General features: G+C 31.7%; 48 protein-coding genes and 7 pseudogenes (2 of these 55 running past the window's edge). 45 read left to right on the forward strand and 10 right to left on the reverse strand.

Annotated features, from left to right (window positions below):
* From P5P87_RS09980 to uvrB, 11 genes and pseudogenes are all read left to right on the forward strand, one after another.
* On the forward strand, nt 1-1,151 hold the 3' portion of the coding sequence (locus P5P87_RS09980; RefSeq protein ID WP_278022426.1) for a macrolide family glycosyltransferase. The gene continues 73 nt to the left of window position 1, outside the view; the window shows 1,151 of its 1,224 coding nt (coding positions 74-1,224); its start codon lies beyond the left edge, outside the window; the stop codon is at nt 1,149-1,151.
* Between the two features lie 92 nt (nt 1,152-1,243).
* Nucleotides 1,244-3,626: pseudogene (locus P5P87_RS09985) on the forward strand (TonB-dependent receptor).
* 126 nt (nt 3,627-3,752) lie between these two features.
* Complete coding sequence (locus P5P87_RS09990; protein WP_278022427.1) at nt 3,753-4,475, forward strand: DUF4249 family protein; 723 nt, start codon at nt 3,753-3,755, stop codon at nt 4,473-4,475.
* Between the two features lie 2 nt (nt 4,476-4,477).
* Nucleotides 4,478-4,960, forward strand: a complete 483-nt coding sequence (locus P5P87_RS09995) for a GyrI-like domain-containing protein (protein WP_198856825.1) — start codon at nt 4,478-4,480, stop codon at nt 4,958-4,960.
* A gap of 1 nt (nt 4,961) precedes the next feature.
* Complete coding sequence (locus P5P87_RS10000) at nt 4,962-5,405, forward strand: DinB family protein (protein WP_278022428.1); 444 nt, start codon at nt 4,962-4,964, stop codon at nt 5,403-5,405.
* 79 nt (nt 5,406-5,484) lie between these two features.
* Nucleotides 5,485-5,940: a RidA family protein gene (locus P5P87_RS10005; RefSeq protein WP_278022429.1), complete on the forward strand. Its 456-nt coding sequence runs from the start codon at nt 5,485-5,487 to the stop codon at nt 5,938-5,940.
* A gap of 65 nt (nt 5,941-6,005) precedes the next feature.
* On the forward strand, nt 6,006-6,668 hold the full coding sequence (locus tag P5P87_RS10010; RefSeq protein WP_278022430.1) for a thiamine diphosphokinase: 663 nt from the start codon (nt 6,006-6,008) through the stop codon (nt 6,666-6,668).
* A gap of 212 nt (nt 6,669-6,880) precedes the next feature.
* Nucleotides 6,881-7,831 (forward strand): 23S rRNA (adenine(1618)-N(6))-methyltransferase RlmF, encoded by a 951-nt coding sequence (rlmF, locus tag P5P87_RS10015; protein ID WP_278022431.1) that lies wholly within the window; start codon nt 6,881-6,883, stop codon nt 7,829-7,831.
* 81 nt (nt 7,832-7,912) lie between these two features.
* The gene (locus P5P87_RS10020) at nt 7,913-8,149 is read left to right on the forward strand and encodes a uroporphyrinogen decarboxylase (protein WP_111365373.1); all 237 of its coding nucleotides are present in this window, start codon (nt 7,913-7,915) and stop codon (nt 8,147-8,149) included.
* A gap of 85 nt (nt 8,150-8,234) precedes the next feature.
* Nucleotides 8,235-9,173: an alpha/beta fold hydrolase gene (locus P5P87_RS10025; protein ID WP_278022432.1), complete on the forward strand. Its 939-nt coding sequence runs from the start codon at nt 8,235-8,237 to the stop codon at nt 9,171-9,173.
* Nucleotides 9,174-9,220: 47 nt separating this feature from the next.
* Nucleotides 9,221-11,308: an excinuclease ABC subunit UvrB gene (gene uvrB / locus P5P87_RS10030; protein ID WP_278022433.1), complete on the forward strand. Its 2,088-nt coding sequence runs from the start codon at nt 9,221-9,223 to the stop codon at nt 11,306-11,308.
* Here uvrB and P5P87_RS10035 read toward each other — a convergent pair.
* On the reverse strand, nt 11,210-11,611 hold the full coding sequence (locus P5P87_RS10035; RefSeq protein ID WP_198856818.1) for a TerB family tellurite resistance protein: 402 nt from the start codon (nt 11,609-11,611) through the stop codon (nt 11,210-11,212). The two genes, uvrB and P5P87_RS10035, sit on opposite strands and share 99 nt — an antisense overlap.
* 57 nt (nt 11,612-11,668) lie before the next feature.
* Here P5P87_RS10035 and P5P87_RS10040 point away from each other — a divergent pair, with 57 nt between their 5' ends.
* From P5P87_RS10040 to P5P87_RS10060, 5 genes are all read left to right on the forward strand, one after another.
* On the forward strand, nt 11,669-12,466 hold the full coding sequence (locus P5P87_RS10040; RefSeq protein WP_278022434.1) for an alpha/beta hydrolase: 798 nt from the start codon (nt 11,669-11,671) through the stop codon (nt 12,464-12,466).
* Nucleotides 12,467-12,494: 28 nt separating this feature from the next.
* Nucleotides 12,495-13,505: a dipeptide epimerase gene (locus P5P87_RS10045; protein ID WP_278022435.1), complete on the forward strand. Its 1,011-nt coding sequence runs from the start codon at nt 12,495-12,497 to the stop codon at nt 13,503-13,505.
* 1 nt (nt 13,506) lies between these two features.
* Nucleotides 13,507-14,541 (forward strand): aminotransferase class I/II-fold pyridoxal phosphate-dependent enzyme, encoded by a 1,035-nt coding sequence (locus P5P87_RS10050; RefSeq protein WP_278022436.1) that lies wholly within the window; start codon nt 13,507-13,509, stop codon nt 14,539-14,541.
* 96 nt (nt 14,542-14,637) lie between these two features.
* Nucleotides 14,638-15,105 (forward strand): DUF1456 family protein, encoded by a 468-nt coding sequence (locus P5P87_RS10055; protein ID WP_278022437.1) that lies wholly within the window; start codon nt 14,638-14,640, stop codon nt 15,103-15,105.
* 130 nt (nt 15,106-15,235) lie between these two features.
* On the forward strand, nt 15,236-15,646 hold the full coding sequence (locus P5P87_RS10060) for a hypothetical protein (protein WP_278022438.1): 411 nt from the start codon (nt 15,236-15,238) through the stop codon (nt 15,644-15,646).
* A 5-nt stretch (nt 15,647-15,651) separates the two neighbouring features.
* Here P5P87_RS10060 and P5P87_RS10065 read toward each other — a convergent pair whose 3' ends face one another.
* Both P5P87_RS10065 and P5P87_RS10070 read right to left on the reverse strand, forming a co-directional pair.
* On the reverse strand, nt 15,652-16,365 hold the full coding sequence (locus P5P87_RS10065; protein ID WP_278022439.1) for a LytR/AlgR family response regulator transcription factor: 714 nt from the start codon (nt 16,363-16,365) through the stop codon (nt 15,652-15,654).
* 3 nt (nt 16,366-16,368) lie between these two features.
* Nucleotides 16,369-17,409, reverse strand: a complete 1,041-nt coding sequence (locus P5P87_RS10070; protein WP_278022440.1) for a sensor histidine kinase — start codon at nt 17,407-17,409, stop codon at nt 16,369-16,371.
* Nucleotides 17,410-17,630: 221 nt separating this feature from the next.
* Here P5P87_RS10070 and P5P87_RS10075 point away from each other — a divergent pair, with 221 nt between their 5' ends.
* Complete coding sequence (locus P5P87_RS10075) at nt 17,631-18,428, forward strand: DUF5694 domain-containing protein (protein WP_278022441.1); 798 nt, start codon at nt 17,631-17,633, stop codon at nt 18,426-18,428.
* A 265-nt stretch (nt 18,429-18,693) separates the two neighbouring features.
* Here the strand turns inward: P5P87_RS10075 and sucC are convergent.
* Nucleotides 18,694-19,888: pseudogene (sucC, locus tag P5P87_RS10080) on the reverse strand (ADP-forming succinate--CoA ligase subunit beta).
* Nucleotides 19,889-20,302: 414 nt separating this feature from the next.
* Here sucC and gltB point away from each other — a divergent pair.
* The 19 genes and pseudogenes from gltB to P5P87_RS10175 all read left to right on the forward strand — a co-directional run bounded on the left by gltB (nt 20,303) and on the right by P5P87_RS10175 (nt 38,631).
* A pseudogene (gene gltB, locus P5P87_RS10085) lies at nt 20,303-24,819 on the forward strand (glutamate synthase large subunit).
* Nucleotides 24,820-24,913: 94 nt separating this feature from the next.
* Nucleotides 24,914-26,368: a glutamate synthase subunit beta gene (locus P5P87_RS10090; protein ID WP_012024227.1), complete on the forward strand. Its 1,455-nt coding sequence runs from the start codon at nt 24,914-24,916 to the stop codon at nt 26,366-26,368.
* 455 nt (nt 26,369-26,823) lie between these two features.
* Nucleotides 26,824-28,048: pseudogene (gene lysA, locus P5P87_RS10095) on the forward strand (diaminopimelate decarboxylase).
* 347 nt (nt 28,049-28,395) lie between these two features.
* A complete protein-coding gene (locus P5P87_RS10100) occupies nt 28,396-28,710 on the forward strand; it encodes a GIY-YIG nuclease family protein (protein ID WP_278022442.1) in 315 nt (104 codons plus the stop codon).
* A 248-nt stretch (nt 28,711-28,958) separates the two neighbouring features.
* Nucleotides 28,959-29,363, forward strand: a complete 405-nt coding sequence (locus P5P87_RS10105) for a helix-turn-helix domain-containing protein (RefSeq protein ID WP_008462113.1) — start codon at nt 28,959-28,961, stop codon at nt 29,361-29,363.
* A 162-nt stretch (nt 29,364-29,525) separates the two neighbouring features.
* Nucleotides 29,526-29,828, forward strand: a complete 303-nt coding sequence (locus P5P87_RS10110) for a hypothetical protein (protein WP_278022443.1) — start codon at nt 29,526-29,528, stop codon at nt 29,826-29,828.
* A gap of 452 nt (nt 29,829-30,280) precedes the next feature.
* Complete coding sequence (locus P5P87_RS10115) at nt 30,281-30,730, forward strand: hypothetical protein (RefSeq protein WP_278022444.1); 450 nt, start codon at nt 30,281-30,283, stop codon at nt 30,728-30,730.
* Nucleotides 30,731-31,402: 672 nt separating this feature from the next.
* A complete protein-coding gene (locus P5P87_RS10120; RefSeq protein WP_278022445.1) occupies nt 31,403-31,768 on the forward strand; it encodes a hypothetical protein in 366 nt (121 codons plus the stop codon).
* A gap of 236 nt (nt 31,769-32,004) precedes the next feature.
* Nucleotides 32,005-32,556: a hypothetical protein gene (locus P5P87_RS10125; RefSeq protein ID WP_278022446.1), complete on the forward strand. Its 552-nt coding sequence runs from the start codon at nt 32,005-32,007 to the stop codon at nt 32,554-32,556.
* A gap of 35 nt (nt 32,557-32,591) precedes the next feature.
* The gene (locus tag P5P87_RS10130; RefSeq protein ID WP_278022447.1) at nt 32,592-33,059 is read left to right on the forward strand and encodes a DUF1572 domain-containing protein; all 468 of its coding nucleotides are present in this window, start codon (nt 32,592-32,594) and stop codon (nt 33,057-33,059) included.
* Between the two features lie 21 nt (nt 33,060-33,080).
* Nucleotides 33,081-33,230: a hypothetical protein gene (locus P5P87_RS10135; RefSeq protein ID WP_278022448.1), complete on the forward strand. Its 150-nt coding sequence runs from the start codon at nt 33,081-33,083 to the stop codon at nt 33,228-33,230.
* Nucleotides 33,205-33,570 (forward strand): YegJ family protein, encoded by a 366-nt coding sequence (locus P5P87_RS10140; protein WP_278022449.1) that lies wholly within the window; start codon nt 33,205-33,207, stop codon nt 33,568-33,570. The genes P5P87_RS10135 and P5P87_RS10140 overlap by 26 nt, the downstream gene beginning before the upstream one ends.
* A gap of 53 nt (nt 33,571-33,623) precedes the next feature.
* A complete protein-coding gene (locus tag P5P87_RS10145; RefSeq protein ID WP_278022450.1) occupies nt 33,624-34,331 on the forward strand; it encodes a M949_RS01915 family surface polysaccharide biosynthesis protein in 708 nt (235 codons plus the stop codon).
* Nucleotides 34,332-34,411: 80 nt separating this feature from the next.
* The gene (locus tag P5P87_RS10150) at nt 34,412-34,777 is read left to right on the forward strand and encodes a hypothetical protein (protein WP_278022451.1); all 366 of its coding nucleotides are present in this window, start codon (nt 34,412-34,414) and stop codon (nt 34,775-34,777) included.
* Nucleotides 34,778-34,963: 186 nt separating this feature from the next.
* Complete coding sequence (locus P5P87_RS10155; protein WP_278022452.1) at nt 34,964-36,151, forward strand: hypothetical protein; 1,188 nt, start codon at nt 34,964-34,966, stop codon at nt 36,149-36,151.
* Between the two features lie 155 nt (nt 36,152-36,306).
* Nucleotides 36,307-36,633, forward strand: a complete 327-nt coding sequence (locus P5P87_RS10160) for an ArsR/SmtB family transcription factor (protein ID WP_198856796.1) — start codon at nt 36,307-36,309, stop codon at nt 36,631-36,633.
* Nucleotides 36,623-37,120, forward strand: a complete 498-nt coding sequence (locus tag P5P87_RS10165) for an SRPBCC family protein (protein WP_278022453.1) — start codon at nt 36,623-36,625, stop codon at nt 37,118-37,120. Before P5P87_RS10160 ends, P5P87_RS10165 begins: the two co-directional genes overlap by 11 nt.
* A gap of 41 nt (nt 37,121-37,161) precedes the next feature.
* Nucleotides 37,162-37,665 carry an SRPBCC family protein gene (locus tag P5P87_RS10170; RefSeq protein ID WP_278022454.1) on the forward strand — a complete coding sequence of 168 codons (504 nt, stop codon included), beginning with the start codon at nt 37,162-37,164 and terminating at the stop codon, nt 37,663-37,665.
* A gap of 96 nt (nt 37,666-37,761) precedes the next feature.
* Nucleotides 37,762-38,631 (forward strand): alpha/beta hydrolase, encoded by an 870-nt coding sequence (locus P5P87_RS10175; RefSeq protein WP_278022455.1) that lies wholly within the window; start codon nt 37,762-37,764, stop codon nt 38,629-38,631.
* A gap of 60 nt (nt 38,632-38,691) precedes the next feature.
* Here P5P87_RS10175 and P5P87_RS10180 read toward each other — a convergent pair.
* A pseudogene (locus tag P5P87_RS10180) lies at nt 38,692-38,808 on the reverse strand (magnesium chelatase subunit ChlI family protein); the annotation flags it as partial.
* A 58-nt stretch (nt 38,809-38,866) separates the two neighbouring features.
* On the opposite strand from P5P87_RS10180, the gene P5P87_RS10185 reads away from it, so the two are divergent.
* Nucleotides 38,867-40,375: a recombinase family protein gene (locus P5P87_RS10185; protein ID WP_278022457.1), complete on the forward strand. Its 1,509-nt coding sequence runs from the start codon at nt 38,867-38,869 to the stop codon at nt 40,373-40,375.
* A gap of 3 nt (nt 40,376-40,378) precedes the next feature.
* Here P5P87_RS10185 and P5P87_RS10190 read toward each other — a convergent pair whose 3' ends face one another.
* Entirely contained in the window at nt 40,379-40,636 is a 258-nt protein-coding gene (locus P5P87_RS10190) for a helix-turn-helix domain-containing protein (RefSeq protein WP_278022458.1), read from the reverse strand.
* A 117-nt stretch (nt 40,637-40,753) separates the two neighbouring features.
* Between P5P87_RS10190 and P5P87_RS10195 the strand changes: the two genes are divergently transcribed.
* The 7 genes from P5P87_RS10195 to P5P87_RS10225 all read left to right on the forward strand — a co-directional run bounded on the left by P5P87_RS10195 (nt 40,754) and on the right by P5P87_RS10225 (nt 50,730).
* Complete coding sequence (locus P5P87_RS10195; protein ID WP_278022459.1) at nt 40,754-41,212, forward strand: hypothetical protein; 459 nt, start codon at nt 40,754-40,756, stop codon at nt 41,210-41,212.
* A 384-nt stretch (nt 41,213-41,596) separates the two neighbouring features.
* A complete protein-coding gene (locus P5P87_RS10200; protein WP_278022460.1) occupies nt 41,597-42,166 on the forward strand; it encodes a zinc-binding metallopeptidase in 570 nt (189 codons plus the stop codon).
* 15 nt (nt 42,167-42,181) lie between these two features.
* A complete protein-coding gene (locus P5P87_RS10205; RefSeq protein WP_278022461.1) occupies nt 42,182-42,874 on the forward strand; it encodes a PD-(D/E)XK nuclease domain-containing protein in 693 nt (230 codons plus the stop codon).
* A gap of 386 nt (nt 42,875-43,260) precedes the next feature.
* Nucleotides 43,261-44,583: a TRM11 family methyltransferase gene (locus P5P87_RS10210; protein WP_278022462.1), complete on the forward strand. Its 1,323-nt coding sequence runs from the start codon at nt 43,261-43,263 to the stop codon at nt 44,581-44,583.
* The gene (locus P5P87_RS10215; protein ID WP_278022463.1) at nt 44,583-47,045 is read left to right on the forward strand and encodes a sensor histidine kinase; all 2,463 of its coding nucleotides are present in this window, start codon (nt 44,583-44,585) and stop codon (nt 47,043-47,045) included. Before P5P87_RS10210 ends, P5P87_RS10215 begins: the two co-directional genes overlap by 1 nt.
* Before the next feature lie 2 nt (nt 47,046-47,047).
* A complete protein-coding gene (locus P5P87_RS10220) occupies nt 47,048-48,871 on the forward strand; it encodes a hypothetical protein (protein ID WP_278022464.1) in 1,824 nt (607 codons plus the stop codon).
* A gap of 86 nt (nt 48,872-48,957) precedes the next feature.
* Entirely contained in the window at nt 48,958-50,730 is a 1,773-nt protein-coding gene (locus P5P87_RS10225) for a hypothetical protein (protein WP_278022465.1), read from the forward strand.
* Here P5P87_RS10225 and P5P87_RS10230 read toward each other — a convergent pair.
* The 3 genes and pseudogenes from P5P87_RS10230 to P5P87_RS10240 form a co-directional block, all read right to left on the reverse strand.
* Nucleotides 50,716-51,312 (reverse strand): recombinase family protein, encoded by a 597-nt coding sequence (locus tag P5P87_RS10230; protein ID WP_278022466.1) that lies wholly within the window; start codon nt 51,310-51,312, stop codon nt 50,716-50,718. The two genes, P5P87_RS10225 and P5P87_RS10230, sit on opposite strands and share 15 nt — an antisense overlap.
* A gap of 1,263 nt (nt 51,313-52,575) precedes the next feature.
* Nucleotides 52,576-54,001 (reverse strand): annotated as a pseudogene (locus P5P87_RS10235) (YifB family Mg chelatase-like AAA ATPase); the annotation flags it as partial.
* Between the two features lie 29 nt (nt 54,002-54,030).
* Nucleotides 54,031-55,059, reverse strand: coding sequence for a Gfo/Idh/MocA family protein (locus P5P87_RS10240; protein ID WP_278022467.1), 1,029 nt, complete (start codon nt 55,057-55,059; stop codon nt 54,031-54,033).
* Nucleotides 55,060-55,374: 315 nt separating this feature from the next.
* Between P5P87_RS10240 and P5P87_RS10245 the strand changes: the two genes are divergently transcribed.
* On the forward strand, nt 55,375-56,691 hold the full coding sequence (locus tag P5P87_RS10245) for an ammonium transporter (protein ID WP_198856788.1): 1,317 nt from the start codon (nt 55,375-55,377) through the stop codon (nt 56,689-56,691).
* Nucleotides 56,692-57,039: 348 nt separating this feature from the next.
* On the opposite strand, the pseudogene P5P87_RS10250 reads toward P5P87_RS10245, so the two are convergent.
* Nucleotides 57,040-57,671: pseudogene (locus P5P87_RS10250) on the reverse strand (protein-disulfide reductase DsbD family protein) (it continues 1,451 nt past the right edge of the window).

The raw sequence follows: 57,671 nt of genomic DNA on the forward strand, positions 1-57,671 counted from the left end.
TAATTCTCCAAGGAGAAAAAGTTACCTTTTTCAGCTCTCAAGAATTCAAAAAATCAATCGAAGAATTAGGCGCTGAATTTATAAGCTATAAAGAAGATCTAAACATTTTTCAAAAGAAAGAAGAAAAGCCAAGCGAAGAGCAATCAAAAAAGAAACCCTTAAAAGGCCTTGCAAGTGCTTTTTTGCATCCTGAAATTTTTATAGATGATGTTTTAAATGAAATTGGAGATCGAAATTTTGATTACATCGTCTTTTCGGTCGCTTATCCTTACGCAAAACTTATTTCTCAAATTTTAAAGATTCCAGCCATTTCCTCTTATGCTGTATTTGCAACTAAAGAGGAACTGTTCAACAAAACAGCAGAAACAGAAACTCCAAAAAAAGGCCCTTTCGGATTAAATCCTGAGATCATGGAAGAATTCAAAAAAGTACGCGAAAATCTAATTTTAAAACACAAAATACAAATCCCCGAAAATATGATGGATTTGCTGTTTAATAAAGGAGATTTAAATATCATTTATACTTCGAAATATTTTATTAGAAATATTGACAATTATGACGAAAGCTTCATTTTTATAGGCCCTCCAATTTATAAAAAGAAATATACTGTCGACTTTCCGTTTGAAAAAATTGAAGGCAAAAAAGTAATCTACATTTCTTTAGGAACAATTTTCAGCAACCATTCGACAGATTTAAACCATATGTTTTTCAAAGCTTTTGCAGATACTGAATATGTTGTAGTTATGGCCGCACATAAAGTAAATCTTGCTGAAACAGAAATCCCTAAAAACTTTATTATTAGAGATTATGTACCACAATTAGAAATTTTAAAAAAAACCACTGCAGCCATCACTCATGGCGGGATGAACAGCATGGGTGATTTATTGTATTACAACATTCCTTTTATTTCAATTCCGTTAGGAGCCGATCAATTTTTCTTGTCAAATCGCGCCGAAGAACTTGGAGCAACCATTGTACTCGATGCCAATACAATTACTGCCGAAACAATTAAAAATTCAATCGAAAAAATACTAGCAAATTCAAGTTACAACGAGAATAGCACCAAAATAAGTGACTCATTTAAAAGTGCAGGCGGGTATAAAAAAGCGGCAGAAGAAATCTTTAAACTAAAAAATAGACAAAGCCTGTAACAAAATCAGGCTTTTCTTAACTTATGTTTAACAAAGGTTCTATAAGAATATTTAGTAAGAATTTGTTATCTATGTAAATCAAAATCAATATAATGATTACAAAAAATACCTGCACATTTTTTCTTTTTATTTTAACGATTTTCACCTCTTTTGCGCAGGAAAAATTTACTCTAAGCGGAACCATCAGTGATAGCAAAAACAACGAAACTTTAATTGGAGTTAATATCTTTATCCCTGCCTTAAAAACAGGAACCACAACCAACGAATACGGCTTTTATTCTCTTTCTGTACCAAAAGGAGAATACGAAATAGAAATTAGTTATGTTGGCTATCAAACCATTCAAAAAAACATCATTTTAAATCAGAATACAAAAAGCAATTTTTCGATTAAAGAAGGTGGCGAAGAATTACAAGAAGTCGTCATTACAGAAAATAAGGGCAAATCAAACATTAAAACTCCAGAAATGAGTGTAAACAAACTCTCAATTTCGACCATAAAAAAAATGCCCGTGGTCTTAGGAGAAGTTGATGTCTTGAAATCTATTTTATTGCTTCCTGGTGTTACCAATGCAGGCGAAGGTGCTTCTGGTTTTAATGTTCGCGGGGGCGGAGCCGATCAGAACCTGATTCTCTTGGATGAAGCAACTATTTTTAATTCGTCGCACGTTTTCGGATTCTTTTCTGTTTTTAATCCAGATGCCATCAAAGATTTAAAATTATATAAAGGAGGAATTCCTGCACGTTATGGCGGAAGAGCTTCTTCTGTTTTAGAAATTTACCAGAAAGACGGAAGCAGTAAGGATTTTCATTTAAATGGCGGAATTGGATTAATTTCAAGCCGTTTACTAGCTGAAGGTCCAATTGTAAAAGACAAAGGTTCTTTTTTAATTGGAGGAAGAGCCTCTTATGCGCATCTTTTCCTTAAATTCTCTGAAAAAGATAAAGATAATGCCGCTTATTTTTATGATTTAAACACCAAATTAAGCTATAAACTCAACGATAATAACAGCTTGTATTTGTCTGGATATTTTGGCAGAGACGTTTTTAGATTAAACAAAAGTTTTACCAATACGTACGGAAATTCAACTTTAAATTTGAGATGGAATCATTTGTATTCTGATAAATTGTTCTCCAATCTTTCTTTAATCTACAGTGACTATTATTACGGATTAGATCTTGATTTTGTAGGTTTCAATTGGGATTCTGGAATTAAAAATTACAATATCAAATACGATTTCAAACATTATCTTTCAGATAAACTAAAACTGAATTATGGTGTAAACGGGATATATTACGATTTTAATCCCGGAACTATAAAACCAACTGGAGAAGATTCGGGAATTAATCCAGATCAACTGGACAGAAAATATGCTTTTGAACCTTCTGTATATTTAGATGCAGAAAGTCAGCTTTCTAAAAAAATCACTATTGCCTATGGATTGCGTTACAGCTTATTTTACAGATTAGGCGCTTCGACTATTAATTATTACGATAATAATGAGCCTGTAGTTTTTAATCCCGATATGCAGATTTACGAAAAAGGCACACCAACTTCAACTCAGTATTTTGGCAAAAACAAAGTCATTCAGAGTTATAACAATTTAGAACCTCGATTTTCTGTTTCTTATCAATTAAACGAAGACCAATCATTGAAGGCGAGTTATAATAGAATGGCACAATATCTCCAATTAATTTCTAATACCTCATCTCCTACTCCGCTAGATGTCTGGATGCCAAGTGACAATTACATTAAACCGCAACTTGCAGATCAAGCGACTTTAGGTTATTTCAGAAATTTTTATAATGACGCTTATTCTCTAGAAGTAGAAACCTATTATAAAAAAATACAAAACAGATTAGATTATATAGATGGTGCCGATTTAATTGCAAACGACGCTATCGAACAGGTTATTTTAAACGGTCATATGCGTTCATACGGTTTGGAACTTATGCTAAAGAAAAACAAAGGCCGATTGAATGGCTGGATTTCATACACCATTTCAAGATCTGAACAGCAGACTCCTGGAAGAACACCTGAAGAAATAGGCATCAACAATGGCAAATGGTATGCATCAGCTTATGACAAAACACATAATTTAGCAATTACATCTTCATACAATTTAAACGAAAAATGGTCATTTGGTGCTAACTTTGCATTGCAGTCAGGACAGCCGGTAACGTATCCGAATGGACAATATCAGTATTTAGGAATTATAGTTCCAAGTTACGGATTACGAAACGAAAACAGACTTCCTTCTTATAATCATTTGGATATTTCTGCCACTTTGACGCCTCGCAAGAATAAAGATAGAAACTGGAAAGGCGAATGGGTTTTCAGTATTTACAACCTCTATAATCGAATGAATGCAGACCTCAATCAACTTTAGGCAAAATGTTGATACAGGAGCAAACGAAGCAGTAAAATTATCCATTTTCGGAATTGTTCCTGCGGTAAGTTATAATTTCAAATTCTAAAAAAGTTCAAAAAACTAAAGATATGCTCATGAGAAAATTAGTTTTGTTAATCGTGTTTTTTACATCGCTTTTTTTACCAGCTGCGAAGAAGTAGTTGATGTTGACTTAGACACTGCTGCACCAAAATTGGTAGTTGAAGCGGCTATAAATTGGGAAAAAGGTACTTCTGGAAAATTGCAGGTCATTAGATTATCGACCACAACAGGCTATTTTGAGAATACAATTCCTGTAGTTTCAAATGCCGTAGTATTTATAGAAAACAGTAAGAATCAAAAATTTAATTTTACTGAATTCAACAAAACGGGCAGTTATGTTTGTAATGATTTCAAACCAGAGATTAATGAAGAATACACTTTAACCGTAATTAGCAAAGGAAATACATATACAGCTTCGGAAACTTTAAAATCGGTAGCACCAATTACTCGAATCGAGCAAAAAAATGATGGCGGTTTTACGGGAGAAGATATCGAAATAAAAACGTACTTTACAGATCCTGCAGACGAAGATAATTTTTATTTGTTTAAATATGTTTATTCGAACAAAGTCACTGCAAATTATTATGTTTCTGAAGATAAATTCTATCAAGGAAATGAAATTTTCAGCAACGCCATTGACGAAGATTTAAAAGCAGGAGACGAAGTTGAAGTAACACATTACGGAATTTCTAAGCAATATTATAATTACATGAATATCTTGGTAAGTATAGCTGGAAGCAGTATTGGAGGACCGTTTCAATCTCCACCTGCAACCGTAAAAGGAAACATTATCAATACGACAGACAAAAATAATTATCCGCTGGGGTATTTCTCTCTCGGCGAAATCAGTACAAAAAAGTACAAAATTCAGTAATCATGCAACCGATCATCAAAACCTTAGCCGAAAAAAAACTCATTGGACATTCGATAGAAATGTCATTTATCGAGAATAAAACTTTTCAATTATGGAGTGGTTTTATGCCACATCGAAAAGAAATAAAAAATACAATTAATCCTAATTTGTATTCTTTAGAAGTATATTCAGAAAACCATTTTGATAATTTTGATCCTAACGACAGTTTCAAAAAATGGGCCGCTGTAGAAGTTTCAGACTATGAAAATATACCAGAAGGAATGGAAACCTTAGTTGTTCCAGACGGCTTGTATGCGGTTTTTCTTCATTTAGGTCCAGTCGCAGAAGCTCATAAAACCTATCATTATATTTTTGCAGAATGGTTTCCAAATTCTGAATATACTGTAGACGATAGACCACATTTTGCTGTAATGAATGAAAAATACAAAAAAGACGATCCTACTTCTGAAGAAGAAATCTGGATTCCGATAAAAAACCGAAATTAAAATGGTAATAGAATCACTAAAATCTCTTTTCAACAGAGATCTAAGCAAACTGAAAATAGAAATTGAATTATACCAAAACGAAAGTACTATTTGGGCAATCGATAAGAATATTTCAAATTCAGCAGGAAATCTATGCCTGCATTTAATTGGAAATTTAAACACTTATATTGGGGGCGAAATTGGCAAAACGGGTTATGTTCGAGATCGTCCTTTGGAATTTTCACTAAAAGACATTCCTAAATCAGAACTGATTTTAAAAATCGAAAACACCATTGAAGTCATCAACAATACTTTAGGTTTATTAACCGAAAAAGATTTAGAAGAAGTTTATCCGCAAATTGTTTTCGAAAAAGAAATGACAACAGGCTTTTTCCTAATACATCTCTCGACACATTTAGCATATCATTTAGGACAAATTAACTACCACAGAAGACTGTTAGATTAAAAACAGCTTCTCAACATATGTAAATGTTTTAAAATTAGAATTGATAAACCTTTGTCCAATCAATTCTAATTTTAAAAACATGAAACATTTATTTGCCTTTCTACTACTTATCTGTGCGTTTCAAACAAAAGCACAAACTTTTAAAAATCCAGAATCTTTATTCAATCCCGCACCTTATGGTTTCAGCCATGCTTCTTCGGTAAAAACACCTGGCGAACTTATTTATATCTCGGGTCAAAGCGGCGGTTTAGGAAAACAACATCTTTTAAGCCCCGATTTTAGAATACAAGTCAAAACTGCACTAGAAAACCTAACTGTCATTTTGAACAACTACGAGTTAAAACCAGAAAATGTAATGAAAATTACAATTCTAATAGTGGATCACTCTTCAGAAAAATTAAAAATTTGGGAAGAAGAAATTAGTAAAGTATGGAAAACCAAACCATTTCCTGCCAGCACATTAATTCCGGTTTCTAAATTAGCTCTTGACGGAATGCAGATCGAAGTCGATGCCGTTGCTTTTAAAGCCAATTAAATAAAGCCATTTTCTGCCAGAGACTATATCTTTTGTACATTTGCACTACATTCAAAAAAATGCTTATGTCATCACACCACATAGTTCGCGACGATCAAGAACCCGCTTTAATAATTGCAAATGGCGCTGCCTGTGATCCTGAACTATTAGGACAATTGCTAGAATGGTCGCCATTAGTTGTTGTTTTAGATTCGGCTATAGAAAGAGTGATCGAATTACGTATAAAAGTCGATGTTTTACTCGGTGATTTCGATCGCGGTTTTGACCCTGAAATTTATAAAACCTCACAATTTCCAATCGAAATCGTTCACACTCCAGATCAAGACAAAACCGATTTAGAAAAAGCTTTTGATTATCTTATCGAAAGAAAAATTCCTGCCGTAAATGTCGTTTGGGCAACTGGAAAACGAGCCGATCATACGATTACAAACTTGACACAAATTGTTCGTTACCGAGATTTACTAAAAATCGTAATCCTCGACGATCACTCTAAGATATTTCTTCTGCCAACAAAATTTGAAAAATGGTATACTGCAAACACGCCAATTTCACTTATTCCGATTGGCATTGTAAACGGAATTTTTTCATCAAATTTAAAATACGAATTAAACGACGATACACTAACAATGGGCTACAGAACCGGAAGCAGTAATTCTGTCGAAAAAGATGGCATTGTAACCATTACACATCGTGAAGGAGATCTTCTTTTAATGGAATGTTTTGATTAAAAATAGTAATGAATAAAGAGTCCCAGCGGGATGAAATATTTATAGATCAAAATATCGCACTCTCATTGAAGCCTCAGCGGGGCGACACACTACGCATATGTCGCTCCGCTGGAGCTTTTTTTTAATATTAATTACCTAGCTATAAATATTAAGCTTCTCTGGAGCTTTCTTAAAAAAAGGAATATCTATCTTTGTTCTCGAAATCAATGAAAATGAAAACAAACGACAATTCCGAAAAAAGCAATTTACACCCAAGAAATCTTCATCGAAACCGATATGATTTTGAAAAACTAATTTCAAATTGCCCAGAATTGAAAGCTTTTATTGCTGTAAACAAATACGGAATCGAAACCATCGATTTCAGCAGTCCAGCTGCAGTAAAAACATTAAACAGCGCTTTACTTAAAACGTATTATAATATTGAGAATTGGGATATTCCTAAAAATTATCTTTGTCCGCCAATTCCAGGACGCGCAGATTACATTCATTATATTGCAGATTTATTAGCCGAAAGCAACAATAATCAAATTCCAGAAACTTCGCATGTTTTAGGACTAGACATCGGAACGGGCTCCAATTTAATCTATCCGATATTAGGAAATGCAATTTACAATTGGAGTTTTGTTGGAACAGATATTGACCAGAAATCAATTGAAAATTGCGCCAAAATTATTGAAGCCAATCCAAATTTAATTGATTCTATAAGTTTACAGCAACAAACAGAACCTCGATTTCTTTTCAAAAACATCATTACGCCCGAAGATCGTTTTACATTTACAATGTGTAATCCGCCTTTTCATGCCTCTGCCGAAGAAGCCAATAAAAGTACTTCCAGAAAGGTTTCCAATTTAAATCCGAAAGAAAAAAGAACTACAAATCCAGTTTTAAACTTTGGAGGACAAAATGCCGAATTATGGTGTAACGGCGGAGAAATCGGATTCATTACACAAATGATTTACGAAAGTGCGAAATATCCATCGCAAGTTTTATGGTTCACGACTTTAGTTTCCAAAAAAGAAAATCTTCCTTCGATTTATAAAACTTTAAAGAAAGTAAATGCCGTTTCTGTCAAAACAATCGAAATGTCGCAAGGACAAAAAAACAGCCGAATTGTAGCTTGGAGTTTTTTTGAAAACCCAAATTCTCAGAAAAGTTTCTTTTAACACACTCATTTCCAATACCAAAATCTTGATTTTACAGTTTACTTTTGCTACATTTATTGTAAACTATTTAAAATCAAGATCATGGCAGAATACATTGGTTATCTCGCATCTGTATTTATTGTTGGAGGCTTTCTACTCAAAAATCTTAGAGCTATTCGGTTCATTAATATGTTTGGCTGTATCTGTTTTGTAATCTACGGCATCTTTTTAAACGACTACAGAGATTTCAATCAATGGCTTTGGCCGGTAATTATTCCGAATGCCATTTTAGCGTTTGTACAGATTTATTATCTGACTTCTAAAAATGATAAATCTTAAAATTATGATACTTTAAAATAAAATTCTAATACACTTTCTGCTTACACATCTCGTAACTTTAAGTTTAAAACTGAATTTTACAATCATGTTAAAACTATATTCTCGTTTAGCAGTCATCTTATTCCTAGTAACAAGTTGCGCTTCAAAAAAAGTAAAATTTGAAGACTATGTTTTTAAAACCAAAAGCGAAGAACTAAAATACCAATCTGCTTACGACAAAGCTTTAAAACTTTGGAACATTCCTTATACTGAAGAAGATGTAAAAACCAGTTTTGGTACCGCTCATGTAGTAATTGCAGGTCCAAAAAATGGAAAAAGTCTGGTTTTACTTCATGGAATGGACGCCAGTTCTACCATGTGGTATCCAAACATTAAAGTTTTAGCCAAAAATCATCGCATTTACGCGATCGATTTTATTATGGAACCTAATAGATCCAATCTAACGGCAAAACCGCTTTCATCAGACGATATTGTTGTTTATTACAACGAAATTTTCGATCATTATAAATTAAAGAAATTCGACCTCATCGGCGCTTCTCGAGGCGGATGGATTGCGACATTATTAGCGATTCAAAAACCAAATTCTATAAATAAAATTGTTTTATTGAGTCCCGCGCAAACCTTTAAATTTATAGATAAAGTCAGAAAAACAACTTCGGCATTAATGCTGAAACTTTTTCCAAGCGAAAAAAAATTCAGCAAAACATTATCAACTTTTTCAACTCATCCAGAAAACATAAGCCGCATTTATAAAAGACAGTTTTACTTGGCCAATAAATATGCAAAATCAAACTCCAGCATGTTAAAAATGCTTCCGTTTTCAAACAAAGAATTAGAATCTATACAAAACCCAGTTTTGGTTTTAATTGGTGACAAAGACGTTATTAATTCAGAAGAAAGTCTGGAAATAGCGCAGAAGCATTTGCCCAACTGTAAAACCAAAATAGTAAATGATGCCGGACATTTTCTAACCATCGATCAACCTAAAGTCATTAATGATGCGATTATTAATTTTTTAGATTAGCATTCAAACTTCGTATCTTTACAAAACAAAATTTTCAGCTCAAATAAATGAAATTTCAAGTTTCTTCAGAATATAGTCCAAAAGGAGATCAGCCGCAAGCCATTCAAAAATTGGCCCAAGGTGTGGTCGACGGAGATAAATACCAAACTTTATTGGGAGTTACAGGCTCGGGAAAAACGTTTACCGTTGCCAATGTAATTCAGGAAGTGCAAAGACCAACTTTAGTTTTGGCGCACAATAAAACCTTGGCCGCGCAATTGTATTCAGAGTTCAAACAATTCTTCCCGAATAATGCTGTTGAGTACTTCGTTTCCTATTACGACTACTATCAGCCAGAAGCTTTTATGCCTGTAACGGGAGTTTTTATTGAAAAAGATTTATCTATCAATGAAGAATTAGAAAAAATGCGTTTGAGCACCACTTCTTCTCTACTTTCAGGAAGACGTGACGTTTTGGTCGTGGCATCGGTTTCTTGCCTTTATGGTATTGGAAATCCTGTCGAATTTCAGAAAAACGTAATTGAAATTAAAAGAGATCAGGTTATTTCGAGAACTAAATTATTGCATAGTTTAGTTCAGAGTTTATACGCCAGAACTGAAGCCGATTTTAATCCAGGAACTTTCAGAATTAAAGGAGATACTGTCGAAGTTTATCCGAGTTATGCTGACGATGCATACAGAATTCATTTCTTTGGAGATGAAATTGAAGAAATAGAATCATTTGATGCTACTACTTCTCAGGTAATAGAGAAATTCCAACGCTTAACCATTTATCCTGCTAACATGTTTGTGACTTCTCCAGAAGTTTTGCAAGGCGCTATTTGGCAGATTCAGCAGGATTTAGTGAAACAAGTTGATTATTTTAAAGAAATTGGAAAACATCTTGAAGCAAAACGTTTGGAAGAGAGAACCAATTTCGATTTAGAAATGATTCGCGAATTGGGTTATTGTTCTGGAATTGAAAATTACTCTCGCTACCTTGACGGACGTGAAGCTGGAACAAGACCTTTCTGTCTATTAGATTATTTCCCAAGCGACTATTTAATGGTTGTTGATGAAAGTCACGTAACCGTTTCGCAAGTTCATGCCATGTATGGTGGTGACCGAAGCCGAAAAGAAAACTTAGTTGAATACGGTTTCCGTTTGCCTGCTGCAATGGACAACCGACCTTTGAAATTTGAAGAATTTGAAGCATTGCAAAATCAAGTAATTTACGTTTCTGCAACTCCCGCTGATTATGAATTGCAAAAATCGGATGGTATTTATGTTGAGCAGATTATTCGTCCGACTGGATTATTAGATCCTGAAATTGAAGTTCGCCCAAGTTTAAATCAGATTGATGATTTGATTGAAGAAATTCAGATTCGCTGCGAATTGGACGAAAGGGTTCTCGTTACGACTTTAACTAAAAGAATGGCCGAAGAATTGGCCAAATACTTAACAAAAGTAAACATTCGATGTCGTTATATACATTCTGAGGTAGATACTTTAGAGCGTATCGAAATTATGCAAGATTTACGAAAAGGTATTTTTGATGTTTTAATTGGTGTAAACTTACTTCGTGAAGGTTTAGATTTACCAGAGGTTTCTCTTGTAGCGATTTTAGATGCCGACAAAGAAGGTTTCTTGCGTAACCATAGATCTTTAACACAAACTATTGGTCGTGCGGCGAGAAACTTAAATGGTAAAGCGATTATGTATGCCGATAAAATTACGGCAAGTATGCGACGAACAATTGATGAAACCAATTATAGGAGAACCAAACAGATTAATTTCAATGTAGAAAATAATATAACTCCTCAAGCCTTAAATAAAAAAATCGAAAGTGCGTTTACCAAAAATCCATTGGTTGAATATGAATTAGGACATCCGATCCCTGTGGCTGCTGAGCCAGAAACAGCTTATTTATCTAAAGCTGAATTAGAGAAAATGATTCGCGAAAAACGTAAAACAATGGAGAAAGCCGCAAAAGAATTAGATTTCTTGCAAGCGACTAAACTTCGTGACGAAATTAAAAAACTACAGGAACAGTCTGCCTTAATTATGCTGTTCCTGAAAAATCTCCAACAATACAATTGGATTAATTACTGTATTGGGAGATTTTTTCATCATTTCCAAAACACGTTTTACTGCTGAAAGATTTAAACCCATTTCTAATGCAATCTGCTGAATAGCTTTAAATTCTTTTTCGTGCAAAACGCCGTCAATATGCATTAATAAAGCCAATCTGTAAAACTGATTAATACGTTGTAATTCAGATTTTATCGGAATAGTTTTGTGTTCTTGATGAAATAAATCTTGAAATTCTTCTTCACTAATACTCAATTCGAAAGCTACAAGTCTTAAAAATTCAAGCTCACGTTTGTGTAAATGTCCGTCTACAGTGGCGAACATAATCATTTCTAAAAGTAAACTTCTTTTTTCTGCTTCTGTATTCATCAATTTCTTATTTTTAGCTAAAATATTGCTTTTAAATAAAAATACAAAACACAGATAATGAAGAGGATTTTCTTGGCAGTTTTACTTCTATTTACTTTTATTGGAAAAGCTCAAAGCACCGTTTCAAAAAATATTTCTACTTTTACAATTGAAGCTCCTCAACTGAATACCACAAAGAAGATCTGGATTTATCTTCCTGAAAATTACTCCAAAGACATTAAAAAAAAATACAGTGTTATTTACATGCACGATGCTCAGAATCTGTTTGATGCCAAAACTTCTTTTGCGGGAGAATGGAATATAGATGAAAAGTTAGATAGTTTAAAAGCTCCTGTAATTGTAGTAGCAATTGAGCATGGAAACGAAAAACGAATAGACGAACTTACTCCGTTCAAAAACGAAAAATATGGCGGAGGAAATGCCGATAATTATTTAGATTTTATTGTAAAGACATTAAAACCATATATCGACAAAAATTACAGAACCAAAACAAAAGCTAAAAACACTATTCTTTTTGGAAGTTCACTTGGCGGATTGGTTTCGTATTATGGCGCTTTAAAACATCCTGATGTTTTTGGCAAAGCAGGCGTTTTTTCTCCTTCATTTTGGTTTTCTAACGATATTTATGCTTTTACAGAAAAACAGTCCAAAATTAAGACTAAAATCTATTTTTTGTGCGGCGATAAAGAAAGTGACGATATGGTAAAAGATTTAACCAAAATGAAACGTTTACTAGATTCTAAACGCTGTTATTGTCTTCATCTTGATAAAACTAAAATTGTAAAAGGCGGAGAACATAACGAAAAACTGTGGCGAGATCATTTTGTTGAAGCGCTACTTTGGCTGGGCTATTAAATAAAAATAAAAAAATACTCCTATAAAAATGAAACTTATTTTAAGAGAATACAATCTCAAACTAAAGCACACTTTCACTATTTCGAGAGAATCTATTGACGTACAGCCATCATTAATTGTAGAATTGCAAAGCGATGGTTTTTCTGGTTTTGGAGAAGCTACCTCAAATCCGTATTATCATATTACGGTTCCGATGATGATTTCCGATTTGGAAAAAATAAGAGCGATTATTGAAAATACCGAAAACGAAACTCCAGAGGCATTTTGGTCAAAAATTCATCCGTATTTAAAAGACGATATGTTTGCCTTATGCGCTTTAGATTTGGCGTATAATGATTTGTATGCTCGTAAAAAAGGCAAAAAATTATACGAATTATGGAACTACAAAACCGATCATAATCCGTTAACCGATTACACGATCGGAATTGACACAATTGAAAAAATGGTTTTTAAAATGCAAGAACTGCCTTGGCCAATTTATAAAATTAAACTAGGCACAAAGGAAGATATTGCGATTGTAAAAGAACTTAGAAAACACACAAACGCTATTTTTAGAATTGATGCCAACTGCGGATGGACAGTTGAAGAAACTATAAATAATGCTGTAGAATTAAAAAAATTAGGCGTTGAATTCTTAGAACAGCCCATGAAAGCTGATAATTGGGAAGGACATAAAGAAGTATTTAAACATTCTGTTCTTCCTGTAATTGCTGACGAAAGCTGTATTATTGAAGAAGATGTAGCAAAATGTTTCAATCATTTTCATGGAGTGAATGTAAAACTGGTAAAATGTGGCGGTTTAACTCCTGGAAAACGTATGATTGAAGAAGCTAAAAAATTAGGCTTAAGAACTATGGTTGGCTGCATGACCGAATCTACTGTCGGAATTTCTGCAATTGCACATTTGCTTCCGCAATTGGATTATGTAGACATGGATGGCGCATTGCTTTTGGCTGAGGATATTGCAACTGGCGTAACAATTGAAGACGGAATTATCAATTACTCCAATCTTAACGGAACGGGAGTAACATTACTGTAAAATGATAGTCGAAAAATTTCCAGATAGAATCATTGAAATTGACCAAAAGCGATATTTGTATTTTGGAGGAACAGCTTATTTAGGTCTTCCGACAAACCATAAATTTCAAGATTTAGTCGTTCAAAACATCTTAAAATGGGGAACAACTTATGGAAGTTCTAGAACCGCGAACATACAATTAAGCGCTTATACTTCTGGAGAAAATTTTCTAGCTCAACATATTGGTTCAGAAAAAACAGTAACCGTTTCTTCTGGAATGCTGGCCGGAAAACTGGTTTTAGAAAAACTGAAAAAGCAAACGGATTGTTTTTATCATTTAAATGAAATTCATTCGGCTATTCAGATTGAAAACAGTCTTCCTGTCTTTATAAATAAAAAATTGAATGCTAATTTATTAAATTCCAAACCAGAAAAAATAACGATTTTAACAGATGGAGTTCCATCATTTCAAACCAGACCAATTGATTTATCTTTCTTAAATGAGATTTCAAATCAAAAGGAAATTACATTGGTTATTGATGAATCTCATTCGTTGGGAATTATTGGCAAAAATGGCTCTGGAATTTATTCTTCAATTGATTTTCCGGTTAAAAGAAAAATCTTGGCTTCATCTCTTGGAAAAGCTTTCGGCTTAACAGGCGGAGTGATTGCATCAGATTCTGAATTCATAGAATCAATAAAAGAAATTGAAACTTTTACAAGTGCTGCCGGAATGAATCCCGCTTTTGTACAAACGCTTTTTGATGCTAAAGAAATTTATAAAACGCAACATCAAAAATTGAAAGATAATTTGAGTTATATCGATACGATTTTAACTAAAAACAGCACGATCCTATTTGATAAAAACTATCCTTTAATTTATCTTTTATCGAATGAATTAGTTGAAAAATTAAAACAGGAAAAAATCATTATAGCAAGTTTCAGATATACTAAAGAAGCCGAACCATTAAATCGAATTGTAGTTACAGCAAATCATTTAAAAGAAGATTTGGATAAATTGGTTGCAACTTTAAATGATTTCAATTCTAGATTTTAATCATTTTAAAAACTACCTTTGTAAAATAAATTGGGAGTTTTAGTTTCAGATTGAAAACTTGAAACTTGAAACAGAAAAAAACCTGAAACATAAATTATGACAAATAACGATATACTTAAAAAACTTCGCGTGGCTTTGATGCTCCGTGATGACCAAATAATTGAAATTTTAGAATTAGTAGATTTTAGAATTTCGAAGTCAGAATTGGGCGCTTTTTTTAGAGCAGAAGATCATCCAAACTACATGGAATGTGGCGATCAGGTTTTGAGAAACTTCTTAAACGGATTAGTAATTCATTTAAGAGGCACTAAAGAAAATCCTAAAAATCCGAATGATGTTTTAGCAAAGCATAAAGCTGAAATTCCAAAAAAGGAAACTTCTAAAGAAAGACCAGAATTTAAAGTCGCTCCAAAAGATTCAGAAAAATACAGAGGCGATCAAAGTTCATCAAAATCAGGTTCATCAGCTGGAAAACCTAAAAAGAAATCATTCCCAAAAGGAAACGGAAAACCATCTGTTGTAGAAAAAGTGGTATTCAAAAACGGCAATAAGAAAAAATCTTAGCGCTTTTGTAAACGCCAACAAATAAAATTAAAGATGTCTTTTTAATATATCTTTACAACATAAAAATCCATTCTTTAAAGAATGGATTTTTTTATATTTTTAATGCAAATTAAACAAAGATCAATCTATCATGAAATATCTACTTTTAAGCATCACTTTCTTTTTATTTCTAAATGCAAAAGGTCAAACATCCATCAAAGACCAAATAATTGGAAACTGGAAAGTAAAAAATGTAATAGTAAAATCGAATAGTAAAGAAATGACAGAACTCTCTCAAACCTTTACAAATTCAATATTTTCATTCCAAAAAAATCAAAATTTTAATTTCATTCCAAAACAGAAAACGCAACTTACTCCAATGTTTGTGCAAATGTTGCAAAATCAAAAATGGGGTTTTGAAGAGAAAAAAAATTTAATTAGAATCGGCACAGCTAAAGATCATTATTCAATAATGGGAATAACTCCAAAAATTGAAAAAAATAATGCGGTTTTTAAACTTGAAGAAGCAGAACTAAGTCTCGAAGTAGTAAAAACCGAATAATCGATTTATATTTTATTTTGATCAATTTCATCGAAAAAAGCATCTTTATAAGTTGCCCCAATCGGCAACTCTTTTCCGTTTACGAAAACAGAAAAATTATCTGTCGACTCGATATGTTTTAAAGAAACAACATACGATTTATGTATTTGAATAAAATCCTTTTCTGGCAATGATTCAATAACATTTTTTAATGACGAATGTGTAATAATCTGCTGCTTTACTGTATGAATGCAAACATAATTCTGTAAACTTTCTACGTATAAAACATCATTCAAAAAAACTTTCTGAAATTTATTTTTTCCATCTGTTTTTATAAATAAAAAATCTGGCGCATTACTATTACTTGTACTAGAAAGTTCTATTTTGGATTCAGAATTTAGTTTAGAAACAGCTTGATAAAATCGTTCGAATGCAATTGGTTTTAATAAATAATCAACTGCATTCAGCTCAAAACCTTCTAAAGCAAAATCGGGATAAGCTGTCGTAAAAATGACTTTAATATTTTTCGAAATAATTCTAGAAAGCTGTAATCCTGTTAATTGAGGCATTTGAATATCTAGAAAAATCACATCTACAGATTGTGAGTTTAGAAATTCTAATGCTTTTAACGAATCATTAAAAACACCAACTTTCTCTAGAAAATTTACTTTTCCGATGTAATTTTCTAATATTCGAGTTGCAGGCGGTTCGTCGTCTACAATAATGCATTTAAAAGCCATAAATTATTTCTTTAGCGGTATTTTTAAGTAAGTTTTAAAGGTATTATTTTCTTCTGTTTTTTCAAGAATAAATTGGTTCTTGTACATATATTCTAATCTTTTGGTCAGATTTTCATAACCAATTCCAGTTGACGAATAATTCTCTCCATTCACATTATAATTGAAAGTTGAAATCTCTAAAAAATCCTCTTTTATTTTGATTAGAATAACAGCTTTTTCATTTTCATTATTCAGTTTTCCGTGTTTAAAAACATTCTCTACAAAATGAATTAAAGCTGACGAAAGAATTCTTTCATTTGAATATTCTCCTTCTAAAGAAAAATCTAAATATAACAGATCTTCAAATCGTTTTTTCTGCAAATGAATGTAGTTTTGAATAAACTGAATTTCTTTTGAAAGTATCGCTTCATCTTTATCTGTTTCTGTAATAACATATCGAAGTAAATCAGAAAGAACCAAAATATCATTGGCCATTTCATCTTCTTTCAAAACCAATTGACTGTAAAAAGAATTCAGTGTATTGAATAAAAAATGCGGACTAACTTGCGCTTTTAGCATTTGAAATTCAGCCTTTTTGTTCTCCAAAAGCAATTCCTGATTTTGATGTTGCGTAGTATGAAACTGCCAAAACAAAAAAGTTAATGCACTTAGAATGACCGCTGGCAATCCGAAGAAAAAATTGTCTTTTATGTAATAACCTATTTCTCTAGCTTCTTCATAGTAATTGTGTCTTCCGGTAATATTAAACATAACAACTTCTTGCAAAAAATAGCGAACAGCCGCAAAAAGCAATAGCGAAACCGGAATTGTTAGGATGTAAAAAAGTAATTTCTTCTTGTTTAAAAACCATTCGCAGAAATAGTAAAAGTTGAGAATGTAAATACAAAATATTGCTAACAAATGAGTTGGCGTAATTCCATAACATATTCCTTTGATTACAATTTCTACTTTTTTATCATTAAGTCCAATATCCCAGAAAATGTACGTTAGAAATAATAAAAAGAAAAAAACAATGTGATAGTAAAAAGGGATTCTTGATTTCATAGTTTTTTGATAATTAGCTCAAAAATACAATTAAGCCTTAAATAGAAAATTAGATTTATTTAAAACATGCGTTTTTAGGGATGAACTATCAAAAACGTTACACGAAATTATTACTCTGCAAATTCCATGTGTTTATAAAATGAAATCCTATGTTCATCAAAAACAAAAAATAGAGATCAAAAGACAGAATACATTTGTCATGAATTTAAAAACAAAACGTCATGTACAAAATCATTTTATTACTAACAATTATTACATTAAACTTAACTTCTGCTCAAACTAAGAAAAAACAGATATTATTGGTTGGAACATTTCATTACGCCAATCCAGGTCTGGATGTTACTCAAGTAAATAGTTTTGATATCTTATCTGAGAAGAGCCAAAAAGAACTCGAAATAATGAGTGACAAAATCAAAAAATTTGGCCCAGATAAAATATTTGTAGAATGGGAATTTAATGAACAAGCCGATTTAGATAAGTTTTACAATAAAAACACCGACAGTCTTTTTAAAACTAATAAAGACGAAATAGTACAACTGGCACTACGCACAGCTAAAAAACTGAATCATAAAAAATTATACGGAATGAATCTCTACACTTCTTTTCCATATGACAGTTTACTGATGTCAATGGAAAAAGCAAACCAGCAGGATTTATTGAAAAGAAATAACGAGTGGAAAAAAAGGAATGAAAAAGATCATAATGAAAGAATAACAAAAAGCTCGTTACAAGAACTCATGCTACATTATAATAAAAAAGAAACCGAAAATAAAAATATACAATGGTATTTGGAAGTAGCTAACAGAGCTGGAAATCCAGATGATTTTACAGGAGCGTCTTTAGTTTCAAATTGGTACAAAAGAAACTTATATATGTATTCTTTAATTCAGAAATTAACTGAAACTACAGATACTAAAATAATGATTTTAGTAGGCGCTGGTCATGCTGCTCTGATTAGAGAATTTATAACACATGATCCAGAATTTGAAATTGTGGAACTATCTACAGTTTTGAAATAAACTTAATGATTTAACCGCAAAGAGCACAAAGAATTACGCAAAGTTCGCAAAGTTTTTTAGCCACGAATTCACGAATTTTATTTTTTACAATCTTTGAAAATAATTCGTGAATTCGTGGCTATTTTCAACATACAGCTTTGCGAACTTTGCGTTTGTACTCACAATCCTTGACAAAAAACTTAGCGCCCTTTGCGGTTAAATAGACTTCAAAAAAAAATCCCTCCAAAATGGAGGGATTTTCTATATAAATTGATTTCTTATTTAATTAAGAAAGAGCAGCTTTAACTTGGTCAGCAGCTTCTTGGAATTGAACTGCAGATAAGATTGGCATACCAGAGTTATCAATTAATTCTTTTGCAATTTCAGCATTTGTTCCTTGCAAACGAACGATAATTGGCACATTGATAGCGTCTCCCATGTTTTTGTAAGCATCAACAACACCTTGAGCAACACGGTCACAACGAACGATTCCTCCGAAGATGTTAATTAAGATAGCTTTTACGTTTGGATCTTTCAAGATAATTCTGAAAGCAGTTTCAACACGTTTAGCATCAGCAGTTCCACCAACGTCAAGGAAATTAGCAGGCTCAAAACCAGCGTATTTAATTAAATCCATAGTTGCCATTGCAAGACCAGCTCCGTTTACCATACATCCTACAGTACCGTCAAGGTCAACATAGTTAAGACCAACTTCTTTAGCTTCAACTTCGATTGGATTCTCCTCACGGATATCTCTCATTTCAGCATATTTAGGTTGTCTGTATAAAGCGTTATCGTCGATGTTAACTTTAGCATCAACAGCTAAGATTTTGTTGTCAGAAGTTTTTAATACAGGGTTGATTTCAAACATAGAAGCATCAGAACCAATGTAAGCATTGTAAAGTGCATCGATGAATTTAACCATTTCTTTGAAAGCATTTCCAGAAAGTCCTAAGTTAAAAGCAATTCTTCTAGCTTGGAAACCTTGCAATCCAACAGATGGATCAATTTCTTCAGTAAAGATTAAGTGTGGAGTGTGCTCAGCAACTTCTTCGATATCCATTCCACCTTCAGTAGAATACATAATCATGTTGCGTCCTGTACCTCTATTCAATAAAACAGAAACATAAAATTCAGAAGTTTCGCTTTCTCCAGGATAGTACACATCTTCAGCTACTAATACTTTGTTAACTTTTTTCCCTTCAGGCGGAGTCTGAGGAGTAATTAACTGCATTCCGATGATTTGTTCTGCTAACTCTTCAACTTGTTGTAAGTTTTTTGCCAGCTTAACTCCACCACCTTTTCCACGACCACCTGCGTGAATTTGTGCTTTAATTACATGCCATCCTGTCCCAGTTTCGGCAGTTAATTGTTTTGCAGCTGACCACAGCTTCAACTGCATTATTAGCCACGATTCCGCGTTGTACGCGTACTCCGTAACTCGCTAAAATTTCTTTTCCTTGATATTCGTGTATGTTCATAATATAGAATTTGTCTGGTTCTGAATTTATTTCAGAATAAAAGTGCGACAAAAGTAACAAAATACAACTGAAAAGTAAAATCTTTTTTAAATTAATAACGGCTCCTTAAATGATTCTTCAGCTATTTAAATCGAAAGAAAAAAATCATTAAACAATTGTATCTAAAAAGTTAACACAAAATCGCTAAAACGTTTGAGATTTAACAAAAACTTCACTGATATCAATACCTAAGCGACGATTTTTCTTAATATATTTTAATCGCAATTATGATTTTGATAATTCGCAATGCTTTATCTGATAATTTTATCATTTAAGAACCCTTTTTCTAATATTCCTATAAAAATGAAAGCGAATTCATAATTTCAATACATTATATTTAACGAAATCTTTATTTTTGTAAAAAAAATATCAAGAATGAGAGTTAAAGAACAAGGGCTTTATCTGCCTGAATTTGAACACGACAATTGTGGTGCAGGATTTATTTGTAATTTGAATGGTATTAAGTCAAATGATATTATTCACAAAGCATTAGACATCTTAATTAAATTAGAACATCGTGGTGCCGTAAGTTCTGATGGAAGAACTGGAGACGGAGCCGGAATTTTATTCGACATTCCTCATGATTTTTTTAAGAAAGTTTGTGACTTTGAAATCCCAGAAGCGCGTGAGTATGCAGTAGGAATGGTTTTTTTACCAAAAAGCAAAAACCAGGTTTCTTTTTGTATTAATGCATTTGAAGCTACTATCAAAGATCAAAACTTAAAAGTTTTAGGTTGGAGAGATGTACCAGTTGACGTTGAAAATCTAGGTGAAATTGCCGCAGAAAAAGAACCAACAATTAAACAAGTTTTCGTTTCTAAAAACGGACAAGATTTAACTGAACAAGAATTTAATGCAAAACTTTTTGCGACTAGAAAAATTGCTGAACATGCCGTAAGAGGATCTAAAACCTCTGAAAGCCACATGTTTTATTTTACTAGTTTATCGACAACTACTATAATATATAAAGGTCTATTGATGCCGGAAGACATCAGCCGTTATTATATAGATTTGAAAGATCCAGACTTGGTGACTCGTCTTGCACTTGTACACCAACGTTTCTCTACAAATACATTCCCATCTTGGGACTTAGCTCAACCGTTTAGATACATGTGTCATAATGGTGAGATCAACACACTTCGTGGAAACGTAAGCCGTATGCGTGCTCGTGAAGAGCTTATGCAGAGCAAAGTTTTTGGCGAAGACATTAAAAAATTATTCCCAATTATCTTAGAAGGAAAATCAGATTCTGCTTCTATGGATATGGTGGTTGAACTTTTATTAATGACTGGCCGTTCGCTTCCAGAGGCAATGATGATGGTTGTTCCTGAAGCTTGGGAAAAACACCAAACCATGTCTCCAGAAAAAAGAGCTTTCTATGAATACAATGCTTGTATTATGGAGCCTTGGGATGGTCCTGCTTCTATTCCGTTTACAGATGGAAACGTAATTGGAGCTTTACTAGACAGAAACGGATTGCGTCCTTCTCGTTATACATTAACGAAAAGCGGTTTCGTAATTATGTCATCTGAAATTGGTGTATTAGATATCGATCCAGAAGATGTAATTCAGCACGGTCGTTTAGAGCCAGGAAAAATGTTCTTGGTTGATATGAATGAAGGTCGTATCATCGAAGACGAAGAAGTTAAAAAAGCGATAGTTACAAAACGTCCGTACAAACAATGGGTTGACGAAAACTTATTGCCATTAGCTAGCGTTCCTTACACAAACAACCCTACTCCTGTTGAAAAATTAGATTTCTTAACAAGACAGCGTTTGTTTGGTTATACCATTGAAGATTTAAAAACAATCATCAACCCAATGGGTAGCGACGGAGCTGAAGCAATTAGTTCTATGGGTAATGATACACCTTTGGCAGTTCTTTCTGATCAGCCTCAGTTGTTGTACAATTACTTCAAACAATTATTTGCTCAGGTTACTAACCCACCGTTGGATGGTATTCGTGAAGAAATTATTACTGATATCAGTTTAGCGATTGGTGGAGATTTCAATATTTTCGAAATTGAATCTAAACAATGTAAAAAATTAAAAATCCAAAATCCAGTTGTTTCTAACGAAGATTTGGATAAAATCAGAAATATAGATCACCCAGATTTCAAATCGGCTACTATTTCTACTTTATATAAAATCGAAAAAGGAGTTAACGGTTTAGAAAGAGCTCTTGAAAAATGTGTTCAGGCTACTTTTAAAGCAGTTGAAGAAGGATGTAACATCATCATTTTATCTGACAGAGGTGTAAGCGAAGAATTAGCTCCAATCCCTATGTTATTGGCTTGTTCTTACATTCACCACTCTTTGAACATTTTACAGGTTCGTTCTAAATTCGGAATCATCATCGAATCTGCTGAACCGAGAGAACCTCATCATTTTGCTTTATTGTTCGGATACGGTGCAAGTGCAATCAATCCTTACATGGTAAATGAAATCATTCACGATCAAGTTGAAAAAGGTTTCATCACCAAAGTAAAAGCTGATTATGCAGTTGTAAATTACAACAAAGCGATTGCAAAAGGAATCGTGAAAATCATGAACAAAATTGGTATCTCTACTTTACATTCGTACAGAGTCATGCTCAGATTTTCGAGATTTTAGGTTTAAACAAAACATTTACTTCTAAATATTTCCCTTACACGCCATCAAGAATTGAAGGAATTGGTTTAATGGAAGTTGAAAAAGAAGTTAAAAAACGTTTCCAAAAAGCTTTCCCAAATTCAAAAATTGCAAACTTGCTTTCTCTTGAAATTGGAGGTATTTACAGATGGAGACGTGGCGGTGAAAAACACATGTTTAACCCAACCACTATTTCTAAATTACAACAGGCAGTTCGTTTAAACAGCCCAGAAAGTTATAAAGAATACTCAAATGCCGTTAATGAGCAAAGCTCAAACTTAATGACGATTAGAGGTTTATTTGAATTCAACAACTTAGATCCAATTTCTATTGACGAAGTAGAACCTTGGACAGAAATTGTAAAGAAATTCAAAACTGGAGCAATGTCTTACGGTTCTATTAGCCAAGAAGCTCATGAGAACTTAGCAATTGCAATGAACAGAATTGGAGGAAAAAGTAACTCTGGAGAAGGTGGAGAAGATCCAAGACGTTTCCAGAAAGAAATTAACGGAGATTCTAGAAACTCTGCAATTAAGCAAGTTGCATCAGGACGTTTTGGTGTTTCAATTAACTATTTGACAAACGCTAAAGAAATCCAGATTAAAATGGCTCAGGGAGCAAAACCTGGTGAAGGTGGACAGTTACCTGGAGAAAAAGTAGTGCCTTGGATTGCTGAAACGAGAAACTCTACACCTTATGTAGGTTTGATTTCGCCTCCTCCTCACCACGATATTTACTCTATTGAGGATTTATCTCAGTTGATTTACGATTTGAAAAACGCGAACCGTGAAGCTCGTATTAACGTGAAATTGGTTTCTGAAGTTGGAGTTGGAACTATCGCTGCCGGTGTTGCCAAAGCAAAAGCTGACGTAATCTTGATTTCAGGTTACGACGGAGGAACGGGAGCTGCACCATTAACATCTTTACAGCACACAGGTATTCCATGGGAACTTGGTTTAGCTGAAGCTCAGCAAACACTTATCTTGAACGACTTAAGAAGCCGTGTAGTTTTAGAGTGTGACGGACAATTGAAAACAGGTCGTGACGTGGCGATTGTCGCTTTATTAGGAGCTGAAGAATTCGGTTTTGCAACGGCTCCGCTTGTAGCTTCTGGATGTATCATGATGAGAGCTTGTCACTTAAATACTTGTCCAGTTGGTATTGCAACTCAGGATCCTGAATTGAGAAAGAATTTCAAAGGAACTCCAGAGCACGTAATCAACTTCATGTATTTTATCGCTGAAGAGTTAAGAGAAATCATGGCGCAGTTAGGTTTCAGAACTTTAAAAGAAATGGTAGGTCAGTCACAAAAATTAAATGTGAACAAAGCTATCAAACATTATAAAGCAAATGGTTTAGACTTGTCTACAATTCTATACAAACCGGAAAAAGCGAAAACAGAGCCAAATCATAATACAACTACTCAAGATCACCAACTTGAAAACGTATTGGATTTTGATATCATCAAAGAAGCGATTCCGTCTATCTATAGAAAAGAGAAAACAAGAGTAACTTTTAAAATTAAAAATACAGACCGTTCTGTAGGTGCAATTTTGAGTAACGAAATCTCAAAAATCTACGGCGCACAAGGATTACCTGATGACACTATTTTAGTTGATTTTGAAGGTTCTGCTGGACAAAGTTTTGGTGCATTCGCAACAAACGGATTGTCATTTAAAATTCACGGAAACTGTAATGATTATTTAGGAAAAGGTCTTTCTGGAGGAAAATTAATTGTAAAAGTACCTCCTACTGCAACTTTCAACCCTGAAGACAATATCATTATTGGAAACGTTGCCCTTTACGGAGCTATTACCGGAGAGGCTTATATTAATGGAATGGCCGGAGAGCGTTTCTGTGTAAGAAATTCTGGAGCAACAGCAGTTGTTGAAGGAATTGGAGATCACGGATGCGAGTACATGACCGGTGGTACAGTAGTAGTTTTAGGAAAAACAGGAAGAAACTTCGCTGCAGGTATGAGCGGTGGTGTAGCTTATGTTTACGATCCAAATAAGAAATTCGATTCTACAGTTTGTAACATGGAAATGGTTGCATTCGATCCAATGGAAGAAGAAGATTTTACGAAACTAAGAAAACTGATCAAAAATCATTCATTGTACACCAGCAGTCCATTAGCAAAAAGAATTTTAGCAGACTGGGAAAACCAACAACAGCACTTCGTAAAAGTAATGCCAACTGATTACAAAAAAGCATTACAAAGAATTGCAGAAGAGAAAAAAATAGAAGAATTAATAGCTTAATTAAAAGGTTCTGAGATACAAAGGTGCAGAGGTGCTAAGTTTTTTAACTCACCTCACACATTTTACAACTCACAACTAAATTTATTTAAATGTCATGGGTAAAATAGGCGGATTTAAAGAATATAACAGAGCCGATGAAAGTAATTTAGCAGTAGCAGAACGTGTTTCTAACTACAACGAATTTACTATTCCGGTACCAAAAGATAAATTAAAAGAACAAGGATCAAGATGTATGGACTGTGGAATTCCTTTTTGCCACAGTGGTTGTCCGTTAGGAAATTTAATTCCTGACTTCAACGACATGGTGCATCAGGAAGAATGGCAAAGTGCATTAGAGATTTTACAATCGACTAACAACTTCCCTGAATTTACAGGTCGTTTATGCCCTGCTCCATGTGAGAAATCATGCGTATTAGGAATCATCAAAGATCCAGTTTCTATCGAAAACATTGAAAAAAGCATCGTAGAAAGAGGTTTCGCCGAAGGATGGATCAAACCACAAGCACCAAAAACAAGAACTGGAAAAACAGTTGCCGTTATTGGTTCTGGGCCTGCTGGTCTTGCAGCTGCTCAACAATTAAACAGAGCTGGTCACACGGTTACTGTTTTTGAAAGAGACAATGCAATTGGAGGTTTATTACGTTACGGAATTCCGAATTTCAAATTAGAAAAAGGAATTATCGACCGTCGTGTAGCAATTCTTGAAGCAGAAGGAATCACTTTCAAAACTAATGTGAACGTTGGTGTTAATTTCAGTGTAGAAGAATTAAACCAATTCGATTCTATCGTTTTATGCGGAGGAGCAACTGAAAGAAGAAGCTTGCCAACTAAAGGAATCGAAAGCAAAGGCGTTGTTCAGGCAATGGATTTCTTAACGCAACAAACTAAAGTTTTATACGGAGAATCAATTCCTGACCAAGTAAAAGCAACTGGTAAAGATGTAATCGTTATTGGTGGTGGAGATACGGGTTCTGACTGTATCGGTACTTCTAACAGACACGGAGCGAAATCGGTTACTAACTTTGAGATTTTACCAAAACCTCCAGTTGGAAGAAGCGAGTCAACTCCTTGGCCTTTCTGGCCGTTGCAGTTAAAAACATCTTCTTCTCATGAAGAAGGTTGCGACAGAAACTGGTTGATCAATACAAAAGAATTCATTTCTAACGATAAAGGCGAATTAACTGGATTAAAAACAGTTGAAGTGCAATGGAAAATGACTCCAGGTCAACGTCCTGAATTAATCGAAAAAGAAGGTTCTGAGAAAATCTGGCCTTGCGATTTAGCTTTATTGGCTCTTGGATTTACAGGCCCTGAGAAAACGTTAAGCGAGCAATTAGGAATCGAAACTGATATGAGAAGCAACTACAAAGCGCATAACTATCAGACAAACGTTCCTCACATTTTCACTGCTGGTGATATGAGAAGAGGACAATCATTAATCGTGTGGGCTATTTCAGAAGGTCGCGAAGCTGCAAGAGAAGTAGATTTATTCCTTATGGGATCTACAAACTTGCCTACTAAAGGAAAAGGAGATTTACCGAGTTTATAATTTTTAAGTTTCTGAGATACTAAGATGCTAAGGTTCTAAGATACTAAGTTTTTTTCCTTGCATTTTATTAATCTTTTCCGATAAACAACATAACTACTAACAAACCCTTGAATTTATATTCAGGGGTTTTGTTTTTTTTTAGCCACAGATTATTTTTTTGCCACGAATTCACGAATTTCTCTAATTTCTATTTTTTTAATTTCTCTTAATTCGTGAAATTCATAGCAAAACAATTTCAACAGCATTTTAGAATTAGTCAAATTCGTGAATTTGTGGCTAAAAAAAACTTAGTACCTTAGCAACTTAGAACCTTAGCATCTTAAAAAAAGGTTATAAAATTCCAAAAACAGCAACTTTTTGTTTAAAATAAAACAATTTGTTATAATTTGTTATTTTTCTACAAATTATTTGCTGATAGATAAAAGTGTAATAACTTTGCCCAAAATGATTTAAAAATGCAAGCAAAAGATTTACTGCAGTTAGCAGACCAATTTGGAAGTCCATTGTATGTTTACGATGCTGAAAAAATCCAATCTCAGTACAACAGATTAACTAAAGCTTTCTCTAAGGTAGAAAACTTAAGAGTTAATTACGCCATGAAGGCATTGTCAAACGTTGCGATTCTACAGTTATTAAAGAACATGGGGTCTGGTTTAGACACTGTATCAATTCAGGAAGTTTTATTAGGACTTCATGCTGGCTATGAACCCGAAAGAATTTTCTTTACACCAAACGGAGTTTCTCTAGAAGAAATCGAAGAAGTTGCCGCAATGGGTGTACAAATCAATATTGACAATTTATCTATTCTGGAGCAATTCGGAACAAAACATCCACATATTCCGGTATGTATTCGTATCAATCCACACGTAATGGCGGGCGGAAACGCTAACATTTCTGTTGGACATATCGATAGTAAATTCGGAATTTCTGTTCACCAGATTCCGCACATTTTGCGAATTGTCGAAAACACAAAAATGAGCATCGTAGGTATTCACATGCACACAGGATCTGATATTTTAGATATCGAAGTATTCTTGTATGCTTGCTGAAATCCTGTTTGATACAGCTAAACATTTCAAAGATTTACAATTCTTAGATTTCGGAAGCGGATTCAAAGTTCCTTACAAAAAAGACGATATCGAAACAGACATCGAAGAATTAGGTAAAAAATTATCTAAAAGATTCAATGCTTTCTGTACTGAATACGGCAGAGATTTAACTTTGATTTTCGAACCAGGAAAATTTCTTGTATCTGAAGCAGGTCATTTCTTAGTAAAAGTAAACGTAGTAAAACAAACAACTTCAACAGTTTTTGCAGGAATCGATAGTGGTTTCAACCACTTAATTCGTCCAATGTTTTACGGATCTTCACACCACATTGAGAACATCTCGAACCCAAAAGGAAAAGAGCGTTTTTACTCTGTTGTAGGATACATTTGCGAAACCGATACTTTTGCAAACAACCGCAGAATTGCTGAAATCACAGAAGGTGACATTTTAGAGTTCAGAAATGCAGGAGCATACTGTTTCTCAATGTCTTCAAACTACAACTCAAGATACAAACCAGCCGAAGTTCTTTGGATGAACGGCCAGGGAATCTTGATTCGCCAAGCTGAAACATTTGAAGATTTACTTAAAAATCAAATTCCGTTACCACAAGAAATTGTCGCTACGGTTTAACAATAGAAAAAAAGAGAATATCACTTTAGTCCCGTTTCTTAATTGAGGCGGGATTTTTTTATTTCAGATTTTTGAGCTTAGATTTTAGATTATTTTGCAAACGTCTTGTCAGGCTGAGCGAAGTCGAAGCCCACGCAAAGTAATCACAATATTTGTCATTTCGACGTAAGGAGAAATCTTCGCAAGTAGCTCTACAAAAAAAGTCAAAACACACATAACGAAACCACCAAGTTTGTCATTTCGACGTAAGGAGAAATCTTCGCAAGAAACTCCACCAAGCATATAAAAACCTATCACAAAAAGAAAGAAAAATCTTAAATAATTATTTATCTTTAGCCGAAAAAAAAATGCATCAACAAGAAGGCTATCACACATACTACACATACATTCTTACAAACAAATACAAAACCGTTTTCTACACAGGAGTCACAAATAATTTAAAAATCCGCTTAAGTCAGCACAAAGAACACAATACAACGGGAAACAAAACTTTTACCGCAAAATACAATACTACTTATTTGTTGTACTACGAAAAATTTACTTGGATTCAAGAAGCAATTGCTCGTGAAAAAGAAATAAAAGATTGGCGCAGAGAAAAGAAAATCGAGCTGATAAAAACTATTAATCCTGATTTGGATTTTCTTAATTATTTATTTGAATAACGTCTCCAATCTTTGCGGAGCTACTTACGAAGATTTCTCCTTACGTCGAAATGACAAATATTGTGGTTACTTTTTGAGCAATTTGGTTTTCTTTGCGGAGCTACTTGTGAAGATTTCTCCTTACGTCGAAATGACAAGATTGTGGATAATCGTAACTTAAAAACTAAAACTTTAAACAACAATTCACCTCAGAAAAATCATATATTTACTCTTCAATAAAATCAAAAATTTTAAATACCTTTGAAATTATGAGCACGACATCAAAACCAAAACATATCGGCAGAAACATAAGCCGAATCAGAGAGCTTAAAGGTATGAAGCAGGAAGCGCTTGCAATTGCAATTGGTTTAAGCCAGCAAACTGTTTCTAACATTGAGGCAAGTGAAACTGTTGATGAAGATAAACTTGTTGAAATTGCAAAAGCTTTAGGCGTAACTAAAGAGGTGATTGAAAATTTTTCTGAAGAATCAGTTTTTAATTTCTTTAATAACTTTTATGACAATAGTGCAAATAACGGAGCACAAGGAAGTGGAAACACTAACAATTCTTGCACTTTCAATCCACTTGATAAAGTTGTAGAACTTTACGAACGTTTGGTTCAGGCTGAAAAAGACAAAGTAGAATATTTAGAAAAATTACTAAAAGGAAAATAATTCCTTAGAAATATAAATTTTACAAAAGCACAGAGATTTACTTTGTGCTTTTTTTAAGCCCAGAAACAAAATGTCATATCTTCTTCTTGCTCTTTTTATTGTCCTACTAAATTGCTCCATTTTTTATTTTCTAAAACCTGAAAATGGGTTAAAAAAATACTTTTGTACGCATTAGTCTATTTTGTAATTGCAATAGTTTTTACCAAAATTTATACTTTACTAAACATCGAAGGAATGCCAAATGGCTTTGCCTTTTTTATCCTTTTAATGTTTAGCTGGTCAATCGTATTAATGCATTTTTTAAAAACCTTAAATAACAGAAGAATAAATATTACAAAACAATTACAGATAGAAAACAATAAACTTATTAATTCTTCTGCTTATCTCACACTTATTACGGTCTCTATAACTGCCTTTCAATTGTATTTAATTTTATCAAAAACGATTAATGTTTTTAGAAGTTAGCTAGAATTGCAAAATCAAATTCACTAAATAAAAAAACAACTCTTGGACATTAAAAAAATTTATCGAAGATTCTTTTATATCAACACAAGATCAATAAACAGTTGGCAGGCCACCACTTCGATTTCAATACACGAATCATTATTAATATTTTTAATTTCACTAATTCTTAAGAAAATTTTTCTACCTAATTTAAAAATTAGTGAGACATTTGTTTTTATCGCTTTTCTTGCTCTCTCTTTTGTTTTTAAATATTTTAATGATCGAATTTTTGATAAAAAAAATGAAGAATATACAACTGAATGGCTACAAGAAACCAAAAGAAGCAGAATGTTATATAGAATTAGTAATGTTGCATTTCAAATATTTCTTTTTTCTACATGTATTCTCATTTTAATGTATTTAGACAACAAATTATAACATTATAAAAATCAAAATTTTAAGCCCCAAAATCAATGAAACCTACAATTCTACTATCAACACTATTCCTACTATTCACAACAAATTTATTCAGCCAAACTCTTGCTGATTTAAAACTAAAACCAAAAGAAATTCCAAAAGGCTATACACCAAACGACGGTAATATTTGTGTGTCACCTCAGGCTTGTAATTTTTATACTGATATTGAAACCTACAGCAATATTGTTGGAACTGTAAAAAGTAAAGCCATTCAAAGTTTTAAAAACAAAGGTGACAAAGGCTCTATTATGTATTTTGAATTTGACCACGTTTTTAAAGGCGATCGTTTTCTGCAAGGTTTATTGTGGGGAAAAGCTGGCGAACCAACAGACGAACATCCAGAAGAATATGTTGTAAAAGGAAAATTTCTTATCATTTGGAGTTTGAAGGCAGATAGTCCGCTAAAAGAAAAATCGGAAACCAAAATAGAAACACTTTTGCCGTAAAATCCTAATCAGCGCTATTTTACGTTTTTCAAAACATTCGAAATAAATTAAACATGAAAAAAATACTTTTTATTCTTATATCTCTTTTAGCGATAAGTTGCAGACAATGATGATAAAACGCCTCAAACCGATAAGACTTCTATAAGTCTTGTAACAGGAGTTGATTTTAGACAAACTACAGACGATACGGGATTAAAACTCGGTAACCCAAATACTTTTGTAAAAAACAAATTTTTAATTTTCCCAAATCCTGCACGCAACAACAACAATCTTTACATTTCAGCACAAGAAAATATTACAGCAATATGGTTAGTTCCTGCAACTCCCGAAAAAATTTATCAAAGTGTTGATTTCAGCACTATTTTAAACAGCGACTTATATAGCGAACAATCTATTATATCAAGTTCTAAACTTTCTTTAAACGAATTGTCTACAAGTAATCCTAAACTTGATATAAAAACCCTTACTACAGGATATTATAAAATTTTCGTTAAAATTGGAGGTGTTATTTATTGGGATAATTTATATGTATACACTGACGCAGAAGATAATGAAGAGCATTTTAACACTGTAAAGAATTTTTGGAAATAGGTACAGAATTATCTTAACGACATTTTAAGACATTAAATAGTATCTTCGTATCTAAAAAATTATCATATTAAATAATACAAAATGAAACCACAAGTACGAATCCTAATTTATTCTATTCTTTTCTTTTTATACCTTACTTCTACGCATTTTTTTCTTGAATTAAATGAGAAATTTAAATGTGATGGTTTTGTAACTTTAGGAGTTGGCTTTGGTATTCTGAATCTTATTTATGCTTTTACAGCCCTAAAATGGAAACCTCTGCTTAATGTACTTTGTGCTGTCGGAATTGCGGCTTTGGCTATGTTTTTGGCCTTACAGTTTACCAATTTGCATCTGCTTGTAAATTACGATCCGTATCAGGTTAAAACGGCCATTTTTGCTAATGCTGTTTTCTCAATTATTTTTTGGGAAATTGTATATCAGCTGAAAATCAGAAAATCTAAATAATATATTTTAATTGCCTCCAGCTTTAGCTGGAGGTTACTAAAAAGTCTTTCAATAGGGCTTTAGCCAAATCGCTTTTTTGGCTAAAGCCTTTTTTTATATCAATTCCCGTATCTCCAGCTAAAGCTGGAGGCAATTCATAAAATGATTTAATAGCATAACATTCAATAATTCTTAAAGCGATACATTTTCGTACGTAATTTTTTATATTAGCGCTTTAAAATTTATCTAAGCCTAATATGAAAATTAGAACTCTACTCCTTTTGTCTGTACTTACTATTTCTTGTAAAAAAGAAGTAAAAACAGAAACTTCTAAAATTAATCCAAAAGATTCTTTGGAGATAACTGAAAAGAAAGAACCAGAAACACAAAAAGCAGATACGATTGTGTTATCTACAAAACATAAAATCAACAAAATCTTATGTGATCTTGACGGAGATAATTTAGATGAAACTGTAGAAATTTTTAGAAGTACAAAAAACCAAAAAAGCGGTCTTAAAATCACTTACGGAAACGGAAAAAGAACTGATTATTTAGGTTTTGGAAATGATATTTTAAATCAAGGTTTTGACGAAATTGATTGGATTGGAATATTTGAAAAAGCGCCCAAAAATGAGGTTTATTTTGAAAATGTAAATGAAGACGGAGAAATCATTGGCGAAGAACAAGTTGCAGAAGAAGACAAAATAAAACTTCCAAACGACGGAATCTTTATTCACGCCGAAGAAAGTTGCGGAGGCGGCGTTATTTATCTTAAAAATGGAAAATACGAATGGATTCAGCAAGAATAAATTAATCGTAATTTAACTTCTAAACTATTTTGAATATGAAAAGTACAACCGAAATTGCCAATCGTTTTAGAGAAGTCATTTTAAACGGAACTTGGATTGCAAACACCAATTTTAAAGATCAGCTCGAGAATCTAGATTGGAAAATTGCGGTTAGTTCCATAAAGAACTTAAATACAATTGCAGTTCTGGCTCAGCATATTCATTATTACATTAAGGGACTTAATGAGGTTTTTAAAGGTGGAACTTTGGATATAAAAGACAAATTTAGTTTTGATTTTCCGCCAATTCATTCGCAAGAACAATGGAATGTTTTTTTAAATAGATTCTGGAATGATGCCGAAGAATTTGCTTCACTAATAGAACAAATGCCCGATAAAAAACTCGATGATGTTTTTGTAGATGCCAAATACGGAACTTATAAAAGAAATATCGAAGCTATGATTGAACATAGCTATTATCATTTAGGACAGATCGTCTTAATAAAAAAACAAATAACAAACTAAAAATCAAACAGTAGCATAATAATGAAAAGCTATATTTTAATACTAACAAGTCTTTTTTGTTTAGCAAGTTGCAAAGATTCTAATAAAATAGAAAGAGAAGGCGAACCAACAATTTACAACGTAGAAAGTGAAGATCCGGAAATGAATGCTTGCAATTTTGGAAGCAAATGAAACTCTAGATGAATTCAATAAAGGATTGTCTAATTTTAATGCCGATAGCCATTCTTTAAAAGTTAAGTTTTCTAATTCAAAAGGCATAGAACATATGTGGATTGGGGAAATTAAGTATATAGACGGAAATTATTCTGGAATTTTAAACAGTGATCCCGAATACATTACAGAATATAAAGCAGGCGACAAAATCGATATTGAAACTTCTAAAATTAGTGACTGGATGTATCTTATAAACGGCAAACTATATGGAGGCTACACCATTCGTGTTTTAAGAGACCGAATGAGTGAAGAAGAACGAAAAGTATTTGACGAAGAAAGCGGTATGCTGATAGATTAATTTTTCTTTAAATAAAAAAACAACTCAACTATTAAATTGTATAAATGCGTTTCATGAAAAAAATTACAATCTTTTTATTAGCTATCGTTCTTTTTTCAAGTTGTAAATCAGATAAAAAAGAGGAAATTACAACTTCTGCGCCAACTGAGAAATCAACAGAAGAATCTTTTGTTTTAACTGTTGAAAAAATCGATTCAACTCAATTTCCTAAATCAATAAAATATGAAGGTCATATTAAAAATGCGGTTCGTTGGAAAGATAAATCAGGAGATAATATTGTAATTACTACTGAAACAGGTTACCACATCAATAAAAAGTTTGTACACGAAACAGATGGTTCTGATGCCGAATTATTTGCCTACCATTATATCATTTCAGGAAATCAAGCTAAGCAAACTTGGCGAGTTTACGATTTCATTTCAGATTGTCCTGTCGATCTTGTTGCTTCGTTTGTTAAAGACACATTTCAAGTTACAGATTTAAACAACAACGGAATTGTTGAAGTCTGGCTTATGTATAAAACCGTTTGCCACGGAGATGTTAGTCCGTCTGAGATGAAAATTATTATGTACGAAGGAAACACAAAATATGCAATGCGCGGCGAGAATAAGGTTCAAATAGGAGTTGCAGATAATGGCGAAAAGCAATTTGAAGGTGGCGAATTCAAGTTTGATGAAAACTTTAAAAAAGGTCAAAAAGTCTTTAAGGAGTTTGCTCAGAAATTATGGAATGATAACTTAATCGAAACATGGGAAGATTAAAATAATTAAACTTAACGTTAGTTTTTTATTCTTGAAATAGAAAATACTTAAATTTATTCATCAATTCTAAAAAACTAAAAATGAGTAAATTATTTTTTTGCATCGCATTTTTACTTGCATTATCTACATCTGCCCAAACTTCTAAAGAACTTATTGGAAAATGGCAATTGGTAAAATGGACTAAAAACGGAAAAGAAAAAAATATTCAAGAGCGTTTTAAAACAGATCAGATTTTTCAGGTTTTTAAAGAAAATGGCGATTTCGAAAGCGTTATTGGAGAAGAATCACACAAAGCCAAATGGAAATTATCTGATGACAATTCGCACTTGACTATTATTTCTGTTATCCTGCCGGTTGAGTTTACTATAAACTCTTTTGACAGTCAAAAACGTGTTATAACCAATACGCAAGTTGGTACTTTTGAGTATAAAAAGGTAAGCGAATAAATTAGCATTTATTTTCTTATTCCTTATAAAGATCAAAACATCTAATCTAATCCCGATGGAAGAGATAGCATGCATCGGGACAGATGTTTATTTTGAAAACAGCATTTCTGCTCCTTAAATAAATTAGAAAAAGGCATAGTTGTTGAAAGTTAAATAAAATATATTTGCAACTTCAAAAAACACACTATGCAAAAAATTACTTTTCTAGTTTCTATATTGTTTTTAGCCCTTTCTTCTTGTGGGGTAAAAACAACACAATCAATGCTTAGCGATGGAAATTACGACGGCGCAATTGATCGCGCTGTTGAGGCGCTTCGCACCAAAAAAGATTCTAAAGGAAAACAAGATTATGTTTATTTGCTTGAGGAAGCTTTTGCAAAAGCCAAAGATCGCGATTTGCGTAATTTGGAAATGCTTAATAAAGAAAATAATCCTGCAAATGCCGAGCGTATCTACAACACTTATATACAGCTCAATAATCGTCAGGAAAAAATCAGGCCGATTTTGCCTTTGCCTTTATTGAAATTGGGACGAAATGCAAATTTTCCGTTTGATAATTATTCGAATGAGATTGTAAACAGTAAAAATGCACTTTCTAAATATTTATATGAAAACGCTTCTACGCTTTTGAAATCGAATAATAAATTAGATTTTAGAAAAGCATACGACGATTTTGCTTATTTGGAAAGCATTAATCCTGGTTATAAAAACACTAAAAAACTGATGGATGACGCTCAGTTTAAAGGAACTGATTTTGTGGATGTTTACGCTAAAAACGAAACCAATATGGTAATCCCGAAAATGCTTCAAGACGATTTGTTAGATTTTAAAACTTACGGATTGAATGATAAATGGACGGTTTATCATAGCGCAAGACAAAAAAATGTGTCGTACGATTATAGCTTGATTCTTAGTTTCAGACAGATTGCAATTTCTCCAGAACAAATCAAAGAGAAAGAGTTTGTGAAAGAAAGACAAGTTAAAGATGGCGTAAAAACACTTTTAGACAGCCGCGGAAGACCAGTAAAAGATAGTTTAGGTAAAGAAATTAAAGTGGATAATTATAAAACACTTCGCGCAACAGTTTACGAATTCAGACAGTTTAAATCTTGTCTGGTAACGGCAAAAGTAGATTATGTAGACTTAAAAAGCAATCAGCTGGTTCAGACTTTCCCGATAAGCGGCGAATATGTTTTCGAAAATATTTACTCTACTTATAAAGGAAATAGAGGTGCTTGTGAAGATAATTATCTGTCGTATTTTGACAAACGTGCCGTTCCGTTTCCGAATAACGAACAAATGGTTTATGATACAGGTGAAGACCTGAAAGCCAAGCTAAAAGACATCATTGTAAAGAATAAAATTAGACGATAATTATATAACACGAGTATAAAGAAAAAGACGCATTTTTGATGCGTCTTTTTTTGTTTAGGTTCTTTCATTGAAAAAAAAAATCATATTTTTTAATTGTGCAACCAAAAAGTTGCATATATTTGCAACTGATTAGTTGCGAATTTATATTCAGAAAAATGAAAAGAGATATTTTTCAAGCTATTGCCGATCCAACAAGAAGAGCAATATTAGTTTTGATTTCTTCTACTGCATTAACACCAAATGCTATTGCAGAGCAGTTTCAAACTACAAGACAGGCGGTTTCTAAACACATTAAAATACTAAATGAATGTGATTTATTGGAAGAAAAAAAATTGGGTAGAGAAATTTATTATCAGCTCAAAATTGAAAAAATGAAAGAAGTTGATGAATGGCTAGAGCAGTTTAAAGCAATTTGGGAACAGCGTTTTAGCCAATTGGATCAAGTATTACTAAACTTAAAAGCTAAAGAAAATGAAAACTGATTTATTAATGAATTTTTCTGTAGACAAGGAAAATAAAACTGTAAATGTAAAACGTGAATTTAATGCTTCATTGCCGCAAGTATGGTCGGCTTGGACAGAACCTGAAATTTTAGATTTATGGTGGGCGCCGGCTCCTTTTGTATCTAAAACCAAAACAATGGAGTTTAAAGAAGGCGGAAAAAGATTATATGCCATGGTTGGTCCAGACGGTACAGAACGTTGGAGTTATTTTGAGTATTCTTCTATTTCTCCGAAAACTAACTTTAAACATTCTGCTACTTTTTCTGATGCAGAAGGAAATCCGAATTCAGAATTTGCTAGTTCGTATTGGGATATCACTTTTTCTGAACAAAACGGTTCTACAATTGTTGACATCGCCATTAGACGTGACAGTTTTGAAGAATTGCAAAAAATAATTGAAATGGGCTTTAGAGAAGGTTTTACTTCGGCAATGCAAGGTTTGGACAAAATCTTAGCAGAAAAATAAACCAATCTAATTAACGATTTACAACTTAAAATCTAAAGAAAATGAAATCAAATCTTTTAATGAATTTTACTGTAGACAAAGAAAATAAAACTGTAAATGTAAAACGTGAATTTAATGCTTCATTGCCGCAAGTATGGTCGGCTTGGACAGAACCTCAAATTCTAGATTTGTGGTGGGCGCCAGCTCCGTGGAAATCACGAACAAAAAGCATGAATTTTGAAGAAGGCGGACGACGATTGTATGCAATGGTTGGCCCTGAAGGTGAAGAACATTGGGCTATTGCCGATTATACTTCAATAAATCCGAAGACAAACGTAAAATGGCTAGATGCTTTTTGCGATAGCGAAGGCAACTTAAACGAAGAATTTCCGCGTTCTGACTGGGACGTTACTTTCTCTGAAAAAGATGGTTCTACTTTTGTTGATGTCGTAATCAAGCACGAAAAATTATCCGATCTAGAAATGATTATTCAAATGGGATTCAAAGAAGGTTTTACCATTGCTATGGAAGGTTTGGATGCTATTTTTGCAGAAAAAGCAAAATAATTCTCCAATTACATATAAAAGGCCAAAACAAAAGAAGAATTTACTGATATTAAAATTGTATTTTCGTTTTACATAAACATTTTTACTTTACTATCAATGAACAAATTTTTTGCCTTGGCCTTTTTACTTTTTTCTTCGACTTTAGCATTCAGCCAAAAGAATAAAACAAAAACCATAGAAACTTCAAAGCCTTTTGTACTTGGCGTAATTGACGAAATTCAATCAAAAGAATTAAACGAAAAAAGAATTCTCAATATTTATCTTCCCGAAGGCTATAATCCTGTTGAAGCAACAAAATACCCTGTAATTTATTTATTGGACGGTTCTGCCGATGAAGATTTTATTCATATTTCTGGATTAGTTCAGTTTAATAGTTTTGAATGGATTAATCAGGTTCCAAAATCAATTGTTGTAGGAATTGCAACTGTTGACAGAAGACGCGATTTTACTTTTCCTACTACTGTTGAAAATGATAAAACCCGTTTTCCTACAACAGGACATTCTGATCAGTTTATTGCTTTTATCGAAAAAGAATTACAGCCTTTTATTGAAAAAAAATACAAAACAAATGATTCTAAAACCATTATTGGCCAATCTCTTGGCGGGTTGTTAGGAACTGAAATCCTGCTTAAAAAACCAACTCTTTTTAATAAATACGTTATTATAAGTCCGAGCTTATGGTGGAATAATGGTTCTTTGTTAGATTTGGATTCTGAAATGCTGAAAGAAAATTTTAAACAGCCAACCGAAATTTATGTTGCTGTTGGAAAAGAAGGATTGGCTCCAACAGCAATTCCGCATGTTATGGAAGTTGATGCTAATTTACTGGCAGAAAAACTAAAAGGATCTAAAAGCAAAAATGTAAAAACTTACTTCGATTATTTCCCAGAAGAAAATCATGGTTCAATTCTGCATACAGCAGTTTTTAATTCTTTCAAATTCTTTTATCCTAAAAACAAGGAATAATATTTTTTTGTAAAATGTGAAATGTAAAACTTGTCATTTCACATTTTACATACAACAATTCTATCCAAGCCATCCTTCTCTATCCAAACTTCTATATTGAATAGCTTCGGCAATATGAGACGAAACAATATTTTCGGAATAATCTAAATCGGCGATTGTTCTTGAAACTTTAATTATCATTAATAATATATAGTTCATTTGATTTTTTATATTTTTACACAAAAAAAATATCATAATGGAAGCAGTCGCATATCTCAGAGTAAGTACACAAGAGCAATCATTAGAAAGACAATATGAAGACATTAAAGAATTTGCTTCTAAAAAGAATTTAGCGTTAGTAAAAATATTTGAGGATAAAATCAGTGCCACCAAAACAAAAACTGATGAAAGAGTAGGTTTTAATGAGATGAAAAAATATCTCCAAATGAATGAAGGCGTTCAAAATATTTTAGTATTGGAAATTTCTAGGCTTGGGAGAAAAAACAATGATATTCAAAATGTTGTAGAGGAATACATACAAAAAGGAATTAATATTCACATTAAAGATCTAAATATATCAACTCTTGACGATAATGGTAAAAGATCTTTCGCATCTGAAATGATGATTTCTTTACTGGGAGTAATGTCTTCAAATGAAACAAGAATATTAGGATCGAGAATAAGTTCAGGAAAAATGTCACGAGCTAGAAAAAACTTAGCCTTTGGTGGAAAAATTATTGGCTATAAGAAGGGTGAAGATGGAACTCCTATGATTAACGAAGCAGAAGCGCCAATGATTGAAAAGATATTTGAACTTGCTTCAAAAGACCTTGGAATGCGTAATATTTCTGCATTAATTGAATCAGAATTTGGTTGGAAAATCGCTATTGGCACTTTAAGTGGCATAATAAGAAACAGCTTTCACAAGGGAGAAAGAAAATATATTGATTTAGAACTTTCTGTTCCCGCAATTGTATCAAAAGAATTATGGCAAAAGGCAAATGATTCCATTAACAACAGAAATAAATTTGCAAGCAGAACAAACGTAAACCCCAATATCGTTCAAGGCAAAATCAAATGTGCATGTGGTAATGTAATGCATCAAAAAGTTATTCCTCAAGGAAGAATCGATTGTTTTATCTGCAAGGACGAAAAATGTAAAAATTCAATTAATAGACCTTGGTTATTTAGAATGATACGCAGAATTGTTGAAAGACATGCAGAAAAAACAAAAGACGAAAAAGTTCGTGAAAACTTCAAATTACAAATCTCATCGAATAAAGTCAAAATCGATTTAAACAATAAAGAAATTGAAAGACTTGAGAATAGGTTGAGGAGAGCAAGAGATCTTTATATTGATTTGGAATTAACCAAAGAGGAATACAATGAAACTAAATCCGAAACAAGCGTAAAAATTGAACAATATAATCACATCAATAAAAAATTGAAAGAATCTATACTAAGTTCTGAAAATGCGCTAAAGACAGACATTAAACATTTTAACGAAGACCTAGAACTATTTAAAAATGAGATTAAAGATGTTATAAATTCTGTCATAGTTGATAAAGAAGATGTTGCAATAGATATTTACGGATGGTCGGTATACTACCTTGATAAACCTAATCCAATTAAACTTGGCTGGGAAGCTAGAAAACCATTAAATGAGAGATATATTAATGAAAAACTCCCCTTAAGACATCCTATTAGTAATGATGATTTAGAAATGATGATTAATGACTATATATCAAATAATTTCACAGCTTAAATACTATAATCCAAACTCATAGAGTATTTTTAAATCTATGCCAAGTGCCAAAGAAAGTTTAATGGAAGTAGTTAGAGTTATATTAGTCCGTCCATTTTCAATTCTCGAAATGGTCGTTTTATCAATAAATGGCTTAGAACTCAACTCATTCATTGCAGTTGCTAAATCTAACTGAGTCATGTTTTTCGATTCTCTAATTCTCTTTAAGTTGACTCCGAATTGTTTAACGTAAAAATCGATATTTATTGACTCTTTTGACATAATTGTCAATAATAGTTTATATATTTATCCCTCAGGTAAACATATATGTCAACAATCTTATTGCATAGAATATAAAACCTGCAAATAATTCAATTTAAATAATTTAAAAACAAGGAAATGAAAAAATCATTACTACTATTAATTACATTATTATCCTCTACATTAATTAATGCTCAAATCATTGATAATAAAACATTCCAACCAAAAATGATTACAAAAGTCTCAATTATGGGAGCTACTCTGATTGAAGCCAATTGGTATGACAGTTTCACTTCTTTTACATTTCAAGATGCTAAATATCGAATTTTAGATGTTCAAGCTCAATTTATATTGACTCCTGAAGAAATTGATTCTTTCTATGGCGAGGTTAAAAACCGTTTTAGCAAAGATGAATACGAAGAGAATGAAGGGTTTATCTTTCAAACTAAAGAAGGAACAGCTGTACATGCAAGTTTTAAAAAATCGATGGGGACAAAATCATTGTATATAGCAGTGTCAAAAAATAATGTAATTTCATTAGGAATGTATTTAACCCAAAAACAAACTAAGAAACTATTTAATGACCAATCAAAGTAACAAGTCAAAACCTCTTTAGTCTTCACACAAAAAACCACTTCTAATCGAAGTGTTTTTTTTTTATATTTACTTACTGTTGAAAGTAATACATAAACATATAAATAGATCTCTATAGATTCCTTTCATAATGAAAGATCAAAACTTTACCCTATCTATTTTAAATGGTTCATAAAAGTTATATGACAGATTGTTTATGTAATTTATTACCCAAATGGTCTTAAGTTAACTTAGCAATTAGAATTCTAAACATTGGAACTTAGCTTTTATTTAATTTAAAAATGTTATCTCATTCATATTTAATGTAAAAACTAAGAAGTTTCCTTACATTTGGGATAATATATAATTTGATAAAGAAATTTCTATAATTCTAAATAATGATAAACTATGCAATACCTTTACGATGATACAGACTCCAGTATTAACTTTGCAAATTATATTCAAACTATTAACGCAATTAATTTTGAAAATCACATTGAAGTTATTGCTGATGATATTTATGTTGTCACTCTTCGAGATACTCTAGGCAGATTAGATGGAAGAATAAGCTCAGCAATTAATAATACCTCTGCAATAACTCAGTCATTACGCTTAGAAGGGAGAAATATACACTTGATAGTTATAAACGAGGACTTATGTAATAATATGGACGTTATTTCGATCATTCTTCATGAAATGGGACATATTTTAAATGAATTTGGAACTTTGATTACACCGATGCAAGCTATTCAAGGAAGAATCATAAATTTTAATGAATTGAATAGAGAAATCCGATTAAATAATGAACTTTCGGCAGATTTTTATGCAAAAAAACATGGTTATGGAGATAGTCTTATTGCAAATCTAGCAATGTCTTTAGGCAGAGGATACGATGATGCTGAATTGAGGCTAAGAATCGAGTGTTTACAAAGCGAAAGAGAATTTAACTTGAATCATTTAAGAACACATAATCTTTGATAATTTTAAGATCTCATGGAATTTAATTTTACAGAGTTTAAAAAAAACATTGATGCTGATTTTGACATCGCAACCAAGTGTGTTAATAGAATTCATGATTTACGTTGGGAGAAAAGCTTTGGGGGTTTAAAAGAGCCTTTTTTATTTTTTAATGAAGAAGAAGAGAAGCATGATTTAGATTTGTTAAAATTTCAGATAAAATCTATTGAACTGAAAATTATTTTTGCAATTGATTTCTTAAAACTGGATTATTTAAGGCAAGAATTTAAAAACGATTTAAAAGATGCTGAACTATCAAAATTAATTGATTATTATTCGTATGCAGATATTTTTTATTCGCCTCGAATAAGTCTCCTAACACAATACTTTGAATCCATAGTAAGTGTATTAAATGTTACAGAGACTGAAAAGATAGAAAAGGAATTAATTATACTTGAAAGGATATTAAAAGGTACACCTAAAATTTTACTTGATAATAATGTTGAGCCAAAAAACGAGAGTATCGTTCAAAAATGTTTGTATAATTATTTGATTCATATATTCCCTGATACAGTCAGGGAAATTCCTATTCCTAAAATAGCTAAAACATATAAGCCTGACTTTGGAATCAGGACATTAAAAGTTGCGATTGAATACAAATTTGTCGATTCTGAGAGTGAAGCTAAAAAATTTTGTGGAGAAATATTTGAAGATGTTTTTAGCTTATGAAGGATCTGCTGATTGGAGATTATTTTATGCCGTAATATATATGACAAATTCATACATGACACAAGATCAATTAGAAATGGAGTTTCAAATTTCTAAAATACCTAATAACTGGAAACCTTTAATAGTATATGGAAAAGGTAGTAGATTAAAAAATAAATAATTTACAAGATTTTTGCTAGAAATAAAAAGAATACATTTAATTGTATCAATAATTGATAGTTATATTATGATGATTAATTTAAAAAGGGATTCTTTTGAGAAATAATAAATCTATAAATTCAGGATGTTTATATGATATACATTAATGTATATATAAGGATAATAAATTCATAAAGTCTCTAAAAGTTAACTATTTTTGGCAATAATTAGTGTTTAATTAAATTAAAATGATAATTCAAAATTCTATTGAGGAAACTTTAACTGCAATTGATAAAGAAATTCTGAATGGTGGAAAACATGATAAAAGAGAACTTGCTAGAAAGTTACTTAATTATCCAGCGATGATGGTTCCCTCCGTTCAAGAGTCAATTATTAAGGCGGTTATAAGTTTTTTACCTGTAGATTCATCACTTATAGATCCTTTTATGGGTGCGGCGAATAGTTTGGTCACAGGGATGAAATATGGGTTTAATATTTATGGGCAGGATATTAATCCTTTATCATTATTAATAAGTCAGGTAAAAACGGCTGATTATAATGATCTCAATCTAGAAGATTGTTTAAAAAGGATTATTAATTTATCTAGAGCCGATAGAAATGATTCAGTTGACGTAAATTTTAATAATATAAATAAATGGTTTAAGATTGAAGTACAAATAGAGTTATCAAAGTTGCGAAGAGCTATTCTATCTGAAGAAAATATTGTTGTAAGAAAATTTTTCTGGGTAGCTCTTGCTGAGGTCATTAGAAACTGCAGTAATGACAGGACGTCAACTTTTAAGTTACATAAAAGAACAGAAGAAGATATTCAAAATAGAAAGATATCCCCTATAAATACTTTTCTAAATATTTCTGAAAAAAGCATAATTGATATTTATGATTTTAGAGAGTCATTACTTAAAAATAAATTACTTAAAAATGGTGCTTATATAAAATCCGCAGAGGTGAAATGGGGTAATTCTAAGGAACAAATAAAGACTGATAAAAAGTTTCAATTATTATTGACTTCCCCACCTTATGGTGATAATCACACAACTGTTACATATGGTCAATTCTCTTACCTGCCATTACAATGGATTCCCGTAGTTGAAATTGATGAATCAATAACCATGGATTATTTAAAAGTAATTAATGAGATTGACACGAATAGCTTAGGTGGAAAAAATGTAATTTCATTTCAAGAATTAGAAGATAGATTATTTTCTAAGTCAGAAACTTTAAAAAAATATTTTGACTCACTAATTTTCCCAGATCAAAAGATTAAAGCTAGAAAAGTTTTAAGTTTTGTTAACGACTTAGATATAACAATTGATAATATATTAGAAAAAATGGATATTGATTCATATCAGGTTTGGACAATTGGTAATAGAAGTGTTAATAATCTAGAAGTAAAAAATGATAAGATTTTGACAGAATTGTTAGAAAGTAAAGGCATTCTTTTAATCTCAGATCTAACAAGAGATATTTTAAGTAAAAGAATGCCTGGGAGAAATAACTTTTCAGAAACAATGAATAAAGAAAAGATTCTAATTTTTAAGAAAACTTTTTAATGGAAGAAAATAAATATCATTTTGACGTAACCCCTCATATTGTAAAACAATTAGGGGAACAATTAGTTTCTGATGAAATTACTGCTCTTTTAGAAATTATTAAAAATTCTTATGATGCTGATGCGAGTTATGTATCAATTGAGATAAATACTTCAGGTCAATACACAAAAGAAAATTTAATTTATTCTGATCATAAGGGTTTTATAGTTATTGAAGATGATGGCTGTGGAATGGATGAACAGACAATATTAAAATCATGGTTAACAATATCGTATTCTCAAAAAAGAGGAGTTAACAATCTGAAGGTCAAATCCAAACAAGGGAGAACTCCATTAGGTGAAAAAGGTTTAGGGAGACTTAGTACTCAACGATTGGCAAATATTTGCGAGATATTTACAAGTACAGAAAAAGGTAGCGGTACACATATAGCGTTCGATTGGCGTGATTTTGATGAGGTTGAGAGATTAAGTAGTGTAAAGGTGATTAAAGAGTCTTATACGAGTTCTAAAAGAGGCACTAAACTAATTTTAACAGATATTAATCAACCTCAAGTATGGCAGGGTCAAAATTTAGAGGCATTTAAAGGTAAATTAGCGCAGATAATTTCTCCATATGAAGAGAATAAGCCTTTTGAAGTTTTCATATCTGTAAATAATCAAAATATTGATTTGATAGGGGCTCAAAAAGATCTACAAGATCTAGCCCTTTCTAGATTCGAGTTCGTTTTTACTGGAGATAATTTGATAATTAGTGGAAAAACAAAGCTTGAAAAATTTATTGGAAACAAGAAAGACGATTACATAGATTTTTTAGTAGTCGATAACGGTAACAAATTTTTTAATTATTTAAAAGATAATAAAAAATACAACTTTATAAAAAAATCAAAGGAAGATAATTTTTTTATTGAATTTAGTAGAAATTTTTCGTTTACTAATGACATCCCTAATATAGAAATATTAAATGGTGAAAAAGCTAATCCTGGAAGTTTTGAAGGTAAAATAGACGAATTTACTTACGACAACTGGCTTTCAAGTGATGAACGAGTAATAAATATATTTGGCAAACTTGCTGGATATAGAGAATTTGCGCAAAATCAAGCTGGTATAAAAATCTTTAGAAATGGTTTTGCTGTAATCCCATTTGGAATTGATAAAGAGGATTGGTTACGATTAGGAGATGCACAAACAACGGGGCAATCATATTATCAACTAAGACCAGTAAATGTAATTGGTTATTTTGCTATTGATGAAGGAGAGAATCTTAACTTAAAAGACCAAACTGACCGAAAAGGCTTTATTTCTAATGAATATTCTAGAAACTTTTTTGTGCTATCATTTTTTATTAGAGATGAGATAAATAGATATCAAGAATTTATAAGAAGAGCTTATAATGATTTCTTATCTACTTATAAAGTAGAAAATAGTGGTATTAAAACGGTCACTCAGGCTTTTAATGAATTAAAAATTACAAAAGCTAGAGGTGAGGATATTAGAAAGGAATTTATTGAAAGTAAAGACACAGTTTCAAAATTAATTCCACAATTAAAAAACACGGCAAAAGAAATACAGGAAAACCCTCTTTTTAGCACAGAATTAGAAAAGGAAACTGCATTAAAAGTAGGTGAGCTATTAAATGAACTGCTGAAAATACAATCAACTCAAAATAAGTTAGATGAGGTCATCAAAAAAACTGAAAATTTAAATCAAGTTATTGATATTTTAGAGCCTAAAATAGAACTACTAGAAAATCAGCTAGAAAATTTTTCTGAGTTAGCGAGTTTAGGTCTAACAACAGAATCTGTAAGTCATGAATTTGCATCAATTGCAGATAGATTAAGTGAAAAATCAGCATTTTATTCAAGTAAGCTAAGAAGTAAAAACTTAACAGCTTCTGATATAAATGTCTTAATGGAATACATTAATTCAACTGTTAATGGTTTAAAAATTCAATTGAAACATCTTGATCCTGCTTTAAAATATAATAAGGAGAAAAAAAGTATCTTATCTGTGTCAAAATTATTTGAAGAGGAAAAAGAATATTATCTAAACAGATTTAATAAAAATAATATCGATTTTTCAATAATAACTCTAAATGATTTTTTTATTAAGATAAACAAAGGAAAAATCATTCAAATAATTGATAATCTTTTGAATAATTCTGAGTTTTGGCTTATTGAAAAGAAATTAAATGATAAGAATTTTAAAGCTCAAATACAAATTAGAATAGAGAAGCCATGGATATATATATCCGATAATGGTTATGGAATCGCTCCTGCTGTTGAAAATCAACTTTTTGAACCTTTTGTTACTACTAAGCCAAAAGGAAGAGGAAGAGGATTAGGCTTATTTATCGTTCAGCAATTATTAGACTCTTCAGGATGTTCAATTATATTAGAACCTGAAAAAAATGAATTAAACAGGAAATATATTTTTGCTATTAACTTATCAAATATTGTTGAGTAGATATGGAAAATAAAATTATAATAACGGCATCAGGAAACGAGCATATCATAATTCCTCAAGAAGTTCAAGTTGCTAATGATAGTATAATAGTGAATCAGGCTACTTCTGCTATAAGTAATTTTCTCACAAAACTTAAAATAAGTAAAATTATTTATGTTGATGATAAATGCTCAATCAATGAGCTAAAAGCGGATTTCATTGGAAAAGTAGTCACCTTAAAGGCTACAACACCAAATATTGATTTTCTTAATGACTTATGGAAGTTTCCAGACGGAGCATTCGAAAAAAAGATTAGTGAATTATGGGATTCAAAAGGAGATGAAGAGAAAAGAATGTTCTATATTGAAATACTTAAAAACGAAGAAACTTCCGAAGACCTAGAAAATTCATTAGCTCCTTTAAGTTTAAAAAAACATTTAAAAAAGAGAATTGAATTATTATCTCCCAATCAATGGGTTGAACAAAAAGATGCTTTATTAGCTACTGTTAATGATAACAATAAATTATTAATATTATTTGATATTGACTTTGGAAAGTCGCCTTTAGCAGATCAAAGAAACGGGTTGGACTTGGCACAAGAAATTTTACTTGATGATAAAGTTAATGATTTTATTTTTTGTGGTATTTTTTCTCATCTCTTCGATGTTGTTGATGAGAATGACAAAAGAAATGAGTATTGTGTTTCACATGACTTAAAGAAATCTCAGTTCTATACAATTTCTAAGAGGCGTTTTTTAAATGATGTGCATTTACCTGCATTGGCTGAGGGCATTAGAAATGCTTTATTAATTGATAAAGTTGAAGAATTTAAAAAGAGATCATTTGATATACTAAGAAAATCTTTTGATGAGTCGTTAAAAGAAATAAGTTCGTTAACCCCTGAATCATTTAATCATGCGATACAAAAATCTTCAAAGAATGAGGGGGTTTGGGAAGTTGATACTTTGTTTAGATTGTCAAATATAATTACAAAGAATAAAGCTTTGAATACTTTTTCATCAAAAAGAACAAGAGAAGAAATTTATACAATCATCAGTAGTATTAGAGAAATTGAAAATATTAAAACTGGTGGGCAAACTCCATTTGATAAATCACAGATTAAGGATATAAGGGAAAAAGAAATTTATTCTCAAGGAAAAATTATAAATACCATCCACTATCCATTAACTAATGGAGATATATTTAAAATTAAGGATGTTGAATATATTTTATTAACACAACCATGTAATTTAACTTTAAGAAAAGATGGCAGTAGAGCACGAGGTTACAACACTGGTTTTTTAGTGGAACTGGTCAAAAAAACTAGCCAAGATTATTTAGATATGTCATTTGCTCAACGCGCTATATGTGAGAGAATTGAAGATAAGAATGGAATTAATGGAATTGTCAAAATAGCTCAGTTTTCAACATTTAAAACAATAGATTTAAGTATTTTAGATTTGTGTGTATTTAATATTGATGGAGTTTCTAAAATTAAAATTTCAGAAAAAATACCTCAATCGATTATAATACCTGAATCGTGGAAAAAAAGATATAAAAATATTCATAAGTTTTTCGATAACTATACCAATGGTATTTTAGTGTATAATAAATTAAGAACTTCAAAAAAAGATGAATTAAAAAAATTGATTTTTAACTCAAGTTCATTTAGGGATTTAGAAATTGATAATAGTAAGTCATATAACAATAGGACTAAAATACTTGAATTTGATATAAAAAGAGAGTGTAACTATCGTTCTCCTTACTCAGATGATTTATTACAAAAGTTTATGCAATATCTATCTCGCAATGCTTTTGAACATGATTTTAGTAGTGATGGTCATTAATGAATCGAGTAATAATAAAATATTGTTTGAAAAAAGGTATATATTATTATTGTATACCTTTTTTTTAAAATTTAAAAAAAACTCATTTGAAAACTTTAGAAAATAATAAAAAAATCAATTTAGCAGACTATAAAAAGAGCTTATGGGATCTAGACCGTTTCAGAAAAGATTTTATTGAACATTTAATCGATAAAGGAATCTTTAAGTTTGATAATTTAGATGATATTATTTATTTTTCCTTATCATCAATCTCTCCTATCAATAAGAGACTGAAGAATACTGAAAAATCTATTGAAGAGAATGCGGGAGAAGTTTTAGATTATTTTGGATTGAAAAATCTTTTGCGTAGTTCAATTTCAAGGATAGGTAATGATGCTAGTAAAAAAGATATAATTACAAATGAAAAAAAAATCAAACAATCTTATAAGCAAAGATTTTTAGATGACATTTTGAGATTAAAAAATGCACCTAAAATAATTTATGAAAATCTTAAAATTGAAGCCGAAAAGCATCTCCTAAATATTAATTCAAATATTAAGTACTATTCTGGTTTAAAATATATAAAAGATTTTAGAGAAAAGGATAAAAGACCTTCAATGCATATTGAAAGAACATATTTAGATTATTATTTTAGATGTATAGACGAGCAACAAAAGATCATTGATTTTATTTATAAAGATGGATTAAAAAATAGAGCAATTGCAAGGTCTACTTTATTTCCAAAAATTATTCCAATTAGTTTTATCATAGGATTTAATGACTTTCCATATTATTCGTCAGACAAATATTCTAATGGCTATTTTAACCATAATTTAATTAGTAAATCTGCACATAGGTTAGATGAGTTTTCTGACTCTCACGCAGACGAGATGGAAATCCTTTATGAAAAAGACAAGAATAAGTTTTATCGTTTATATTTTAAGATTATAAATAAAGATGAAATTTTTAGAGAAATTGATTATCACCTTGATTTATTGCCATTAACGGAAGATCGAAAAGGAATTATTGAAGAGCTCAAATATTTGTATAATCGTAAAAGATGGGTTAGTTTTTACGGACTTGCGTTGTCGCAAATTGAAGGGATTTTTTCTGAAATGCTTAATTTTATTGATTCTTCTTCTGTAAGTGATAAATCGCTATTCTATAAAGTGGATACTTTAAGAGATTACTATTATTTAAGCACTTATTATTTTGATTATTTTCAATATCACATTCCTCAACTAAGAAATAGATATAGTCATGGCATATTAGATGGTGGCGAAAAAGAAGAATTGAATTCATATGATTTGTTGATTGACATCAAGTTTTTATTAAAGGTTTTTATAAAATTAGAAAGTCCATATATTAATTTAACTAATATAATTTCAAAGAGAGATTATCAAATCTCTACAATTGAAGATATAGTTATGACTTTTGAATTGATAAATGGACTAAAAGCACACCATAAAAAAGAGTTGAAAGATGAAATTGACAAGTTTTACAAAATTCAATTAATTGATAGTAAGCACTTAGAATTTATAATTTATGGTATTAGTGAGGAGTTGAATAGTAAAATTAGTTCGCTAATAGTTGCTTTTGATACTGTGTTTAAAAATAAAATTAGCATCAATAAAAATAATTATAATGAAATTCAACTCTATTTCAAAGATGATAATAATGTTGAAATTTTAAATAATGAAATGTATGTTCATGAGGATAACCTCAAAACTATTCATTTTTACAGTTTATTTTACAAAAACTACCCAAAAAAGATTACATGTATTGAGTCAGAACTTAAAGAACTCATAGATGGAGTACTTAAGCCTGAAATTAATGTGATTAATAAAATTTCTTTTTTATATACTCTATTGAGGCAATAATATTTTTCTAATTTTTACTATTGTATTGTTTGACAAATTAGTAATTGAAGCCAGCTTTCTAACAGAATAATTTTTGTCCTTAATTAATTCTAAATGTGATTCTTTATATTTGGATAAAAATTGCTGGGGTGTTTCAATAGTATTTAATTGTCTGCCTTTATAAATTCCTTTTGCTTTTGCAATTAAAATGCCTTCTCTTTGTCTTTCAATTAAAGATATTTTTTCCATTTCGGCTACATTACTTAAAACATCAGTGATAATCTTGAATATGGAATTAGGTTTGTTTTCGATCATAGAATATAAGCCGATGTTTTCTACATATACGTTTATGTTAAGATTATTTAAAGTGTTAAGTGTTGTTTGAATGTCGTAAGCATTTCTACCTAATCTATCAATTGAATGAACTATTAGTTTGCTAATTTTTTTATTTGATATATCTTTTAATAATTTTATCCCACTAGGACGTTCATTAAAGGGAATTGAACCACTGCACTTATCAATATATTGGATGTGGTTAAAGGTTGATTGTCTATCGATATTTTGTTCAGCTGTACTAACTCGAATATATTTGGCAGTTTTCATGTTTTAGATTTTTATAAATGCAAACATAAGAAATTTGTTTTCATGTATCATTTTTAGAGTGGTTTTTTTTGATACAATTAAAAATGAGTAAATATGTTTAATTCTTAATTCAAAAATGTATTACGATTAGACTATACTTTAAAATTGACAGTAACTCAAAAAAACTAAGCATCTGAATTTGAAACATAAGATATAAAACAGTAATTTATTTAAAATAGGTTCAATTATAGATTTAAGGATTACTGCCCTATCTAATTCTTGAGGTATGAAAATGGCAATATAAAAGTCGAATGATAATCTATAAGATTTTGAAATAAATGTATATTGATTTTAATACAAAGTAAATCAAATGTAAATCAAACTAATTTTCACAAATCATTTACCTAAAATTTGACCAAATATCGGGTTGCATTTTTAAATATTTCCATCAAATTTTAACCGATTTTTATAGCAAAAAAACATGTTTTGCAAACAATTGATTATCAACAATTTCCCTTTACTCCACACATAAGAAGGAAAAGAAAAAAAATGGGTATGGTATTAAGTATATATTTAGGTATTATTTAAGTGTAATTAATTAATACATATTAGAATAAAATTATTCATACTAGCAATACCTACAAAAAACATTTTTTTTTATTATCCTTTAAATTATCAAGTAATAAGCACTCAAAAAAATTCAGCTTGATTTAGTCTTTCTAATTAAAATTTACAAAACCTCAACTGATGAATTTTCTACAAGTGAACCTTACAATATAAAAACAACCTTAAACGCTTTTAGAAAGCTTCTGAGGTATTTATTTTGATTTTTGATACTTGTGCTAATTTTAAACAAAAAAACGCCTTAAAACCAGCCTAAAACTTAGCATATATAGAGTTCGTAATATTAATATCAAAAAACATATATTGAATATCGCTGAACATATTGAATTGTTGATTATTCCGATCATTTTTGGACGGAATAAACAAAACATTAATCTCATAATGGATTTTAATGACTAACCATTTAAAAAGACATTGAATGGTGTAGATTACTATTTTAGAGAAAGTAATAATAACTTACACACAAATGATTCATCATTCATTGTTAACTATAAGTCTAGGTAATTAAGTAAATCGTTAGCCGATTAATTTAAAGGTGTGTATTTGACTACACACCTTTTTTTTAAAATACATAATCAATTCTGTATAAAGCAGTTTAAACTTTTATTACTATTAAATCAAATATTAAAAAATCTGCTATATGTAATTAAGTTTATTATTCAAAATTCTATCATAAGCCCTCGCGGAAAGATTCAATCGTTCCATTGCAGTTTTTAGCAGTTCTTTTGAAGGTTCGTCTAAAACACAAAATTCTCGAATGAGTTTACTGCTCATTTGCGCATTGTAATGAACATTTTCTACCGTTTCAAATCGTTTGGTCTGAATTTCTCTAGCTGCTGTAACTCGTTTGCGAATTTCTACACTGCTTTCTGCTTTTCTTTCATCAGCCAATTTCTCAAAAGGAACAGGAGTAACTTCTATATGAATATCAATTCGATCCAATAATGGTCCAGAAATTTTACTCATATAACGTTGCATTTCCTGTGGAGAAGAAGTATTTGGCACGCTCGGATCGTTAAAGAATCCGCTTGGACTTGGATTCATACTTGCTACCAGCATAAAAGACGAAGGATAAGTAATGGTAAACTTAGCTCTCGAAATAGTTACTTCGCGATCTTCTAACGGCTGACGCATCACTTCTAAAACATCACGTTTAAATTCTGGCAATTCATCTAAAAACAAAACACCATTATGCGCCATCGAAATTTCCCCAGGCTGAGGATAGCTTCCGCCACCAACCAAAGCAACATTAGAAATAGTATGATGTGGACTTCTAAATGGTCTCTGATTCATTAATCCGACTTCCTTTAACTTTCCTGCAACACTATGAATTTTAGTGGTTTCTAAGGCTTCACGCAAAGTCATTGGTGGTAAAATACTCGGAACACGTTTTGCTAACATTGTTTTTCCTGCTCCTGGCGGACCAATTAAAATGATATTATGTCCGCCCGCCGCCGCAATTTCCATACAGCGTTTAATGCTTTCTTGCCCACGCACGTCTGAAAAATCATGCTCGGGAAAATCTAATGTTTTATAAAATTCTGCTCTTGTATCAATAACTGTTGGCTCTAGCGTTCCTTTTCCTTTAAAAAAATCAATTATTTCCTGAAGATTGGAAACTCCATACACATCTAAACCTGCTACAATTGCGCCTTCTTTTACATTTTGAATCGGAAGAAAAAAACCTTTATAGCCTTCTTCTTTCGCTTTTATAGCAATTGGCAATGCTCCGCGAATAGGCTGCAAACTCCCATCGAGAGAAAGTTCTCCCATAATAATATATCGCTCTATTTCTGGAGCTTTAATCTGGTCTGAACCGACTAAAATTCCCATTGCCAAAGTTAGATCATAAGAAGAACCTTCTTTTCTAAGATCAGCAGGTGCCATATTGATTGTGATTTTCTTTCCTGGAAGACTGTAACCATTATTTTTAAGAGCAGCAGACGATTCTATAACTGCTCTCTTTTATGGCATTATCTGGAAGCCCAACCAAATGATAGCCAATTCCTTTATCCATATGAACCTCAACTGTAATTGTTGTGGCCTCGACTCCAAAAACGGCACTTCCGTAAACTTTTACTAACATAATTATCTATTCATTAATTGTTTTTAAAACTAATGAAAAATAATTAATTGTAAATATTTTATTACAAAAAAATAATTTAATTCTAAAAAGGCTGACATAATTTGATTTTTAATCACTTCCACAATACTACTCAACTCCAAACAATTCTGATGTGACCACAATTTGCTCTCAATTTCATTATTCAAAATACAATTTTGGCATTCGATAATTTCATGAGAATATCCTTTTCCTAAAATTGGTAAAGTAAAAGTTGCTTCTTTTTCTTCATTTTTAAATAGAGAATAACCATCGGCAACAAACCATGGCGCATTCAACTCTATTCTTCCTTCTGTTCCAGAAATCACAGCTTTCATATCAGATTCTGAAACTATAGAAGCATGTAAAACTGATTGCCCTGATTCGTATTGCAAAATCATTGAAGTCTGCAAATCAATATCGTTTTTATGTTTAACTGCTTTCGCCAAAATCTCTTTCGGATTCCCTAATATTATATAGGAGAGAAATAAAGGATAAACGCCAATATCAAATAATGCCCCACCTCCTAGTTCTTTATCAAAAAGTCTTTTGTTTTCTTTTTCACTTCCATGAAAGGCAAAATCGGCTTTTATATAATTTACTTTACCGATTGCTCCTTTATTGATTTTTTGCAAAACATCTTGAACTGATGGAATAAATCGAGTCCAAAAAGCTTCCATAAAAAACGTATTGTGCTTTTTGGAAGCTTCAATCATTCTTTCGGCATCTTTGTAAGATAGCGCCATTGGCTTTTCGCATAAAACATGTTTTCCTTTCTCTAACGCTTTTATGGATAATTCGGCATGCGAATTATGAGGAGTTGCGATATACACAATCTCAACTTCTGGATCTTCAAAAAGCAAATCATAAGAATTATACATTCTTAATGCATTGAATTTTCCGCCAAATTCCTCTGCTTTAGAAAAATCTCTAGAAGCAACTGCTGTCAGTTCAGCATTTTCAATCAATAATAAATCTGATGCAAACTGACTTGCAATATTTCCCAATCCTACTATTCCCCACTTAATACTTCTATTTTTCATCCTTAAATTATAATCATCAAAATTGTTAAAATGATTCAAAAAAATCCTTTACAACCAACTATAGACGTTTTTTAAACAACAAATATCTATTATCCTACAAAAAATAGCAATCAATTACCCCAAAAATTATCAAAATTGAGGGTAAGTGAAAAAAAAATGTTGTCAAATTGTAAATTTTAAGTTTGTTTTAAGAAATTCACGCAAAATGATAGGGGTTAAATTTTAAATTTAACAAAAATTAAACATGTAACCCTATTTTTTTAGGGGGTATTAAATGATTTTATACTTTTATAAAAAATTTAAAACTAAATAACTATGCGAAAAATTATTTTAAGTGTGATTCTTATCACGATTTTGGTACTAACCTTTATTTCAAATTTTATTATTGCAGACAACCCAATTCCTGCAGAAGCTGTAAAATTTGATACTGGAGATACTGCCTGGATGATCGTTGCAACTGCTTTTGTATTGTTAATGACACCTGGATTAGGATTTTTCTACGGAGGTATGGTAGGTAAGAAAAACGTAATTAGTACTATGCTTCAAAGTTTTATGGCAATGGTAATTGTTACTATTCTATGGACAGTTGTTGCTTTTGGATTGGCTTTTGGACCAACAATTGGTGGAATTATAGGAAACCCATCTCAGAATTTATTCTTTGCAGGAGTTGGAACTAACACAGCTTGGAGTCTTGCACCAACAATTCCATTTATTTTATTCGCATTATTTCAGGCAAAATTCGCCATCATTACTCCTGCATTAATTACAGGTGCTTTTGCAGAACGTATTCGTTTCTGGGCTTATCTGTTATTCATGGTTTTATTCATTATCTTAATATATGCTCCTCTTGCTCATATGACATGGCACCCTGATGGAGTTTTCTTCAAAATGGGAGTTCTGGACTTCGCCGGAGGAACAGTAGTGCATATGAGCGCTGGATGGGCTGCTTTGGCTGGAGCTATGTTCTTAGGAAAAAGAAAAGTTCAAAAAGTTAATCCTGCTAGAATTACTTATGTATTATTAGGAACAGGTTTACTTTGGTTCGGATGGTTTGGTTTTAACGCTGGATCTGCTTTAGGAGCAAATGGTCTTGCTGCTCAAGCTTTAGGAACAACAACTGTTGCTGCCGCTGCCGCTGCTATGGCTTGGGTTTTCCTTGATAAAATTTTAGGACATAAATTATCTGCTCTAGGAGCTTGTATCGGAGCTGTTGTTGGTCTTGTTGCTATTACACCTGCTGCTGGTTTCGTAAGTATTCCTCACGCAATCTTCATTGGTTTATTCTCTGCAATTGTAAGTAATATCGTAGTAAGCAAATTCCCTAAAGGAAAAATCGATGATGCTCTTGATGTATTTGCTTGTCACGGTGTTGGTGGTATGGTAGGTATGCTTTTAACTGGAGTTTTCGCTTCAAAAGCAGTTAATCCTGCAGTTGGAGATAATCAAGGTTTAATCTTCGGAACTCCAACATTGTTCATTAACCAATTAACTGCTTTAGTGATTGTTTCAATCTTTGCCTTTGTAGCTTCTTACGCTTTATTCTTCATTGTAAACAAAATTACTCCTCTAAGAGTTACTGAAGAAAAAGAAGAACTAGGATTAGACATCTCTCAACACGGAGAATTCTTATAAAAATAAATTCCCTTTCTCACATTACTTGATAAATAAAAAAGCACTCTAAATTTGACTTAGAGTGCTTTTTGCTTTTTGAATTAAAATCAAACCTTTTTATTTTTATATATTACTTTTTTTTTGATTAAAACGAAAGAGAGACAATGAACGAGAAAAAATAAACGAGACATAATATGCATAAAAAGATAATTATTAACCAAGATCTAAAAATCTCAGACTTTGTAATCGATTCATCATCTCCTTTTTCTCGACGTGTCTTTACATTATCTTTACTAGCTAAATACCATAAAAACGCAACTAACGCAAATGCTCCACTTATTATTAAATCTAAAAAAATAGAAAACTTCATTATTTAAAATTAGCAATTCCTTCTTTTAGCCATTCTAAATATTCGTCAGCGTTTACGTAGCTAATTGTCGGTTTAGAAGTATTCATATTTTTTCCTTCCAAATCTGTAATAACATATAAAGGCTGTGTATTGGTTTTATATTTTGAGATCATAAAATCTGTCCATTTATCTCCAACTGTAATAATTTTATCTCCAGCGGCAGTTGTAAATTGCTCTTCTTTTGGCAATTCACGTTTATCATCAACATAAAGAGAAATTAAAACCACATCATTTTTTAGAATTGGTAAAATTGCAGGTTCAGACCAAACGTTATTTTCCATTTTTCTACAGTTTACACAAGCGTACCCTGTAAAATCTAACATGATTGGTTTGTTGATTTGCTTTGCATAAGCTAAACCATCTTCGTAATCGTGGAAAACCATAATTCCGTGCGGACCTAATTCTGCTCCTTCAGGCAAACCTTTTCCTGCTTCTGAAGAAACTGCTCCATTTCCTGATCCTCCAACTCCAAACGGACTTTCACTATATTGCGGAGGAGGCGGGAATGCACTAATTAACTTTAAAGGTGCTCCCCAAAGTCCAGGAATTAAATACATTGTAAATACTAAAGTTAGTAATCCTAAATACAATC

The sequence above is a fragment of the Flavobacterium ginsengisoli genome (assembly GCF_029625315.1).
Classification (GTDB): domain Bacteria; phylum Bacteroidota; class Bacteroidia; order Flavobacteriales; family Flavobacteriaceae; genus Flavobacterium; species Flavobacterium ginsengisoli.

Excerpts from the sequence above, each read along its gene's own strand:
- P5P87_RS10120 (WP_278022445.1), top strand. The coding sequence starts at position 31,403 with ATGAAACCACAAGTACGAATCCTAATTTATTCTATTCTTTTCTTTTTA.
- P5P87_RS10195 (WP_278022459.1), top strand. The coding sequence starts at position 40,754 with ATGAAAAAATCATTACTACTATTAATTACATTATTATCCTCTACATTA.
- rlmF (WP_278022431.1), top strand. The coding sequence starts at position 6,881 with ATGAAAACAAACGACAATTCCGAAAAAAGCAATTTACACCCAAGAAAT.
- uvrB (WP_278022433.1), top strand. The coding sequence starts at position 9,221 with ATGAAATTTCAAGTTTCTTCAGAATATAGTCCAAAAGGAGATCAGCCG.
- P5P87_RS10160 (WP_198856796.1), top strand. The coding sequence starts at position 36,307 with ATGAAAAGAGATATTTTTCAAGCTATTGCCGATCCAACAAGAAGAGCA.
- P5P87_RS10185 (WP_278022457.1), top strand. The coding sequence starts at position 38,867 with ATGGAAGCAGTCGCATATCTCAGAGTAAGTACACAAGAGCAATCATTA.
- P5P87_RS10190 (WP_278022458.1), bottom strand. The coding sequence starts at position 40,636 with ATGTCAAAAGAGTCAATAAATATCGATTTTTACGTTAAACAATTCGGA.
- P5P87_RS10140 (WP_278022449.1), top strand. The coding sequence starts at position 33,205 with ATGCTTGCAATTTTGGAAGCAAATGAAACTCTAGATGAATTCAATAAA.
- P5P87_RS10125 (WP_278022446.1), top strand. The coding sequence starts at position 32,005 with ATGAAAATTAGAACTCTACTCCTTTTGTCTGTACTTACTATTTCTTGT.
- P5P87_RS10020 (WP_111365373.1), top strand. The coding sequence starts at position 7,913 with ATGGCAGAATACATTGGTTATCTCGCATCTGTATTTATTGTTGGAGGC.
- P5P87_RS10150 (WP_278022451.1), top strand. The coding sequence starts at position 34,412 with ATGAGTAAATTATTTTTTTGCATCGCATTTTTACTTGCATTATCTACA.
- P5P87_RS10135 (WP_278022448.1), top strand. The coding sequence starts at position 33,081 with ATGAAAAGCTATATTTTAATACTAACAAGTCTTTTTTGTTTAGCAAGT.
- P5P87_RS10075 (WP_278022441.1), top strand. The coding sequence starts at position 17,631 with ATGTACAAAATCATTTTATTACTAACAATTATTACATTAAACTTAACT.
- P5P87_RS10100 (WP_278022442.1), top strand. The coding sequence starts at position 28,396 with ATGCATCAACAAGAAGGCTATCACACATACTACACATACATTCTTACA.
- P5P87_RS10170 (WP_278022454.1), top strand. The coding sequence starts at position 37,162 with ATGAAATCAAATCTTTTAATGAATTTTACTGTAGACAAAGAAAATAAA.
- P5P87_RS10245 (WP_198856788.1), top strand. The coding sequence starts at position 55,375 with ATGCGAAAAATTATTTTAAGTGTGATTCTTATCACGATTTTGGTACTA.
- P5P87_RS10055 (WP_278022437.1), top strand. The coding sequence starts at position 14,638 with ATGACAAATAACGATATACTTAAAAAACTTCGCGTGGCTTTGATGCTC.
- P5P87_RS10060 (WP_278022438.1), top strand. The coding sequence starts at position 15,236 with ATGAAATATCTACTTTTAAGCATCACTTTCTTTTTATTTCTAAATGCA.
- P5P87_RS10155 (WP_278022452.1), top strand. The coding sequence starts at position 34,964 with ATGCAAAAAATTACTTTTCTAGTTTCTATATTGTTTTTAGCCCTTTCT.
- P5P87_RS10145 (WP_278022450.1), top strand. The coding sequence starts at position 33,624 with ATGAAAAAAATTACAATCTTTTTATTAGCTATCGTTCTTTTTTCAAGT.
- P5P87_RS09995 (WP_198856825.1), top strand. The coding sequence starts at position 4,478 with ATGCAACCGATCATCAAAACCTTAGCCGAAAAAAAACTCATTGGACAT.
- P5P87_RS10165 (WP_278022453.1), top strand. The coding sequence starts at position 36,623 with ATGAAAACTGATTTATTAATGAATTTTTCTGTAGACAAGGAAAATAAA.
- P5P87_RS10205 (WP_278022461.1), top strand. The coding sequence starts at position 42,182 with ATGGAATTTAATTTTACAGAGTTTAAAAAAAACATTGATGCTGATTTT.
- P5P87_RS10130 (WP_278022447.1), top strand. The coding sequence starts at position 32,592 with ATGAAAAGTACAACCGAAATTGCCAATCGTTTTAGAGAAGTCATTTTA.
- P5P87_RS10090 (WP_012024227.1), top strand. The coding sequence starts at position 24,914 with ATGGGTAAAATAGGCGGATTTAAAGAATATAACAGAGCCGATGAAAGT.
- P5P87_RS10010 (WP_278022430.1), top strand. The coding sequence starts at position 6,006 with ATGTCATCACACCACATAGTTCGCGACGATCAAGAACCCGCTTTAATA.
- P5P87_RS10215 (WP_278022463.1), top strand. The coding sequence starts at position 44,583 with ATGGAAGAAAATAAATATCATTTTGACGTAACCCCTCATATTGTAAAA.
- P5P87_RS10210 (WP_278022462.1), top strand. The coding sequence starts at position 43,261 with ATGATAATTCAAAATTCTATTGAGGAAACTTTAACTGCAATTGATAAA.
- P5P87_RS10045 (WP_278022435.1), top strand. The coding sequence starts at position 12,495 with ATGAAACTTATTTTAAGAGAATACAATCTCAAACTAAAGCACACTTTC.
- P5P87_RS10050 (WP_278022436.1), top strand. The coding sequence starts at position 13,507 with ATGATAGTCGAAAAATTTCCAGATAGAATCATTGAAATTGACCAAAAG.
- P5P87_RS10070 (WP_278022440.1), bottom strand. The coding sequence starts at position 17,409 with ATGAAATCAAGAATCCCTTTTTACTATCACATTGTTTTTTTCTTTTTA.
- P5P87_RS10115 (WP_278022444.1), top strand. The coding sequence starts at position 30,281 with ATGAAACCTACAATTCTACTATCAACACTATTCCTACTATTCACAACA.
- P5P87_RS10025 (WP_278022432.1), top strand. The coding sequence starts at position 8,235 with ATGTTAAAACTATATTCTCGTTTAGCAGTCATCTTATTCCTAGTAACA.
- P5P87_RS10105 (WP_008462113.1), top strand. The coding sequence starts at position 28,959 with ATGAGCACGACATCAAAACCAAAACATATCGGCAGAAACATAAGCCGA.
- P5P87_RS10065 (WP_278022439.1), bottom strand. The coding sequence starts at position 16,365 with ATGGCTTTTAAATGCATTATTGTAGACGACGAACCGCCTGCAACTCGA.
- P5P87_RS10175 (WP_278022455.1), top strand. The coding sequence starts at position 37,762 with ATGAACAAATTTTTTGCCTTGGCCTTTTTACTTTTTTCTTCGACTTTA.
- P5P87_RS10200 (WP_278022460.1), top strand. The coding sequence starts at position 41,597 with ATGCAATACCTTTACGATGATACAGACTCCAGTATTAACTTTGCAAAT.
- P5P87_RS10040 (WP_278022434.1), top strand. The coding sequence starts at position 11,669 with ATGAAGAGGATTTTCTTGGCAGTTTTACTTCTATTTACTTTTATTGGA.
- P5P87_RS10000 (WP_278022428.1), top strand. The coding sequence starts at position 4,962 with ATGGTAATAGAATCACTAAAATCTCTTTTCAACAGAGATCTAAGCAAA.
- P5P87_RS10005 (WP_278022429.1), top strand. The coding sequence starts at position 5,485 with ATGAAACATTTATTTGCCTTTCTACTACTTATCTGTGCGTTTCAAACA.
- P5P87_RS10240 (WP_278022467.1), bottom strand. The coding sequence starts at position 55,059 with ATGAAAAATAGAAGTATTAAGTGGGGAATAGTAGGATTGGGAAATATT.
- P5P87_RS10220 (WP_278022464.1), top strand. The coding sequence starts at position 47,048 with ATGGAAAATAAAATTATAATAACGGCATCAGGAAACGAGCATATCATA.
- P5P87_RS10230 (WP_278022466.1), bottom strand. The coding sequence starts at position 51,312 with ATGAAAACTGCCAAATATATTCGAGTTAGTACAGCTGAACAAAATATC.
- P5P87_RS10035 (WP_198856818.1), bottom strand. The coding sequence starts at position 11,611 with ATGAATACAGAAGCAGAAAAAAGAAGTTTACTTTTAGAAATGATTATG.